Source organism: Alteromonas sp. LOR, from assembly GCF_000753865.1.
GTDB lineage: Bacteria > Pseudomonadota > Gammaproteobacteria > Enterobacterales > Alteromonadaceae > Alteromonas.
Genome location: NZ_JQFW01000056.1, coordinates 57,672 through 115,342 on the forward strand (window position 1 = coordinate 57,672; position 57,671 = coordinate 115,342).

The 57,671-nt window shown below is 44.7% G+C and carries 49 protein-coding genes (2 of these 49 cut by a window edge); 16 read left to right on the forward strand and 33 right to left on the reverse strand.

Annotated features, from left to right (window positions below; genetic code table 11):
* From JV36_RS0115735 to serA, 6 genes are all read left to right on the forward strand, one after another.
* A protein-coding gene (locus JV36_RS0115735) for a ribokinase (RefSeq protein WP_032097508.1) crosses the window boundary here: on the forward strand, nt 1–885 show its 3' portion. 12 nt of this gene lie to the left of the window's left edge; 885 of the gene's 897 nt are visible here — the last part of the coding sequence; the start codon falls outside the window, past its left edge; the stop codon is at nt 883–885.
* A gap of 21 nt (nt 886–906) precedes the next feature.
* A complete protein-coding gene (locus tag JV36_RS0115740) occupies nt 907–1,851 on the forward strand; it encodes a nucleoside hydrolase (protein WP_032097507.1) in 945 nt (314 codons plus the stop codon).
* Between the two features lie 68 nt (nt 1,852–1,919).
* On the forward strand, nt 1,920–3,536 hold the full coding sequence (locus tag JV36_RS19935; protein WP_032097506.1) for an ATP-binding protein: 1,617 nt from the start codon (nt 1,920–1,922) through the stop codon (nt 3,534–3,536).
* Between the two features lie 203 nt (nt 3,537–3,739).
* On the forward strand, nt 3,740–4,510 hold the full coding sequence (locus tag JV36_RS0115750) for a 5-formyltetrahydrofolate cyclo-ligase (protein WP_081926668.1): 771 nt from the start codon (nt 3,740–3,742) through the stop codon (nt 4,508–4,510).
* Nucleotides 4,511–4,590: 80 nt separating this feature from the next.
* Nucleotides 4,591–5,247 (forward strand): ribose-5-phosphate isomerase RpiA, encoded by a 657-nt coding sequence (rpiA, locus tag JV36_RS0115755; RefSeq protein WP_032097504.1) that lies wholly within the window; start codon nt 4,591–4,593, stop codon nt 5,245–5,247.
* Between the two features lie 107 nt (nt 5,248–5,354).
* Nucleotides 5,355–6,584, forward strand: a complete 1,230-nt coding sequence (serA, locus tag JV36_RS0115760) for a phosphoglycerate dehydrogenase (protein ID WP_032097503.1) — start codon at nt 5,355–5,357, stop codon at nt 6,582–6,584.
* A gap of 117 nt (nt 6,585–6,701) precedes the next feature.
* Here the strand turns inward: serA and JV36_RS0115765 are convergent, their stop codons facing one another.
* From JV36_RS0115765 to JV36_RS0115795, 7 genes are all read right to left on the reverse strand, one after another.
* Entirely contained in the window at nt 6,702–7,445 is a 744-nt protein-coding gene (locus JV36_RS0115765) for a DUF481 domain-containing protein (RefSeq protein ID WP_032097502.1), read from the reverse strand.
* A 207-nt stretch (nt 7,446–7,652) separates the two neighbouring features.
* Nucleotides 7,653–8,552 carry a DUF481 domain-containing protein gene (locus JV36_RS0115770; RefSeq protein WP_235207867.1) on the reverse strand — a complete coding sequence of 300 codons (900 nt, stop codon included), beginning with the start codon at nt 8,550–8,552 and terminating at the stop codon, nt 7,653–7,655.
* A 103-nt stretch (nt 8,553–8,655) separates the two neighbouring features.
* Entirely contained in the window at nt 8,656–9,480 is an 825-nt protein-coding gene (locus JV36_RS0115775; protein WP_032097501.1) for an HDOD domain-containing protein, read from the reverse strand.
* A gap of 73 nt (nt 9,481–9,553) precedes the next feature.
* Nucleotides 9,554–9,850, reverse strand: a complete 297-nt coding sequence (locus tag JV36_RS0115780; RefSeq protein WP_032097500.1) for a DUF1289 domain-containing protein — start codon at nt 9,848–9,850, stop codon at nt 9,554–9,556.
* Between the two features lie 216 nt (nt 9,851–10,066).
* Nucleotides 10,067–10,777 (reverse strand): SIMPL domain-containing protein, encoded by a 711-nt coding sequence (locus JV36_RS0115785; RefSeq protein ID WP_032097499.1) that lies wholly within the window; start codon nt 10,775–10,777, stop codon nt 10,067–10,069.
* Nucleotides 10,778–11,120: 343 nt separating this feature from the next.
* Entirely contained in the window at nt 11,121–14,243 is a 3,123-nt protein-coding gene (locus JV36_RS0115790) for an efflux RND transporter permease subunit (protein WP_032097498.1), read from the reverse strand.
* On the reverse strand, nt 14,243–15,511 hold the full coding sequence (locus JV36_RS0115795; RefSeq protein ID WP_032097497.1) for an efflux RND transporter periplasmic adaptor subunit: 1,269 nt from the start codon (nt 15,509–15,511) through the stop codon (nt 14,243–14,245). Before JV36_RS0115795 ends, JV36_RS0115790 begins: the two co-directional genes overlap by 1 nt.
* Before the next feature lie 217 nt (nt 15,512–15,728).
* Between JV36_RS0115795 and JV36_RS0115800 the strand changes: the two genes are divergently transcribed.
* Complete coding sequence (locus JV36_RS0115800) at nt 15,729–16,811, forward strand: LysR family transcriptional regulator (protein WP_032097496.1); 1,083 nt, start codon at nt 15,729–15,731, stop codon at nt 16,809–16,811.
* A 68-nt stretch (nt 16,812–16,879) separates the two neighbouring features.
* On the opposite strand, the gene lpdA is transcribed toward JV36_RS0115800, so the two are convergent.
* The 6 genes from lpdA to ampD all read right to left on the reverse strand — a co-directional run bounded on the left by lpdA (nt 16,880) and on the right by ampD (nt 26,074).
* Nucleotides 16,880–18,301: a dihydrolipoyl dehydrogenase gene (gene lpdA / locus JV36_RS0115805; RefSeq protein ID WP_032097495.1), complete on the reverse strand. Its 1,422-nt coding sequence runs from the start codon at nt 18,299–18,301 to the stop codon at nt 16,880–16,882.
* Between the two features lie 142 nt (nt 18,302–18,443).
* A complete protein-coding gene (gene aceF / locus JV36_RS0115810) occupies nt 18,444–20,519 on the reverse strand; it encodes a pyruvate dehydrogenase complex dihydrolipoyllysine-residue acetyltransferase (RefSeq protein WP_032097494.1) in 2,076 nt (691 codons plus the stop codon).
* A 26-nt stretch (nt 20,520–20,545) separates the two neighbouring features.
* The gene (gene aceE, locus JV36_RS0115815; RefSeq protein ID WP_032097493.1) at nt 20,546–23,221 is read right to left on the reverse strand and encodes a pyruvate dehydrogenase (acetyl-transferring), homodimeric type; all 2,676 of its coding nucleotides are present in this window, start codon (nt 23,219–23,221) and stop codon (nt 20,546–20,548) included.
* A 187-nt stretch (nt 23,222–23,408) separates the two neighbouring features.
* Entirely contained in the window at nt 23,409–24,155 is a 747-nt protein-coding gene (locus JV36_RS0115820; RefSeq protein ID WP_032097492.1) for a GntR family transcriptional regulator, read from the reverse strand.
* Nucleotides 24,156–24,493: 338 nt separating this feature from the next.
* Nucleotides 24,494–25,408: a beta-lactamase regulator AmpE gene (gene ampE / locus JV36_RS0115825; RefSeq protein WP_032097491.1), complete on the reverse strand. Its 915-nt coding sequence runs from the start codon at nt 25,406–25,408 to the stop codon at nt 24,494–24,496.
* Nucleotides 25,409–25,534: 126 nt separating this feature from the next.
* On the reverse strand, nt 25,535–26,074 hold the full coding sequence (gene ampD / locus JV36_RS0115830) for a 1,6-anhydro-N-acetylmuramyl-L-alanine amidase AmpD (RefSeq protein WP_032097490.1): 540 nt from the start codon (nt 26,072–26,074) through the stop codon (nt 25,535–25,537).
* A 214-nt stretch (nt 26,075–26,288) separates the two neighbouring features.
* On the opposite strand from ampD, the gene JV36_RS0115835 reads away from it, so the two are divergent.
* From JV36_RS0115835 to JV36_RS0115875, 9 genes are all read left to right on the forward strand, one after another.
* Nucleotides 26,289–26,807 carry a retropepsin-like aspartic protease family protein gene (locus JV36_RS0115835; RefSeq protein ID WP_032097489.1) on the forward strand — a complete coding sequence of 173 codons (519 nt, stop codon included), beginning with the start codon at nt 26,289–26,291 and terminating at the stop codon, nt 26,805–26,807.
* A gap of 32 nt (nt 26,808–26,839) precedes the next feature.
* Nucleotides 26,840–27,694 carry a carboxylating nicotinate-nucleotide diphosphorylase gene (gene nadC / locus JV36_RS0115840; protein ID WP_032097588.1) on the forward strand — a complete coding sequence of 285 codons (855 nt, stop codon included), beginning with the start codon at nt 26,840–26,842 and terminating at the stop codon, nt 27,692–27,694.
* A 404-nt stretch (nt 27,695–28,098) separates the two neighbouring features.
* Complete coding sequence (locus JV36_RS0115845) at nt 28,099–28,533, forward strand: pilin (RefSeq protein ID WP_152561609.1); 435 nt, start codon at nt 28,099–28,101, stop codon at nt 28,531–28,533.
* A 72-nt stretch (nt 28,534–28,605) separates the two neighbouring features.
* Nucleotides 28,606–29,817: a type II secretion system F family protein gene (locus JV36_RS0115850; RefSeq protein ID WP_032097488.1), complete on the forward strand. Its 1,212-nt coding sequence runs from the start codon at nt 28,606–28,608 to the stop codon at nt 29,815–29,817.
* Nucleotides 29,818–30,015: 198 nt separating this feature from the next.
* Nucleotides 30,016–30,939 carry a prepilin peptidase gene (locus JV36_RS0115855; RefSeq protein ID WP_032097487.1) on the forward strand — a complete coding sequence of 308 codons (924 nt, stop codon included), beginning with the start codon at nt 30,016–30,018 and terminating at the stop codon, nt 30,937–30,939.
* Nucleotides 30,940–31,197: 258 nt separating this feature from the next.
* On the forward strand, nt 31,198–31,818 hold the full coding sequence (gene coaE / locus JV36_RS0115860) for a dephospho-CoA kinase (protein WP_032097486.1): 621 nt from the start codon (nt 31,198–31,200) through the stop codon (nt 31,816–31,818).
* Between the two features lie 254 nt (nt 31,819–32,072).
* Complete coding sequence (gene zapD / locus JV36_RS0115865) at nt 32,073–32,825, forward strand: cell division protein ZapD (RefSeq protein ID WP_032097485.1); 753 nt, start codon at nt 32,073–32,075, stop codon at nt 32,823–32,825.
* 246 nt (nt 32,826–33,071) lie between these two features.
* Nucleotides 33,072–33,299: a DNA gyrase inhibitor YacG gene (yacG, locus tag JV36_RS0115870; RefSeq protein ID WP_032097484.1), complete on the forward strand. Its 228-nt coding sequence runs from the start codon at nt 33,072–33,074 to the stop codon at nt 33,297–33,299.
* 21 nt (nt 33,300–33,320) lie between these two features.
* A complete protein-coding gene (locus tag JV36_RS0115875) occupies nt 33,321–34,202 on the forward strand; it encodes an aspartoacylase (RefSeq protein WP_032097483.1) in 882 nt (293 codons plus the stop codon).
* A gap of 65 nt (nt 34,203–34,267) precedes the next feature.
* Here the strand turns inward: JV36_RS0115875 and JV36_RS0115880 are convergent, their stop codons facing one another.
* The 20 genes from JV36_RS0115880 to murC form a co-directional block, all read right to left on the reverse strand.
* Nucleotides 34,268–35,578: a methyl-accepting chemotaxis protein gene (locus JV36_RS0115880; protein ID WP_152561608.1), complete on the reverse strand. Its 1,311-nt coding sequence runs from the start codon at nt 35,576–35,578 to the stop codon at nt 34,268–34,270.
* Nucleotides 35,579–35,586: 8 nt separating this feature from the next.
* Nucleotides 35,587–35,955 carry a response regulator gene (locus JV36_RS0115885; protein WP_032097482.1) on the reverse strand — a complete coding sequence of 123 codons (369 nt, stop codon included), beginning with the start codon at nt 35,953–35,955 and terminating at the stop codon, nt 35,587–35,589.
* Between the two features lie 13 nt (nt 35,956–35,968).
* Nucleotides 35,969–36,700 carry a ParA family protein gene (locus tag JV36_RS0115890; protein ID WP_032097481.1) on the reverse strand — a complete coding sequence of 244 codons (732 nt, stop codon included), beginning with the start codon at nt 36,698–36,700 and terminating at the stop codon, nt 35,969–35,971.
* A complete protein-coding gene (locus JV36_RS0115895) occupies nt 36,700–36,954 on the reverse strand; it encodes a hypothetical protein (protein WP_032097480.1) in 255 nt (84 codons plus the stop codon). The genes JV36_RS0115890 and JV36_RS0115895 overlap by 1 nt, the downstream gene beginning before the upstream one ends.
* Nucleotides 36,945–39,527 (reverse strand): chemotaxis protein CheA, encoded by a 2,583-nt coding sequence (locus JV36_RS0115900; RefSeq protein ID WP_032097479.1) that lies wholly within the window; start codon nt 39,525–39,527, stop codon nt 36,945–36,947. The genes JV36_RS0115895 and JV36_RS0115900 overlap by 10 nt, the downstream gene beginning before the upstream one ends.
* Nucleotides 39,524–39,895 carry a response regulator gene (locus JV36_RS0115905; protein ID WP_032097478.1) on the reverse strand — a complete coding sequence of 124 codons (372 nt, stop codon included), beginning with the start codon at nt 39,893–39,895 and terminating at the stop codon, nt 39,524–39,526. Before JV36_RS0115905 ends, JV36_RS0115900 begins: the two co-directional genes overlap by 4 nt.
* 1 nt (nt 39,896) lies before the next feature.
* Complete coding sequence (locus JV36_RS0115910) at nt 39,897–40,751, reverse strand: CheR family methyltransferase (protein ID WP_032097477.1); 855 nt, start codon at nt 40,749–40,751, stop codon at nt 39,897–39,899.
* Nucleotides 40,744–41,385, reverse strand: a complete 642-nt coding sequence (locus JV36_RS0115915; RefSeq protein WP_032097476.1) for a HEAT repeat domain-containing protein — start codon at nt 41,383–41,385, stop codon at nt 40,744–40,746. The genes JV36_RS0115910 and JV36_RS0115915 overlap by 8 nt, the downstream gene beginning before the upstream one ends.
* Before the next feature lie 10 nt (nt 41,386–41,395).
* Nucleotides 41,396–42,433, reverse strand: a complete 1,038-nt coding sequence (gene cheB, locus JV36_RS0115920) for a chemotaxis-specific protein-glutamate methyltransferase CheB (RefSeq protein ID WP_032097475.1) — start codon at nt 42,431–42,433, stop codon at nt 41,396–41,398.
* A gap of 27 nt (nt 42,434–42,460) precedes the next feature.
* Complete coding sequence (locus tag JV36_RS0115925; protein ID WP_032097474.1) at nt 42,461–43,981, reverse strand: chemotaxis protein CheW; 1,521 nt, start codon at nt 43,979–43,981, stop codon at nt 42,461–42,463.
* An 84-nt stretch (nt 43,982–44,065) separates the two neighbouring features.
* Nucleotides 44,066–45,973, reverse strand: a complete 1,908-nt coding sequence (locus JV36_RS0115930; protein WP_032097473.1) for a methyl-accepting chemotaxis protein — start codon at nt 45,971–45,973, stop codon at nt 44,066–44,068.
* Between the two features lie 329 nt (nt 45,974–46,302).
* On the reverse strand, nt 46,303–46,689 hold the full coding sequence (mutT, locus tag JV36_RS0115935) for an 8-oxo-dGTP diphosphatase MutT (RefSeq protein WP_032097472.1): 387 nt from the start codon (nt 46,687–46,689) through the stop codon (nt 46,303–46,305).
* Nucleotides 46,689–49,400: a preprotein translocase subunit SecA gene (gene secA / locus JV36_RS0115940; protein ID WP_032097471.1), complete on the reverse strand. Its 2,712-nt coding sequence runs from the start codon at nt 49,398–49,400 to the stop codon at nt 46,689–46,691. Before secA ends, mutT begins: the two co-directional genes overlap by 1 nt.
* 192 nt (nt 49,401–49,592) lie before the next feature.
* A complete protein-coding gene (locus tag JV36_RS0115945; RefSeq protein WP_032097470.1) occupies nt 49,593–50,471 on the reverse strand; it encodes a M23 family metallopeptidase in 879 nt (292 codons plus the stop codon).
* A 175-nt stretch (nt 50,472–50,646) separates the two neighbouring features.
* A complete protein-coding gene (lpxC, locus tag JV36_RS0115950) occupies nt 50,647–51,558 on the reverse strand; it encodes a UDP-3-O-acyl-N-acetylglucosamine deacetylase (RefSeq protein WP_032097469.1) in 912 nt (303 codons plus the stop codon).
* Between the two features lie 389 nt (nt 51,559–51,947).
* Entirely contained in the window at nt 51,948–53,117 is a 1,170-nt protein-coding gene (gene ftsZ / locus JV36_RS0115955; RefSeq protein WP_032097468.1) for a cell division protein FtsZ, read from the reverse strand.
* Nucleotides 53,118–53,222: 105 nt separating this feature from the next.
* On the reverse strand, nt 53,223–54,452 hold the full coding sequence (gene ftsA, locus JV36_RS0115960; protein WP_032097467.1) for a cell division protein FtsA: 1,230 nt from the start codon (nt 54,450–54,452) through the stop codon (nt 53,223–53,225).
* Between the two features lie 7 nt (nt 54,453–54,459).
* On the reverse strand, nt 54,460–55,173 hold the full coding sequence (locus JV36_RS0115965) for a cell division protein FtsQ/DivIB (protein ID WP_032097585.1): 714 nt from the start codon (nt 55,171–55,173) through the stop codon (nt 54,460–54,462).
* 61 nt (nt 55,174–55,234) lie between these two features.
* Entirely contained in the window at nt 55,235–56,227 is a 993-nt protein-coding gene (locus tag JV36_RS0115970; protein ID WP_032097466.1) for a D-alanine--D-alanine ligase, read from the reverse strand.
* Nucleotides 56,220–57,671, reverse strand: partial view of a UDP-N-acetylmuramate--L-alanine ligase gene (gene murC / locus JV36_RS0115975; protein ID WP_032097465.1) — the 3' portion only. It continues 3 nt past the right edge of the window; only the last 1,452 of its 1,455 coding nucleotides appear in the window; its start codon lies beyond the right edge, outside the window; the stop codon is at nt 56,220–56,222. The genes JV36_RS0115970 and murC overlap by 8 nt, the downstream gene beginning before the upstream one ends.

Genomic DNA, 57,671 nt, shown 5'->3' on the forward strand with positions numbered 1-57,671 from the left:
AATTTTGGCTCCATTAATATCGACCACGTTTACCAAGTAGAGCATTTTGTTCAACCTGGTGAAACAATCGCCTCCACGCACTACCAAACCTTGTTAGGTGGTAAAGGCGCAAACCAATCAATTGCGTTAGCGCAAGCCGGTGCCGACGTTAGGCATGTAGGCAGCATCCACCAAAATGACGCCTCTTTTAAGCAAGCGTTGATCAAAAAAGGTGTGGATTGTCGCGGCGTAAAATGCTCTGAGACTCCCTCAGGTCATGCCATAATCCAAGTTACCCCAAGCGGCGAAAATGCCATCGTTCTATTTGGCGGTGCAAATCAAACCATTACTGCTAAAACCGTTATGGCTGCGTTAGATGACACTAAGCCCTCAGACTGGGTACTAACGCAAAACGAAACTAGCAGCATTGACGAAGTGCTTCGCCAAGCAAAAGAAAAACAGCTGAAAGTTGCCTTTAACCCTGCGCCAATGAGCGAGTCGGTTAAAGCGTTGCCTCACGATTGTATAGACTTGCTTATCGTTAATGAGACAGAAGCAGCCGCATTAACTGGTAAAGAAGCAATGGATGACATTGTTGCTGAATTTAAGCAGCAGTGGGCCCACTGTGAGGTCATTATCACCTTGGGTAAAGCCGGTGTAATGATGCTTAGAAAAGGCGAAGTCGTTAACGTTGATGCCTTTTCTGTTGATGCTGTCGATACGACCGCCGCAGGCGATACCTTCATCGGATACTTCTTATCAGCATACAGTCATCACACAGACGCTAAACAGGCGCTTAAACGCGGCTGCGCGGCATCAGCAATTGCGGTTACACGAGAAGGCGCTGCGCAGAGCATTCCAACTCAAAAAGAAGTAGATCGTTTTTTAGCAAAGCATTCCGGCTAAAATTATTCCAGAGAGAATTTCATGGCACATAAAATAATATTAGACACCGATCCGGGCATTGATGATGCAATGGCCATATTTTTTGCATTTCAATCACCTGATATTGAACTGCTTGGCTTAACAACGGTTTACGGTAATGTTCCCGTTACAATGGCTGCGCAAAATGCCCTAACGCTTTGCGAACTGGCTGGCAAAAACGACATTCCAGTAACGAAAGGGGTTGGCATGCCGTGGGTTGGCGAAGAGTCGACCTATGCTCACTTCGTTCATGGAGAGCACGGATTTGGCCACATTAAGCCAGAGCCGCCTAAAGGTGAGCTTGACCCACGCAGCTCGGCACAGTTTATCGTTGATTTGGCCCGTAAATACCCAGGCGAAATCACGTTAGTTGCAATAGGCCCACTTGGAAACCTAGCGCTAGCGCTTCGTTTAGAGCCAGAACTTCCTAAGTTGGTTAAAGGCGTAAGCATTATGGGCGGTGCTGCGTTTGTACCTGGCAATGTAACACCGGTTGCAGAAGCGAATATCTGGAATGATGCTTATGCAGCAGAGATTGTGTGCGCTGCAGATTGGGATTTAACCATGTTTGGTTTAGACGTAACCAACGACGTTCCATTTGCGCCTACATTTGTTGACGTACTTGCTGAGAAAAACCCAACGCTAGGTGGTTTCGTACAAGAAAGCGCTCAGTTCTACATGGATTTTTACTCGCAAAATAGAGAAGACAGAGTGTGTTTCTTCCACGATGCGTTTCCTATTGCCCACCTTCGCCACCCAGAGCTTTTCGAATTAACCGAAGGCCACGTTAGGGTTGGAACAGGCGAGCTAGACAGAGGCCAAACGGTGGTTGCACCTAAAGGCACAACACCAAGTCCGCTTTGGAACGACGCAAATACCATCAAAGTAGCGACAAAAGTAGACCATAGTAGACTTGAGAAATTGTTCATAGACACCTACGCTCTTTAGTAATATTGTTAGGGGAATCAGTAGATTCCCCCTACTAACATGTACTATTGAGGTTTAAAACCAGTACTATGAAGTCTGCACCTATTCCAGAGAACGAAAAAGAACGGTTAGCTGAACTTCTAAGCTACGACATCTTAGATACTGAAGCTGAAAAGCTTTTCGACGATCTTACTGCGCTTGCCTCACAGATTTGCGGTACGCCTATCGCGCTAATTAGTCTTATCGACCTCGATAGGCAGTGGTTTAAATCTCGCGTGGGCCTTGATGCCGAAGAAACATCCCGCGATATTGCATTTTGTTCGCACGCTATTTTGCAGCAAAAAGTATTCGAAGTTCCTGATGCCACTAAAGACGAACGTTTTCGCGACAATCCCCTTGTAACTGGCTCTCCTGATATTCGATTTTATGCGGGTGCACCGCTTATTACCCCTTCTGGTTATCCAATTGGCACGCTTTGCGCCATTGATAAAAAGCCAAATAAACTAACAGAAGAACAGAAAAAAGCGCTGGAAACACTGGGGCAATCAGTTGTCGCCCATTTAGAATTAAAACGTAAAAATAGAGAGCTAGAGCGCACAAGCCAATTTAAGTCTGATTTTCTGTCTTATGTTAGCCATGAAATTCGCACGCCGCTTAACGCGATTAACACGTTTAGTAATTTACTAGAAAGTGAGGCTCGAAAGCTGTCGCTTCCATCTCAATTTAGTTCGTCACTGTCGCACATTAGTAAAAGCGGCGAACGCCTGCTAGAGATCGTCAATTCAGTGCTTGATATTAAGCAGATAGAAGCGGGTAAAATGCGTGTGATGCCACGCGCTGTTAATACGAACGATTTTTTCACTCACCTGTTTTCAGTAACCCGGGTTCGCGCCGAACAAAACGACATCACCTTTACTGCTACATTAGATACTAGCCTTCCGGCCTCTATTTATTTAGATGACACTAAGTTTGGGCAAGTTGCGCTAAATATACTTTCCAATGCCATTAAATTTACGCCTAGAAATAAGGCGGTGACTTGTCTAGTAAAATACAAAAAAGGCGCCTTAATATTTACTGTTTCCGATGAAGGTATTGGTATTAGCGATGACGATCAGGCGCGCCTATTTACTCGATTCGAGCGTATGGATAATGCACATAAAATACCTGGTTCTGGTTTGGGACTGAGTATATCTAAGCAACTGGTTGAGCTAATGGATGGCTCAATAAAGCTTAAAAGTAAGCTGCAAGAAGGTACAAGAGTCAGTATCTCAATTCCATCTGCGCAGATGGACCAAAATCATGTGTCAGAAGCCTCCCCGCAAAATGCTTCTGCCCAACTTTCTATCTCAAGGCCTGTTAATATTCTGATTGTAGAAGACCATCAGATTAACCAAGCGGTGATCGTAGCGCTTTTTGAAAAATTAGGGCTGGCGTTTACCATTGTTGATACCGGTGAAGACGGCGTTGAATACATTGAATCCAATCACGCCGACCTTGTTTTAATGGATATCAATTTACCCGGTATTCAGGGCGATCAAGCATCTAGGCTGATTAAAGCGCAATACCCTAACCTCCCTATCGTAGCACTCACCGCAGATGCTATTACTACGTCAGACACTTTGAAAGAGAGAGGACTGGACGACGTGTTGACGAAACCGATTAATGCAGCAAACTTGGTAAAAGTGCTTAATCATTATCTCGGTTAAGATTGCCTCGGTTAAGATTGCCTTGGATAAGATTATCTTGGTTATGACTGCCTTGGTTAAGAATACATTGGTTAAAAATACCTTGGTCAAAAGTGTCTATTTTAAAAGGGCTTTGACCGAGCTAGCCTAGATTAAGCGTGCACTCATTGAAGGAATGATTAAAAGCATGATTAAGAGCAAGTTGGTTTGAGAGTAGCATGGCGATGAGTGAGTTTTTACCCAATACTGAACGTGTTAAGAGCAAAGCAAGCCTACGCAAACATTTGCGCAAGAGTCTGAGAAAAGTAAGAAATAGTATCCCCCCTGAGCAACGTGCACATTCTGCGCTGCAAATTAGCCAACAGCTCAACTCGTTACCCTGCGTGGCCGCAGCAAAAACAATTGCTGGGTATTTGGTGAATGATGGAGAGCTAGACCTCAGCGCCTTTATGCAGGATGCGTTTACCCGTGCCAAAGATATGCACAAAGAAGTGACGAGCAGCTTCGATTATTCATCTACGTCTCTCTCAGCATCAACAGCTGCATCAGCTCTTACATCAGGTCCTAAATCAGCTCTTACAACGATGCCCACCACGTTCTCACTGCCCGTACTACATCCTGTTTGTAAAGGCCACCTGCTGTTTCTTGAGTATGGCCCACATACCACGCTGGTAAAAAATAAATACAACATTGATGAGCCTGAACTGGCCTGCCACAACGTTGTTCCCACTAGCACCATAGACGTTATTTTAATGCCATTGGTGGGCTTTGATAGCAAAGGCAACCGACTGGGCATGGGCGGCGGTTACTACGACCGAACGCTCGTATTTACTCAAATTACTCGATTTACTCAAAAGAAGCCCATTTTGATTGGTATTGCACACGATGAGCAAGAAGTTGAGACCCTGCCCTTTGAGCCTTGGGATATTCCGGTAGATATTATTGTTACCCCTAAGCGAATACTCTCCTTTTCCGATATTAGGCCCTGGTCCTAAGTCTATTTCTTTTAAAGACATAAAGCTGCGATTTTGCGCCTTATCGGTTACACTTCAAGCAAACCAAAAGGAGAGTAACAATGAATCAGAACGCGAAAAAACAAGCAGTGGCAAAAGCGGCGATAGACTATGTTGAACAAGACAGCATTGTTGGAGTAGGCACAGGTTCAACCGTTAACTTTTTTATTGAAGAATTAGGCAAAATCAAACATAAAATAGAGGGGGCTGTATCAAGCTCTGAAGCCTCTACTGAAAAACTTAAAGCGTTAGGCATTGAGGTTTTCGAGCTTAACGACGTTAGCAACCTATCGGTGTATATTGACGGGGCCGACGAAGTCACCGAACACAAGCATATGATTAAAGGCGGAGGCGCTGCGCTTACACGTGAGAAAATAGTGGCTGGCGTGGCAAAAACATTCGTGTGTATTGTTGATGACAGTAAGCGCGTTCCTGTCCTCGGTAATTTCCCCCTTCCGGTGGAAGTGATCCCTATGGCGCGCTCTTTTGTGGCTAGAGAACTAGTAAAACTGGGTGGCGATCCTGAATACCGTCAAGGTGTTGTGACCGACAATGGCAATGTCATTTTAGATGTCCACAATTTAGACATACTCAATCCTCGTGAATTAGAGCAAGCAATTAATAATATTCCCGGTGTTGTTACTAACGGAATTTTCGCTTTGCGCGGCGCGGATATCGTGCTTTCAGCAACCGATGAAGGTGTAAAAACCTTTAAGTGAAATACTCCTTTTAACTGAGGGCGTTTTCTGTTATTTTCCTTTTAGACGTCTAGATGGCTCAATCCATATTTTCGAACCGAAACACAACAGCGAGAGACAGCGAGTTCATGAGTAAAGTTTCACTTGAGAAGGACAAAATCCGAATTTTATTGTTAGAGGGTGTTCACCAGAGCGCGCTCGAAACACTGAAAAATAACGGTTACACAAACATTGAGTATCTTAAAACTTCTCTTCCAGAAGATGAGTTGATTGAAAAAATCAAAGATGCCCACTTCGTCGGACTTCGTTCTCGTACCCAAATTACTGAGAAGGTGGTGGATGCCGCTAAGAAGCTCGTTGCCATTGGCTGCTTTTGTATTGGTACAAACCAAGTTGACCTAGCTGCTACTCAGCGCCGCGGTATTCCTGTGTTTAACGCGCCCTTTTCAAACACTCGCTCTGTTGCCGAGCTGGTGCTAGGCCAAATTATTCTTTTACTTCGTCAAGTGCCAAGCAAAAATGCAAAGGCACACCGCGGAGAATGGGAAAAGACTGCAGTTGGCTCTTACGAAGCAAGAGGCAAAACGCTGGGAATTATTGGGTATGGCCACATTGGTACCCAGCTTAGCATCTTGGCAGAACACTTGGGCATGCGCGTGCAGTTTTTTGACATCGAAGACAAGCTAGTGCTGGGTAACTCAGCTCAAGTTAAGTCTCTAGAGAAACTGCTTAACACCTCTGATGTAGTCACGCTTCACGTGCCTGAGACACCTGAAACGCAAAACATGATAGGTGGAAAAGAGCTGTCACAAATGAAGCCTGGCAGCATACTCATTAATGCGTCTCGCGGAACAGTGGTTGATATAGACGCGCTATCAGGGGCACTTAAAAGCGGCCAGTTAAATGGTGCTGCCATTGACGTATTCCCAGTAGAGCCTAAGTCGAATGGCGAAGAGTTTGAATCACCTTTACGAGAATTCGACAACGTCATTCTTACGCCACACGTTGGGGGAAGCACCCAAGAAGCACAAGAGAATATTGGTATTGAAGTGGCGGGTAAGCTTGCAAAATATAGCGATAACGGCTCAACCCTGTCTGCAGTTAACTTCCCAGAAGTATCGCTACCAGAGCACAACAGCCGCTCACGCTTGCTTCACGTTCACAAAAACCAGCCAGGTATTCTTACGCAAATTAACCAAGCGTTTGCAGAGAAAGGCATCAACATTGAAGCCCAGTACCTTCAAACGAACGCTGAAATTGGTTACGTGGTAGTAGACGTTAAAGAAGACAGAGGCTATGAAGCCCTTGCTGAACTTCAGCAAATTGACGGCACTATAAAGACACGTATATTGCACTAGGCTGCATAGCGGCACGTTCAAATGGTGAATAGCCCAAATAAAAACGCCGCATCGACAAATGTCTATGCGGCGTTTTTTTATAGCTAAACAGTGAATACTGCTAGCGAATAGGCTGGTTTAAAAGAAGTTATATACCAAGCTAACTGCTGTTTCGGTATCAAGATTATCTCTGTTATCAGCGACGTCTGAGTTATGGTCCATTTTGAACGACAAACGCATTGAAAGGTTGCCTGAGATCACTGCAGTCAATGCCGATTCAGCACGAGACTTTGTATTCTCAGAACCTACTTCCGTACTCAGTGTTTGAGTAAACTTAGACGTGTCTGAAATTAACCACGAGTAGGCTGTTGAAGCACGGACAATAACACTGTCTTGATCTTCGCCATCTTGCGTTTCAACAAACGAGTAACCCGGACCAATTGAATACTCTAATGTATGTCTCTCGTTCTGTAATACCTTTTGGTTCCAACCCAGTGCTAGTGTAGCTTGATAATTAAAGTTGCTAAGGCGGTCATCTTCGAAGGACGCAAAGCCGAACAAGCGGTTATCTGGATTTTCTAATTTATAGTTACCCTGAGCTGAGGCGAAAAACTTTTGCGCTGATGTAAACTCAACGTCTTCACCATCGTCTCCCTCTACACTCTCTTCTTTGTAAAGACCTTCGATAAGGTAATCATTGCTCCACATCTCTAGCTCTTGATGCGCAGTAATACCAGCATTAATCGATGTGGTTTCTGTGTTACCCGTTGTTGAGATAAACCCTAACTCACCTTCCATAGTAAATGGCTTTGGCTTGTCTTGAGCAAAAGCAGATGGTGCAAGTGAGAATGCGATTATCGATGCGAGAACGCGCTTATTCATTGAACAGTCCTATTGATTAACTTTCCCTTCGTTACGCTGCGATCACTTCATTGACGACGCAACACAACCATTTTCAGGATATTAACAACGATACAAATCGCTGCCGGTGATGTGTGCCGCGCAGTGTACCGATTAAAAATTGACAGTCAACGTGAAAAGGTCAAAAAATCGACGAAAGTAGTAAAATGCGCAACGGATATACAAGGTCTAAAAAAATTGGTAAACAAGAGCCACAGAGGTTTCGGTGCTTAGAGGCGCTATATCTTCTGCTGTATCTGTTTCATGGTTTAAAATGAAGGATAACTTCATGGCAAGGGAGCCGAAAACGTTAGCAGATAAAGAGGTTTCACTGCGGGATTTGGTGTTCTCTTCTCCAGCTTCGGTACTCACAAATTGCCTGAGTTTGGCGCCTGAACTCCAGCGGTATTTGTATTCCGCTGAGGCTCTGACTATAACGCCGTCGTTTACCATGGTGTTATTGTCCGCCTGCGCTTCAATGAAGCTGTAGCCAGGGCCAATGCTGTAGCGAAATTCGCTATCCTCATTGCGCCAAAGTCGCTCTGAATAACCCGCTGCTAGTGACGCACGGTGCTCATAACCAGTAAACCTGTCATCCTCATAATCGCCATACATAAAAATTCGACGACCATTGGCCACAAGCTTGTAATCAAATTGAGCGCTACCAAAGAAGCGCTGGGCACTAATATCTCGTTTAGCACCAATGGTGGCACTTTCTTTATAAAGAAGCTCTGCGAAGTACACACTGCTCCACGTTTCGGTCTCATGGTCGGCATTCACTGCGGCTTTTACACTTGCCGCAGATGTATTTCCGGTGTTTACCAAAACGCCCAGCTCGCCATCAAGATTAAATCGCGGGATGGTATCGTCCGTGTCCGGAGTGAAGTCGGCGTGGTAAAGCGTTTGAATAAGATCGGTGGCCTGCGCAGATGAAGAGATGCTGGTGCACATAACGCACAGCGCGATGCAGGTCTTGATGAGGTCAGTGAGCATAATTAAATTAACGTTGGCTTTATCGTTTTTGTTATTGGCTTTTATGAACTTTCTATTTGAAAGTGCTTTTAAGTAAAAACACTTATTCAAGTCCATTTGAGCGTTGAGCCACGAGTGAGCAATGACTAGCTATAATAACATTCGCTTAAGTAATATATTTACTGAAGCACTATATTCACTTTGCGGTTTACGCTTTGACTCATCTGATTAGTGCAGCAATTTTCACTGTTTCACGCTCTGCGTAATCAGTGGCATTACTCACCATTTCCATGTCCAAACTTACTGTATTGGCTATTTCAGAAGTAAAAAGTTCAATATCTGAATGATTTTCTTCGTCTAACTGACGCACTGCAATTCGATTGGACAACGCCAGCACCCCAATTTCACGATCTGACGACTGTCTTGCCACATCGTTCACATGCGTGATTGGGTAGAATAAACCAATAGGTAAGTTCCAACTTTCCAATATGATACCGCTACAGTGTGCGAAGGTAAAACCGAAAAGCTGCTTTTGTCGCTGGTAAGGAAGTAGTGATTTATCACTGTCTAAATATTGTTGGTAAAGCTCTGGCGAACGCTTTGCTATTACAAGCTCGCTTAAGTTTTGCAGTATTCCCATCACAAAAAAGCGCTCTATGACTTTCGCATTGGTACTCATAGCCAGGTGTTTGGCTAACATGCCTGAATAAACAGACGCATGCCAATGTTGCTTTAAATCGATAAGTTCAGAATCAAAACACTTGAAGGCAGTGCTGGCTGTTTCAGAGACAACTAAGTTATACAGCGCCTCTCCGCCAATCACGTTAATGGCTTTTGACACAGACTCAATTTGAGAGGGAAAACGGAACAAAGAACTGTTTGCAAGGCGTAGCACCTTAGCCGTAAGCGAGGGGTCAATACTGATTAAGTTACCTATGTCTTCAGCGCTTGAGCGTGGGCAGTCGAGTAATTCACGCAACCTTACGCATACATTGGGCAGCGCAAAGGATTTAGTGGCAAACTTTACGTATTTCTTTATCGACATTAACACACTCTCAATTGGTATTAGACGCGGCTATAACAACTGATTCTAAAGCCTTTGGGCTCTGGCTCGTCAGCTATTCATTATCGCGTTGCTCGTTCTCAAACAGGCCTATTTGGCTATTTGTCTTCTTACTTTGTGCTTCTAGTTGCTGTTTGCGTGCTCTGGCAATAATGGCGCGCTTACGCCTCATGCAGGCCGCTATAATTTGGCGTTTCGTTGCATCATTCACTTGAAGCCAATAAAGACGTTCATCTCGGCTTCTAAGACACCCTTTGCAAAAACCACGAGGTCCTGATTCGCAAACCCCAATACACGGGCTTGGTATTTCAAAGAACTCCAGTTGTTCAGACTGTGGTTTCTGCTGTGACATGATCTCTCATTGTTTTTGCTAGAATGAGTGCGTTACCGCAGCCCTTTCTACTGTGATGTTAACGTTAGCGAACTCACGGCGCCGATTAAACACGAAACTCAACCTTAGTGCTACTAGACATTAGCATCAAATAAGCCTTGAACCTCATAGCGCCTTCAGCTTACATAAAGCCCTTAACGTGAATATAGCACTCAGCTTAAATATGGCCTTTAGCGATTAATCGACTAACGTATAATCTATGGTCGAAACCACCCGCACCTTTTTAATATGAGGATGGTAGCTATCTCTGCTGCTAATGCTAAAGCGACCTTGATTGGCTCGCTTGATTTTGCCTAACGTACTTTGGGAATCTGTTGCAAATTTTTCAGCCACTTCCCTCGCGTTTAATGTGGCTTCTTCAATCATAGAAGGCTTCACTTCGTTCAACCGTGTAAACACGTAGTCGGGCTGGGCCTCGTAGCGGTTTTCAGATAGCACTATTCCCGACTTAATAAGTTTACCCATTTGCTGCATCGCTGTGCGAACCGTTTCAACCTGCGATGAAAAAACCGTAATGGTTTGTACGCTGCTATACCTAAATGGCGCTCTTTCACTTCCACCATACTGCTGTGCAAGCTTGTCTGTAATCTGGGGTTTGCCGGTAGTAATACTATCTGGCTTAATGCCGCTATCTGTTAAAAAGCGTACTACTGTTTCACTGTTTAACTCAATACGATCGTAAAGCTCGGGCAAGTCGTTACCGGCATCCACAAACTGAATTGGCCAAATAACTTGGTCGGCAACAAACTCTCTCTCTGATAACCCCTTTACCGTCACCACCCTATTCCATGTCTGCATGTCTTTCATCGATGCAGATATCGTCGTACCAAGAAACGCAACAGCAAGGATCATACCTACTGCGATAACAATTGCCGCTCCTACTTTCATGTGAATGACCTCCTTTGTGCTTAAGTCTTCATCTGTGCTTAAGTTTTTAACGATTCGCTGATAGCGCGAACATAGTAAATTGAATAATAGTACTTTTTTAACGTCTTACCTAGGCTACATTATTTTGCGCCAGCGTACTCATGAGTAAAAATACGGGCTAATAAGGATAAACCAGCAGCAATCTAAGACAACCAAAATAAAAAAAGGCCACTCAATTGAGTGGCCTAAAAATGCTCCTTTAGAGAGCAACGCTTGGGTAGACGGGAGAATCTTAAATAAAGAAACGTCTGAAATAACAGAAGCGTTTGGTAACAACGGATAGCGTGTGAAATTTACATAAACGCTAGCCTTTTCGTTTCAGTAAGTAATAAAACACTGGTGTAAGGATTAGGCCAAAGACGGTGACTCCTATCATGCCGGAGAATACCGCTACGCCCATAGCTTGACGCATTTCAGCCCCAGCACCAGTAGAGAGCACCATAGGCAATACACCCATAATGAATGCAATTGAAGTCATTAAAATAGGCCGTAAACGCAATCGGCTTGCTTCCTTGATTGCCGCTAACGCGCTCATTCCGCTGTCTTGTAACTCTTTCGCAAATTCCACAATAAGAATGGCGTTTTTGGTTGCCAAGCCAACCAACACAATTAACCCTATTTGAGTGAATATGTTGTTGTCACCACCATAAATTTTAACCCCGATTAACGCGCTCAGCAGGGTCATAGGCACAATAAGAATAATGGCTAACGGCAAACGCAAGCTTTCATATTGCGCCGCGAGTACGAGAAACACCAACAGCACAACAAGTGGGAAGATGTAAGCCGCTGCGTTACCTGCCAGTATTTGCTGGTAGGTGAGCTCTGTCCACTCGTAGGTCATACCTAGCGGTAATGTCTCGGCAAGAATTTCCTCAATAGCGGCTCTAGCCTGATCAGATGAATATCCAGGTGCAGGTGCGCCATTAATTTCCGCCGTAATGTAGCCGTTGTAATGCATCACTCTGTCTGGGCCGGCGCTATGCTCAACATCCAAAAAAGAACCAAGGGGGATCATGTCGCCCTGAGCGTTTCGTATTTTGAATTGGCTAATATCTTCTATATCTTGACGGTACTGTGCATCGGCCTGCACGTTCACTTGATAAGTTCGCCCAAATAGATTGAAGTCGTTCACATACAGCGAGCCTAGATAAGCTTGCATGGTGGTGAATAACGTATCTATGTTCACCCCTTGGCTCACTGCTTTTTCCCGATCCACATCTACATCTAATTGCGGAACGGCAACGGTAAAGCTGGTGAAGGCATCGGTAAGCGCAGGATGCTGCCACGCTTTGCCAATCACTTCTTGAGTGACTCGCTCTAGCTCTTCAAATCCAAGGTTGCCTCTATCTTCAACCTGAAGTCTAAAGCCACCAATCGTACCCAACCCATTTACCGGAGGCGGTGGAAAAATAGCCACATAGGCGCCTTTAATCGAGCCAAACTGTTGATTCAATTTAGCGGCAATAGCACCTGCCGATAGCTCTGGAGACTCGCGCTCATCGAAAGGTTTTAACGGCGTAAACAAGATGCCCGAGCTGGGGCTGTTGGTAAATCCGTTAATATTTAGCCCAGGAAATGCTACCGCGTCTGAGACACCAGGGTGTTCCATAGCAATACTCGACATCTCTCGAATAACTTCTTCAGTTCTGTCCAAACTTGCTGCATTAGGAAGCTGAGCAAACGCCACAAGATATTGCTTATCTTGAGGGGGCACATATCCCGTTGGGGTGGTAGCAAATTGATTGTAAGTTAGCGCAATAAGGCCGGCGTAAAGCACTAATACAATGCTGCTCTTACGGATTAATCCACCAACTGCATTGGTATACCCTTTAGCACTGCGCTCGAACAAACGATTAAAAGGCGCAAACACAAATCTGCCAAACACTTTGTCCATCCCCCGCGTTAGCCAATCGTTAGACTTGCCGTGAGGTTTTAGCAACAGCGCAGACAGCGCTGGGCTAAGCGTTAAAGAGTTTATCGCAGAGATAACCGTTGAAATGGTAATGGTTAATGCAAACTGTTTATAAAACTGCCCAGTTAAGCCGCTCATAAATGCAGTGGGAACAAATACTGCAGCCAGTACTAGCGTGGTGGCAATGATAGGCCCAGTGACCTCTTTCATCGCCTGCACAGTGGCATCAAAAGGTGTTTTACCCTCTGCGATATTTCGCTCTACGTTTTCCACCACCACAATGGCATCGTCAACAACAATACCTATTGCCAGTACTAATCCGAACAGAGACAGCGCATTGAGGGAAAAGCCCATTAGCTGCATAAACGCAAAGGTACCTACCAACGAAATAGGGACCGCTACTAAGGGAATAATTGAGGCGCGCCACGTCTGCAAAAACAGAACCACGACCAGCACCACCAACAACACGGCTTCAAAAAGGGTGTTTACTACCGCTTCTATGGAGCCCCTAACAAACACAGTGGGATCGTAAACAATGTCGAACTCTAGCCCTTCAGGGAAAAGCTGAGACAATTCAGCCATGCGAGCGCGGACATCGTCAGAGATCTGTATTGCATTTGAACCTGGAGCCTGAAAGATAGGGATTGCCGCAGCCGGCTTGTTATTAAGCAGTGAACGTAACGAGTAAGTATTTGCACCAAGCTCTATACGCGCTATATCTTTTAGTCGCGTAATTTCACCATCATCGCCAGTTTTAACGATGATATTTTCAAACTCTGACTCGTCTTTTAAACGGCCGCGAACGTTGATTAACAGTTGAAATTCACTAGACCCAGTAGGCTGTGCGCCCAAGCTACCAGCGGCAGCCTGTTGATTTTGATCAGCAATAGCGGCAACCACGTCGCCGGGGTTCATTTGCAGAGCAGCAAGCTTACTTGGGTTAAGCCATACGCGCATGCTGAACTCACCTGCGCCAAATAAACGCACCTGACCAACACCGTCAATTCGGGCTAGTTCATCTTTCACATTTTGATCAGCGTAGTTCGACAAGTACAGCATGTCGTAACGATTATCCGGTGACGTTAAATGCACCACCATAGTCAAGTTTGGGGATGACTTTTCGGTCACTACACCAAGGCGCTGTACTTCTTGTGGCAATCGAGGGGTCGCGCGGTTAACACGGTTTTGTACTAGAGTTGTGGCATCGTCTGGGTCGGTACCAATGGCAAAAGTGATAGTGAGCGTCATACGTCCGTCGCTTGTAGCCTGCGACGACATATACAACATATTTTCTACCCCGTTAATTTCTTGCTCTAACGGCGTGGCGACGGTTTCTGCTATTACTTCAGGGTTAGCACCAGGATAGTTCGCCGTGACTACAACTGTGGGTGGCACCACTTCTGGGTATTCAGTAATGGGTAGCTGCCATACCGCAATAGCACCACCGATAAATATAAGTATGGACAATACGCCGGCGAATATCGGCCGGCTGATAAAAAATTGCGAAACATTCATTACTTAAGGCCTGCCGTTGCTGAACCGGTAGAAAATGAACCTCCTGATAACACGTCTTCCACTTGCGCCATGTTTTGGGTAACTTGCGTTGCGCTATCAACGCGAGACTGCCAATGCTCTAAGTTTGCAAGGGCATCTTCATCACTCATGGGAACTTTGTTTCTGGCTACGGTCGCGCCTGGGCGAACTCGTTGAAGTCCGTTAACTACAATCGTGTCGTCTGTAGACAGCCCCTGTTTAATAATGCGCATGCTTCCTACTTTGTCGCCTAATGTGACTGGGCGGTACTCCGCTTTATTGTCATCATTTACCACAAGCACATACTTATTATTAAGGTCTGTTCCTATGGCTCTTTCTTTAATTAGTATGCCCTTCTCATTGGTATCACCAGCAAGTTTCAAATGAGCGAACAAACCTGGAATTAAACGGCCGTTTTCATTGTCGAACACAGCGCGTACGCGAAGGGTTCCGGTATTCGCATTAACCTGGTTGTCAATAAAGTCGATTTGCCCCCAGTGCATGTAATCGTTCTCGTTTGCTAGGCGCATTGCTACTGGCTGCTCACTCACCGCGCTAGAGGCACTAGTTTTATCAGATAAGTAATTAAGGTAGGTTTGCTCGTCAATATCGAAGTAGGCATACAGACGGTCGGTAGAGACGATACGGGTAAGTTCGGTTTGCCCTGCGGTAACAAAGTTACCTTCGGTGATATTGGCGCGCGACACGCGCCCTGAAATAGGCGCTTCAACACGGGCAAAACCGCGATTTAATCTAGCAACTTCTAATGAAGCTTGAGTTTGATTTAGACTCGCCGTCGCTTGATTCTTTTCGGCTAGTCGAGCATCTAACACTTCTTCTGATACCGCTTGAGTTTCGCGCAGCTTAAAGGCACGGTCGTAATTTTGCTTGGCAAGAGATAGTCGGCTTTTGGCTTCTTCAAGCTGCGCCGTTAAACGGGATACCTCTGCTTTAAACATTCTGTTGTCGATAAGAAATAGGGTTTGTCCTTGCTCAACATATTCACCCTCTTCATAGGCAACAAAATCAACATAGCCTGAAACACGAGGGCGAAGCGCTACAATATGCGGCGATTCTAGGCGACCAGTAAAGTTGTCCCACTCGGTCAAGCGTTGTGATACCACAGTAGCTACATCTACCGGTACACCCTTACTCGCTTGCATCATTTGATCAGATTCCTGCTTATCACCGCATGCAGCGATAAGTGCAGTGAGACCTACCACTGCCATAAAACGGGTTAAACTTTTCATTGCAAGATACTCTTTTGAAATTAGCTATAGGTTTGATGGCGCGCATTATGCTAAAGTCTAAACAATAAAAATAATTATCTTTTCGTATGCAACACATCATTTAATGTGATGCTTTGAGAGTATGTAACACCCTTGTTAACCGCACATATATATAGCGTAAAAATTGGCTATAAACGCTCAATATTGAGGCTATATTCAGGTTTTAATGGAGACGGCAATGCGTCCACATGACTTAAATTTATTGATGATTTTCGATGCCATCATGACAGAGGGCGCGATTACGCGTGCAGCAGATAGGCTTTCAATGACCCAGCCCGCTGTATCGAACGCCTTATCTAGAATGCGCACCGCATGGAAAGATGAGCTGTTTGTAAAAGACGGCAGAGGCATACAGCCCACGTCTTACGCAAAGAACCTTTGGAGTCAAATTCAAGGGCCACTGGGTGAGCTTGAAGTGGCGGTTAACCCCACCGATTTCAATCCGGCTACTGCCAAACGCACCTTTCGTATAGCCGCCACTGACAGTATTGTGTCTATGGTATGGGGCCCACTTCGGAAGGTGATTGAGAATGAAGCACCTGGCATTAATATTCACGCTATTCCTAATTACGATATGGAAACGGACAAAATATTAAAAGACGCCGAGGCTGAGTTAACGTTTTCAAAGCATCAAGAGCCTGATTCAGTGATACGTGCAGAACATGTGCTAGACCCGAGTTGGGTGGTAATAATGCGCCCCGATCATCCTCTTGCAGCGTCCCAACTTACACTGGATGACTTTGTAGCAGCCGATCATTTATTGGTATCGGTGACTGGCGATGTCACTGGCCCAACCGATCAAGTATTGGCTAACTTGGGACTTAAAAGACGGGTTGCCATGTCGGTTAATCAGTTTTATAACGCCACCCCACTTTTGAAAGAGAGTAACCTTATCTGCGTAGCGCCATCTCTGGTGGTAGAAAAAGAAATATTTTCTGGCGAGCTGGCTGTGTTCGAAACCCCTGTGGAAATTGTCAGCTCACCGCTTTCGGTTATGTGGCATAAGCGTCAAGATCAAGACGCTGGGTTGCAATGGTTGCGGGGGCTGGTTGTGAAGTTTATTCGCGAGCGAGTTCAGCGCCATGAATTACTGTTGTCGCAATGCTGCAGAAAAGCGTACTGTGAAGACACGGTGAAACGTCTTATGGCACAGCGCAATATGGATAGCAGTGAGTTTACTCCAGCGCACTTGCAAACCGCCAACGATGCGGTAGCAGAGCCTGAGTCTGAACCTGCATTGAAAGACAAGGTTACAGCCTAAGTTTTATCTGAAAACACAATTAAAAAACCCGCTAATTAGCGGGTTTTTGTAACATCAGAAAAAGTTGTTTATTTCTTTTTCTTTGCCTTAGGGTTTGGCAAATCAGTAATGCTTCCTTCGAATATTTCAGACGCTAGTCCAATTGATTCGTTTAACGTAGGGTGAGCGTGGATGGTAAGTGCCACATCTTCACCGTCGGCACCCATCTCAATAGCTAGGCCAATCTCGCCAAGCATTTCGCCCGCGTTAGTACCTACCATTGCACCACCGATAACGCGACCAGATTCTTTATCGAAAATCATCTTGGTCAAACCGTTAGTGGAATCCTGAGCAATTGCGCGGCCTGATGCAGCCCACGGGAACGAAGCTACTTCGTAGTTTACGCCCTGCTCTTTAGCTTCTTTCTCGGTTAAACCAACCCAGGCAACTTCTGGCTCTGTGTAGGCAACTGATGGAATGGCACGTGGGTCGAAGTAGTGCTTCTGACCTGCAACCACTTCTGCAGCAACATGACCTTCATGTACCGCTTTGTGTGCAAGCATAGGCTGACCTACAAGGTCACCAATGGCAAAGATATGCTCTACGTTAGTACGCATTTGCTTATCAACATTGATGAAACCGCGCTCATCAACATTAACGCCTGCTTTATCAGCGCTTACTAGGTTACCATTTGGCTTACGGCCAACTGCTACAAGTACTTTGTCGTAGCGTACTGGTTCAGCAGGTGCTTTTTTGCCTTCAAAAGTAACATACAAACCATCATCTTTTGCTTCAACCGCAGTCACTTTGGTTTCTAGCATGATGTTGAATTTTTCTTTGTAGTCTTTCATGAATACTTTCATGATGTCTTTATCTGCAGCTGGAATAAGCTGGTCTAAAAACTCAACTACATCAACGTTTGAGCCTAGTGCTTCATACACTGTACCCATTTCAAGACCGATGATACCACCGCCAAGGACTAGCATTTTCTCTGGAATATCTTTCATTTCCAAAGCGCCAGTTGAGTCGATTACGCGATCGTCTTCTGGAATGAATGGCAAGCTAATTGGCTCAGAGCCTGCAGCAATAATCGCTTTTTCAAACGTAATAGTGGTAACGCCGTCGTCACCTTGCACTTCAAGAGTGTTGCTGCCCGTAAACTTACCGTAGCCTTTCACATGCTTGGTTTTACGCATTTTGGACATACCGGCAAGACCGTTGGTAAGCTGCTTAACAACGCCGTCTTTGTAGTCACGGATCTTGTCTAGATCAATCTTTGGCTCGCCAAAGCTCACGCCATGACTTGCCAAGTGCTTTGCTTCTTTCATTACTTTCGCAACGTGAAGAAGTGCCTTTGACGGAATACAGCCAACATTAAGACATACACCGCCTAATGAATCGCGCGAATCTACGATAACTGTTTCAATGCCTAAATCGGCTGCACGGAATGCTGCAGAATAACCGCCAGGGCCGCCGCCCAGTACCACTAATTGCGTTTTAATTTCGCTCATTGTGAACCTCAATCCTCTTTTTTGATTATGCTAACACGCGTTGCTTACACATATAGGCGCTAGCATAACCTAAATACCGCCCTAAGGGCCTATAAAATCGTCAAAAATGTTAATCATATTGTAAACATTTTACGATTTTTTTTTAAAGTATAATTCTACGTAAGTCCGTTAGGTTAGCAGCAACTTCTGCAGCAAACCTTGCACCTACAGCACCATCAATAACACGGTGGTCGTATGACAAGCTTAACGGAACCATTAAACGAGGTTCAAATTCGCTGCCATTCCACTTAGGTTTCATCTCTGATTTAGAGACACCTAAGATACCCACTTCGGGGGCATTCACGATTGGCGTAAACGCCGTACCGCCAATACCACCTAGGCTAGAGATAGTGAACGTGCCGCCTTGCATATCGGCAGACTTCAACTTGCCTTCACGTGCCTTCTTAGATGTATCAATTAGCTCTTGAGACAGTTGCTCAATGCCTTTTTTGTTTACATCTTTAATGACTGGCACAACAAGGCCGCCAGGAGTTTCTACCGCAATACCGATATTGATGAATTTCTTAATGATCAAGCTTTCGCCATCATCAGATAACGACGAGTTAAACACCTCGTATTTTTCTAGCGCTTTCGCTACGGCTTTCATAACAAAAACAAGTGGCGTGATCTTTAAGCCAGACTTTGTTTTTGCATGATAAGCATTCTGCTCTTTACGGAATGCTTCAACGCCAGTGATATCAGCTTCATCAAACTGCGTAACGTGTGGAATAGTAGCCCAGTTACGATGTAAGAACGGCCCAGAAATTTTCTGGATACGCGATAGCTTCTGCTCTTCAACTTCACCAAACTTGCTGTGATCAACAGGTTTAACCGGCACAATTTGAAGTACATTGTCACCTACAGGTGCATTACCTGACGCGGCAGCCGTTTTAGGCTTAGCCAATTCAGCTTTAACGTACTCTTGAACATCTTCCTTCAAAATACGATTCTTACGACCAGAGCCTTTTACCAAGGTGAGGTCTACACCGAACTCTCGTGCCACTCTGCGCACTGATGGAGAAGCATGGGCTTTACCGTCATTGCTTTCTTTGTCAGAGCTTGAGTCTGCTTTAGCCGGCGCAGGCTTTTGCGCTGGTGCTTTTGACTTTTCTTCAGTCTTCTTGTCCGCAGATTCTTTACTAGAAGAATCTGACTGCTTCGATGCTTCAGGCTTACTTTCTTCATTCGCCGAAGAGGCTGATGCGCCACCACTAGTTTCTAATTTCACCACTAGTGTGCCTTGCTTAACCTTATCGCCTGTTGAAATAAGCACTTCTTTTACCGTACCAGCATGTGTTGATGGCACATCCATGGTGGCTTTATCGGTTTCAAGTGTGATCAGGCCATCTTCTTTTTCAATGGTATCGCCAACAGACACGAGTACGTCGATAACATCGACTTCACCGTCTTCACCAATATCAGGAACAGATACTTCAATCACTTCACTTGATGACGAATCTGAAGATGCTGCATTTGACGATTTAGCTTCTTTGTCGGCGCTACCTGAAGAGTCAGTGCTCGAGCTTTCCGTGCTTTCAGATGAGTCAGAACCGCTGACCTCAAGCTTGATAACCACGGTACCCTCTTTAACTTTATCGCCATTGCTAATTAAAACTTCTTTCACGGTACCGGCGTGACTGGACGGCACGTCCATTGTCGCTTTGTCAGTTTCTAGCGTAATGAGGCCATCTTCTTTTTCAATGGTATCGCCCACCGCAACTAGCACATCGATAACGTCAACTTCGCCGTCTTCACCAATATCTGGTACAGCAACTTCAATTATGTTGCTGCCTGAAGATTGAGCAGAGTCTGATGTTGATTCAGACTCTTTTTTAGGCTCTTCGCTTGAAGATGACTCACTGTCCGACTCGGCGCTGTCTGCTGAGCTGCCCGCCTCAGAAGCATCAGCCTCAGTGTCAGCACCTTCAGAATCAGCATCAGCTTTGGTTTTGATTTCGCCGATAACGTCGCCTTCTTTAATCTTGTCACCCACGGCAACAGATAGGCTTACTATTTCGCCTTCAAACGGCGCAGGAATGTCCATAGATGCTTTATCGCTTTCTACAGTAACAATCCCTTCATCTGCCTCTAATGTGTCACCAACGGAAACACACAGCTCGATAACTTCAACTTCGTCACCACCAACATCGGGAACGACAATCTTTTGAATATCTGACATATGTAAAATACCTTATGTGTCTGTGACTACGCGTAAAGTGGGTTAAGTTTTTCAGCGTTAATTTCAAAACGCTTAATGGCATCTGCCACCACTTTTTTCTCAACGTCACCGCGCTGTGCAAGTTCGTAAAGTGATGCCACTACGATGTAAGCAGCGTTCACTTCGAAATGCGTACGCAAGTTTTCACGGCTGTCACTTCTTCCGAAGCCGTCTGTACCTAAACAACGATATTCTGTATCGATGAAAGCGCGAACTTGGTCAGAGTAGTTCTTCACGTAATCTGTTGCAGAAATTGCTGGGCCTGCATCTTTTGTGATCACTTGGCTAATGTACGGTGTTTTTTGCTCTGCTTCTGGATTAAGCATGTTCCAGCGTGCAATGCCTTGACCTTCACGAGCCAGCTCGTTGAAAGACGTTACCGAGTACACGTCAGAAGACACATCGTAATCGTCACTAAGAATTTGTGCCGCTTTGCGCACTTCATTCAAGATAGTGCCCGAGCCCATCAATTGAACATTGTGCTTAGCTTTCTTGCCTTCAACACGCTCTAGCTTATAAATACCTTTAATGATTTGCTCTGCAATATCGTCATCTTCAGGCATCGCAGGATGCTGATAGTTTTCATTCATTAACGTGAGGTAGTAGAAAACGTTTTCGTTTTCACCGTACATACGACGTAAGCCATCTTGTACGATAACCGCCACTTCGTAGCCATACGTTGGATCGTACGTTACACAGTTAGGAATTAAGTTAGCCTGTACATGTGAATGGCCATCCTGATGCTGTAGACCTTCACCATTCAGTGTTGTTCTACCTGCTGTCGCACCTAATAGGAAACCACGAGCCTGGCTATCACCCGCTGCCCATGCTAAGTCGCCAACACGTTGGAAACCGAACATTGAGTAGTAGATATAGAAAGGAATAGTGGTCGCGTTACAGGTTGAATAAGACGTACCCGCCGCCACCCAAGACGCCATAGCGCCTAGCTCGTTAATACCTTCTTGCAGTACCTGGCCTTTCTTATCTTCGCGATAGTAAGCCACTTGGTCGGCATCTTGTGGAACGTATTTCTGCCCTTCATTAGCGTAAATACCTACCTGACGGAACAGACCTTCCATACCGAATGTACGTGCTTCATCAGGAATAATTGGCACAATGCGCTTGCCAATTTTCTTATCTTTAAGCAACGCGTTAAGTACGCGTACAAAGGTCATGGTAGATGACACTTGACGATCGCCAGAGCCTTTCAAAATAGCGTCAAAGGCTTTTAACTCTGGTACTTCTAACTGCTCTTCTGCTTGCTCTCTGCGCGCTGGAAGATATCCGCCAAGGGCCTCACGGCGCTCTTTCAGATACTTAAGTTCTTCACTGTCTTCTGGGAAGCGGTAGTAAGGAAGATCGGCAATTTTGTCGTCTTCAATAGGAATGTTGAAACGGTCACGGAATTTCTTAATCGATTCCACTTCCATTTTCTTCACGTTGTGAGCCACGTTCTGTGCTTCACCCGATGAACCAAGACCAAAGCCTTTAACGGTTTTCGCAAGAATAACCGTTGGGCGACCTTTGGTATCGATGGCTTTTTGATATGCAGCAAACACCTTAACCGGATCGTGACCACCACGATTTAAGCGCCAGATGTCTTCATCTGAATAGTTAGCCACTAACGCTTTCGTTTCTGGGTACTTGTTAAAGAAGTTTTCGCGGGTGTACTTACCGCCCTTCGCTTTACAGTTCTGGTATTCACCGTCTACGGTTTCGCCCATAAGCTGAATTAGCTTGCCTGATTTGTCACGGGCAAGAAGCTCATCCCAGTAGCTACCCCAAATAACTTTAACCACTTCCCAGCCTGCGCCGCGGAATGTGCCTTCAAGTTCTTGGATAATTTTGCCATTACCACGTACAGGGCCGTCTAAGCGCTGTAAGTTACAGTTAATAACAAATGTTAGGTTGTCTAAGCCTTCGCGAGACGCTAAGCCAATTGCACCCAATGATTCTGGCTCATCACACTCACCATCACCCATGTAGCAGTATACGCGCTGCGCTGAACAGTCTTTAATACCGCGGTTAGTAAGGTATTTTAAGAAACGCGCTGTGTATATCGCCTGCAGTGGACCAAGGCCCATAGATACTGTTGGGAACTGCCAGTAGTCTTTCATCAAATGCGGGTGCGGGTACGATGATAGTCCGTCGCCGTTACACTCTTGACGGAAGTTGTTTAGCTGCTCTTCCGTTAAGTTACCTTCGATGAAAGAACGAGCGTAAATGCCCGGAGAAATGTGGCCTTGAGCGAATATAAAGTCGCCGCCGTTACCATCTGTTGGCGCTTTGAAAAAGTGGTTAAAGCCAACATCGTACAGCATGGCTGAAGAGGCAAAGCTACCAATGTGACCACCAAGTTCTAGATCTTTCTTAGACGCGCGTAGCACTATCATTAACGCGTTCCAACGAATTGCAGCACGGATGCGCGCTTCGATAGTGAGATCGCCAGGCATGTTAGGTTCTTGCGCTGCAGGGATAGTGTTGATATACGCTGTTGTAGCGTCGTACGGTAAGTGAGCTCCACTACGGCGAGCTTTATCAACAAGCTTCTCAAGTAAGTAATGAGCGCGTTCTACACCTTCCTCTTCGAATACAGATTCGAGTGCATCTAGCCACTCTTTAGTTTCTTGAGGGTCCACATCTTGGTGCATCATATCAGTCATGGTGCCATCCTATTTTTGCTTATATAGAAAATCCTCCTTACGCAACATTTACACCCTGCGTTAAAGGAGGAAAACTAAACTACGTTGTACTCACAGTGACCCGTTCTGGCTCACCTGCTTGGGCAGTGGCACGGGTACAACCCGACCGGCCTCTGCGAATAATTAACCGCGAGCAGCGTGCTCTAGGCTAAATTTCTAAACGACGCAACGCTCGCTGAACACGAGTGTCGCGCTGATTAATGGTTAACAGCGTTTTTTCAATAAACGCCAAATGCGTGTTACAAGCTTGACGAGCAGCTTCTGGATCTTGCGACGCTATGGCTTCCACAATTTCTCGTCGCTGTTTGGCAATATCTGCCACTGCATCAGTATGCATCGCCAGCATGTCTAAATTTCGTTCTATGTTGTCAACTAACATACTTTGCATGGTGCTCATTACGTGAAGCAGCACCATATTGTGCGAAGCTCGCGCCATGATAATGTAAAACTGTCCTAGCGCCTCAGCTTGGCCACGTTTACTCTCGCTCACTTTTGGCGACGGAAGCTCATTTAATGCTTGAGTTAGCGCGTCAATGTCTTCTGGCTGCCCGCGAAGCGCAGCGTAATAAGCCGACATACCCTCTAAGGCATGTCTAAATTCGAGTAGATCAAACTGAGTTTCTGGACGTTTGCTCACTAAATCCATTAGTGGGTCTTTCATTGCCGCATTGAGATTGCGGTTCACAAACGTACCGCCACCTTGCTTCCTTTCTACCAGACCACGGGCTTGCAGATTACCAATAGCTTCACGTAAGGAGGGACGAGACACATCAAACTTCAGCGCAAGCTCTCGCTCTGGCGGCAATTTTTGCCCCGCCAATAGAGAACCATCGAGAATCATAGATTCAAGTTGCTCAGTAATGACATCTGCTAGTTTTTTTCGCTGCTGACGCATGCGGCCCCTGTCTCTGTAGTGAAGTCCTTTAGTGTTAATCACAGTTGTGAATACGCTAAATTAGTGACATTAATGTAAACTCAACTCAAATTGGTAATACCATTTTACCTATACAGTTTAAGGCAGATCGTTTTGGAGGTAAATACTCTCAAGCATAGCAAACCTGACTGAGTTTGCTGCCTGTTAAGCTTTATTGTTGAATTTGTTAAGAAAAGTGTTTAAACCATTACTGGTCTGATGAGAAGATGAAAGAAGATGTAGAAGCAAAAGCATCTGATCTAGCAACAGTTTTTTACTAGACCAAATGTTTTCATTATTTTAAATGTTAAAAATAGTGATTATGCGAGACTGCCTATAACCGTAAGTGCCGAAGTAACAACCAGTAAAAAAATAACATTACGTTTTGCTAACTTTACAAGCACCTTGGGTTCAACCGATGCATTTTCAGTCTGTAGCGCTTGTTCTTCCGGTGTTAGCATTTCAGCTTTCGCCGAAATAATCGTGAGTACGTCGTAGGCAGATACATCTAATTGCAACGCATATTTAATCCATTCGGGTAATGCGCGAGAGAAGTGCCCCATCATCAACATACCAAATGCAGTAATTCGAACCGGAATATAATCTAATGCAAACATGAGACGGGCTGCAGTTTCGCGCATGGGATGATTAGCTGCACAAAGCGCTTCAGTAGTATTTCTACTCAGGCTATAAAATAATGCGCCAGGCGCGCCAAACGCAATAAACCACAGCATAACAGCGGCGTAGTGCTGATAATTAAGCCATGTTAAATGTTGCCCAAAGCTTTGACCTTGGTATTTTGCGCTACTCGTGTCGTCAGCCTCTTCATTATTTGCGTTTTCGTTAACACTACTGTGACTATCACGCTCGTTGGTACAGTGGCCCAATTGGTCGGTGTACATACTACAGGCCTGCAAATCATTTCGCTCGGCCGCGTTTAAGAAGCATTTATAAGTGGCCCTTAGTGCAGGACAACCAATGCAAATAAATAGGACAACGCTTTGCTCGATAAACGTAAGAAAAGCGCCGAAAATAAAATATTCTATTCCTGCAAGTACAGCGGCTGGAGCTAGCAGGCAAAGATACAATGACGCAGACGTGTTCTTTTTAGACAACCAGCGCTTTTCAATAAGCCACTCACGGTATTGACTGGCGTATTTTTCAATATGCCAACGGGGATCTTTACTTACTAATCGCTCTAAACTTAGTACTAATAGCAAACTCATTAAAATCATGTGGTAGATCGCTTCCAGTTATTTGACGCAATGCAGGTATTTATCTTAGTTGTTGATTAAGCCTGACTAAACGCGGTGACCCACTTTATAGGCATTCATTTTATTGCTTGGTTTACTAAGAATTGCCTACAGTAAATTGATAAGGGTCTTTCTATACCTAGCCCAATCAAATGCAACTCCAGGGTCGGTTTTTCTCCCTGGCGCGATATCGTTATGCCCTACGATACGCCCTAACGAGATATGAGGATAGTGCTTAACGATGAAATTGGTCAGTTTTGTCAATGCAGTATATTGCTCATCCGTAAAAGGAAGTGTGTCTGTGCCTTCTAGCTCTATACCAATAGAAAAATCATTACATCGATGTGTACCTTGAAACACCGATAGCCCGGCGTGCCATGCTCTTTGGTTAAAAGGAACGAATTGCTCAATCTTTCCCGTGCGGTAGATGACACAATGTGCCGATACCCGCAGACCGGCAATTTCCCTGTAAAAGGGATGTTCATTAATATTAAGCTGCCCCATAAACAAATCCCGAATTCCTGACGTACCAAATTGTGATGGTGGTAGGGAAATATTATGAACCACCAGCAGGCTTACTTGTGCGTCATCAGGACGAGCATCACAGTGAGGAGACGGTACAAAGGTCGCATTGTCGTATTTCAACATAGGGTGAAGCACCTCGGTGTGGGTTTACTTTTATGTTTGCCAGCATTATTACATATCAAATTTTACATATTTGATGCCTGTGCATATAGAAGTGTTACATTGCTCTACTGGCAAAATCAATAACTTAAGCCAAAGGCAGGTTTTAAAAAGCGATGAAAAAAGCTACGGAAACAACTAATATAAAAGCGATGATAAGCGCTCTAACGGGAGAGTAATGACTCAGGAACACAATGAAACAAGCGCCGCTGGAAAGTGGATGGTGCTATTAGCGTGGGTGTGCGGACTGGGTTTACTTGTGTATGTTTTCTCCAGCCTATTGGAAAAACAAGTTAACCCGAATAGTACGCCTATTTCGCAGCAAATGGGATCGCAAACCGAAGTGCGCCTTAAACAGAACCGTCAGGGCCATTACGTCACCAGCGGCTACATTAACGGTGAAGAGGTTGTCTTTTTAGTCGACACTGGTGCGACGGACGTTGCTGTGCCGGCACATTTAGCCAGTAAGCTTCAGTTGCAGGCAGGCCGCCAAGCACTGGCAAGAACCGCGAACGGAACGGTCAGAATAGCCGAATCCACCATAGACACCCTTCGCATTGGCGATATAGAAGTACGAAACGTAAAAGCCAACTTAAACCCTGGTATGCAAGATAACCATATATTGCTCGGAATGAGCGTTCTTCGCCAATTAGAGTTTACTCAGCGTGGCGATTGGTTAATATTGCGTACCCTCTGACAAGACAAAGTGAAAAGACAACAGTAATGAAGATGACGTCACCCGATATACAAGCCATCCGCGAACAGGTTTCTCAAGCGCTCATTGAAGACTTAGGTGGTGAACTGAATGCCGATAACGACATAACTGCCAACCTAATTGATAAAGAAGTGACAGCGAGTGCCACTATTATTACCAGAGAGCCTTGCGTTATTTGTGGCGTTGCTTGGGTAAATCAAGCGTTTGCCTTAATAGATGAGTCAGTGTCGGTAGCTTGGCATGTAAAAGACGGGGACCATGTTGAAGCCGATACGGTGTTAGTGAGTTTATCTGGCTCTGCCCGAGCTATTCTTACCGCTGAACGCACCGCGCTTAACTTTTTACAGACCTTATCAGGCAGCGCAACGGTAACGGCTTCTTACACCAAATATTTAGCCGGTACTAAAACCAAAATTCTTGATACACGGAAAACCCTTCCAGGACTTAGATACGCGCAAAAATACGCCGTACGCTGCGGCGGTGGTCAAAATCACCGTGTCGGGTTGTTCGACGCTTACTTAATTAAAGAAAATCACATCTTCTCCTGCGGCGGTATTCACAATGCAATAAGCCGAGCAAAAACAAACATGCCAGGTAAAACGGTTGAGGTTGAAGTTGAAAGCATTGAAGAATTTCAACAGGCCCTTGATGCCGGTGCTGATATTGTAATGTTAGACAACTTTACTAACGAACAGATCCAGCAGGCAGTAGCTATGAATAACGCACAGTGTAAGCTGGAAGTGTCTGGCAACATTACCGATGAGCGTTTAGCTTCGTTATCAAAACTCGGGGTAGATTATATTTCTTCAGGTGCGCTAACAAAGCACGTGCAAGCGATTGATTTGTCGCTACGTATCCAGTTAGATTAAGGCTACTTTTGTTTAGTATTGCTAACAACTATTGCTGTCAATAAACGAGCGAGTTAGAAAATATACCGAAATCAACGGGAAATTTGCAGAATATGAACCTGCGACGAGTAGTTCCGCGAAGGTCAACATGTAAAACATTAAATGTTGTGGTTTGTATTGCTCAACATACTTTGCCAGTAGGAATAGTTTTATACGAAAGTTCAATGACATAGAGCTGCAATGGTGTGAACGAACGTGTCATACTGATTGTGTCAGACATAGGTATAATTCTAGATACTTGTCATAGACAAAGAAAATTCTATACTGAGTAACAAGTACCAGGGGCGTTTAAGGACGACTCGGGTATAAACGTCAATTTGAATTTATTTAAACTTAGCGTGTTATACACGTCCCGGAGATAGACCATGATGAAAATGAAAACTACAAACCAAAAAGGTTTTACCCTAATCGAATTAATGATCGTTGTTGCGATCATCGGTATTCTTGCAGCAATCGCATTGCCTGCTTATCAGAACTACACGCAGAAAGCGAAGTTCACTGAAGTTTCGAACGCTACAGCTGCAGCAAAGACGGCTGTGGAAGTTTGCTATGCGGCAACTGCAAGCTTAGCTCAGTGTGGTGCAGGTGATAACGGTGTACCAGCCGATACTACGCCGTCAGCTGCGGGGGTCACGCCGGCATTTGTGGGTGTAACCACAAATGCAACAGGTCAGATACAAGCTACGGCTTACGCCGACATGAATATTCAGGATGGGGCTGGAACATACACTCTACAGGCCACTGAAAATAACGGTCGGCTGCTTTGGGAAGTAACATGCGATCCAACAACTCTTTGCTAATCAATTCAGCTGCTAACCGAAAATCAAGCCTGGTATAGACTGGGCTTTTTTTGTAGGTACGAGGGACTAATAATGGCGAAAGCAGTTGCGACATTCACCTGGCAAGGTAAAGATAAACGAGGTCAGTCGCGAAAAGGTGAGGTATCCGCTGTATCTATTTCAGAAGCCAAAAACTTACTTCGCCGCCAAGGTATATCTGCAAACAAAGTAAAGAAATTAGCGAAGCCACTCTTTGGCTCTGGCGCAGCAAAAATAACTCCGGCAGACATATCAGTTACCTCACGCCAAATCGCCACTATGCTTAGCGCTGGCGTTACTCTTATACAATCTCTCGAAATGATCGCTCAAGGTCACGCAAAAGTCAGTATGCGGAAATTACTTGGCGAGATTACTGAAGAGGTAAAAGCGGGTAACCCGTTATCTTCAGCATTAAGAAAACATCCCAACTATTTTGATGATTTGTATTGCGACTTGGTGTATACCGGCGAGCAGTCAGGTGCACTCGAGCTTATTTACGACAGAATAGCTACCTACAAAGAAAAAGCAGAAGCCTTAAAATCTAAAATTAAAAAGGCCATGTTTTATCCTATTGCTGTCGTGGTAGTAGCCTTTATTGTAACCACTATACTGCTTATTTTTGTGGTACCTCAATTTGAAGAGATATTTAGTAGCTTTGGAGCAGAACTGCCCGCATTTACTCAGTTTGTTTTAGGCATTTCTCGATTTGTACAAGATTACGGTATTTTTATCGCTATAGCCTTGGGTATTGCCGGCTTCTTATTTGGCCGTGCCTATAAAAAGAGCCAAAAGCTGAGGGATTCATGCGATAAGTTAGTCTTAAAAATCCCTGTCATTGGTGAAATTTTAAGAAAAGCCAGTATTGCTCGCTTTACTCGTACCCTTGCCACTACTTTCGCTGCAGGCGTCCCCCTTATCGGAGCTCTTGAGTCAGCTGCCGGTGCATCGGGCAATGCCGTATACCGAGAGGCAATATTGTTTATGCGTAAGGAAGTAGCAGGCGGTATCCCCATGCACGTTGCCATGCGCGCGACTAACGTGTTTCCCGATATGGTTACTCAGATGATTGCTATTGGTGAAGAATCTGGTGCTGTTGATGAAATGCTGAGTAAGATTGCCACAATTTATGAAGCAGAAGTGGATGATATGGTAGATGGATTAACCAGCTTACTTGAGCCTATGATAATAGCAGTATTGGGCGTAGTAATTGGCGGCCTTATCATTGCGATGTACCTTCCTATATTCGATATGGGTAACGTGGTATAAATGCTTCTTTGAATAAGCATAGAGCCTAGCCAGCACAAGTGCTAACAAGATTTCTTAACGGACAGTGTAAAATCACCGTGTTTAAAAACAATAATAAATAACCAGCTCGCACTTTCGCGGGCTTTTTCTTATTCTGGTAGGTATAGGTAGCGCTAAATACGTTGCTGATAACAGAATTACATTAATGGAACTGCTTTAATGGATGCAATTATTACCCTCAGTCAACTCCACCCAGAGTTCTTTTACGTGTTCGTTTTTCTGGTTAGCCTGATGGTTGGCAGTTTTTTGAATGTTGTTATTTATCGCCTGCCAATTATGATGGAGCGAAGCTGGCAAGAAGAATACGACAGCTACTTTGCTGAGGTAAATAGTGATGAAGACGCCAACGCTGCTTCTAGTGTTGACCCTGCCCTCTCTATCCCTTCGACCCCCTCAGCCCCATTTAACCTTGTAAAGCCTGATAGCACCTGCCCTAAGTGTGGGCATACCATTCGAGCGTGGGAAAATATTCCAGTACTCAGCTATTTGTTTTTAAAAGGCAAATGCGCCAATTGTAAAACAGGTATTTCCCCTCGCTATCCGCTGGTAGAGCTTTTTACTGCTATCGCCTGTACGTTTACTGCATATCACTTTGGGCCAACGTCCCAAGCCGTGTGGGCCATTTTAATTACCTATGTACTTATTTCGCTTATTTTTATCGACGTGGACAAAATGTTGCTGCCAGACCAACTGACGCTGCCTTTGCTTTGGCTTGGTTTGCTGTTAAGCACGAGTGATGTATTTGTTGGCACTACCGACGCCATAATTGGTGCTGCTGCAGGCTATTTAAGCTTATGGTCTGTTTATTGGCTGTTTAAGTTAGTGACTGGCAAGGAAGGTATGGGCTATGGCGACTTTAAGTTGCTGGCTGCGCTTGGTGCCTTTACTGGCTGGCAGGGCCTTCCGGTTATTATTTTACTCTCTTCTTTTGTGGGCGCCATTATTGGTATTGCCATTATGATGATACAAAATAAGGGTAAATCGCTGGCGATTCCTTTTGGGCCTTATTTAGCAGTTGCGGGCTGGCTGACGCTTTTATACAAAGACGTTATTATTACCACCTACCTTGATATGGTTTTGTAGCAATAGACTAATTAGCTTTGAACAATTTAGTTCGGCAACGGCAATTTATCAGTCGAACTTAAAGCTCAAGCTTATGGCTCGAACTTATAACTCAAACTTATGACTTTAACTGATAATTCAAGAGCGGCGACGCTGGAAAGCAGCACTAGCTCGGTAACTACAACATGTAGCGAATATACGTTTGTTTGACGTTCTTGTTTAACGTGTTGGATAAACTGATTGGCTTAGTGTGTTTAATTAACGTATTTGAGAGAATAAATATTGAATAACATATTTGTTGTTGGCCTGACTGGCGGTATTGGTAGCGGTAAATCGGCAGCTACCGATTTATTTAAAACCCATGGTATTGACGTTGTCGATGCCGATGAAGTAGCACGAGATGTGGTTTTACCAGGCACAACTGGGTTGCAGAGTATTGTCGAGCGCTTTGGCGACAGTGTGTTGCTGAGCGATGGCACCCTTGATAGAGCGCAACTTCGTAAGTTAGTGTTTACCGATAGCACTGCGAAAGACTGGCTGAATAGCTTACTTCATCCCCTTATACGGGAGCATATGCAGCAACTGATAGCCGACACATCGAGCGCTTACTGCATACTCTCTGTGCCGCTGCTTGTGGAAAACAAACTCACTACGATGTGCAACAAAGTCGTTGTAGTTGACTGCAGCGAGAGCACTCAGCTGACTCGTGCAGTGAATAGAGATAGCAGTGATGTAGAAACGATAAAGAACATTATGGATGCCCAAGCTACCCGCGAAGAACGTTTAAGTGCAGCTGATTATGTATTAGATAACAATACAAGCTTACTATCGCTTAAGCAGCAAGTAGCAGATTTACACCATCAATTATTAGCGCAAGCCTCAACAACTCCTTCTTCCTAGAGCAATCCGCACTCCCTAGAGCGAGCCTTCCCTGTCTGCACATTTTTACAGTGGCTGATTCTCAAATTAGACAAGGCAAATAATTAAAGGCATCTTGCTGTAACAGCGATTGATGACAATTTGCCTGTTTTTGAAACTTTTTTGCTCATTTAGTATCTAAACACTAGTTTGGTTGGTAAGTATACTTGGCTTAATGGTCACTATGCTTTAGGCTTTACGCTTTCTCCTTACGTAATTGTATTTAAAGGATATCCATGAGCGACGCTGTATTCGAATTCCCCCTAAAGGAAAAGGTGCGTAATTACCTACGCGTAGAACAGCTGCTTGGGCAACTTAAAATTACGGCTAAGGCAGAGCAAAGTAGCTTGCAGCTTGTATTTTTTGAGCAACTCTTTGAGCTACTTGACCTCATAGAGCGAATCGATCTTCGCTCAGATCTCACTAAAGATTTAGAAGCTCATGAAAAGAGCCTCGTTTACTGGTCAAAACACCCCAAAATCGACTCTACTGCCCTTGATCATGCGTTAAAAACCGTATTGCGTTTACGCCAAAAAATTAAAACAGAAGGTCGGTTTGGCAATGCGCTAAAAGAAGACAAATTATTAAGCTCCATAAGGCAGCGATTCGCCATACCTGGCGGTGCCTGTAGTTTTGATTTACCTAATTTGCATTTTTGGTTACATCAACCCCTTGAGCGTCGCCTAACAGAAATAGCACAATGGCTGGATACTCTCGCCTTATTAGATGACGCTATCACGGTAGGCTTATCGTTTATTCGCGAACGAGGTCAATTTAAGAGTACTATTGCAGAAAGCGGCTTCTATCAAGGAGCAGCAGAAGACAAAAATGAACTGATAAGAGTCAAATGTCGCACCGATGAAGGTTACTACCCAACCCTTAGCGGTAACAAATATCGCTATGCCCTTCGCTTTATGCTCTTCTCAAGTGATGACAGTAAAAGCGGTTCTGTAGAAGAAAACGTTCAATTCCTTTTAGCAGCCTGCTAACCTGTATTTAAGAGCTACCCTTACTTAAAAACCCGTATATGCTATTTAGAATGACTGGCATTTCTAACTTTTTTAATGGCTGTGTCTGCAGCGCATAAAGACGGGCCGCTTGTGATCGATTCGTCCTAGTAGCTCATTCAAGGGATTAGCTTAATTTATGCGTGGTTAAACACATGTGGTACTAAGTTATCAGCAAGGGTGATTATGCCCTAGAGTTTTGTTTTAGCATTCTTTTTGGAGAGATAGATGGAAGTAAAATGTCCTATTTGCACCAAACCTGTCGTGTGGTCGCCACAAAGTGAATACCGCCCTTTTTGCAGTAAAAAGTGTCAGCTAATAGATTTAGGTGAATGGGCCGGTGAAGATAGAAAGATAGCCGGTAAGCCAGCTCAAGATGCTACGCCGCAAGCTATGGATATAGAGGAAATTGAGGCGATGCTAGCGCAGCAGCCTAACGACTTCTTCAAGCACTAATTTGTCTATTTAAGGAACAACATGATTAACCATATTGCACTGGTAGGTGGTACTCACGGCAATGAAATGAGCGGTATTCAGCTTATTCAAAATTGGGAATCTAGCGGCATTCCTACTCAGTTTAGTGAGCTCGACGTCACGCTTTATACCGCCAACCCTGCGGCTATCGCGGCCAACGTTCGGTTTTTAGAGGAAGATTTAAATCGCCAGTTTACTCCCGACGCCCTAAACACATATTCATTTGAAGCTGCCAGCACAAGTGAAGAGCACAAGTTAGCAAAAACGATTAACGAACAATTAGGCCCTAAAGGCAATGCTTCCACCGACCTTGTAATCGATATACACAATACCACCAGCAATATGGGTGCAACACTTATCATTCTCGATACAAGCGATGTGTACGTTAAAATGGCCCGATATGTAAAGCAACGTATGCCAGAAGCTAATATTTTAGTTGAAGACGAAATGGCCTATGCCTCTCACGGTTACTTGTGCACTACGGGTAAATACGGCGTAATGATTGAGGTTGGCGCTCAGCCTCAAGGCGTGTTGCGAGAGGACGTATTTTTAGCCACACAGAAAATGGCAGAAGTACTGTTAGCCTTTTGTATCGCCTACAACAAAGGCGAATGCGACGACTTAGAAGCCTGCGAAGCGTTTCGACTTGGTGAGAACATCGCCTTCCCATTAAATGATGAAGGCAACCGCACGGCTATGATCCATCATTCGTTGCAAGATAACGACTTTGTCCCCTTAATGCCTGGCGCGCCCATGTTTAGGCGCTTTGATGGTAAAGACGTTGTATGGGAGGGCACAGAGCCAACCTACCCGCATTTTATCAATGAAGCGGCCTATCACAAACTAGATGTAGCCTTTGCCACCTCGTCACTAATTACGCTATAGCCCAACTAAAATCATACAAACAGGAGCGATATGCTTTGCATTTCAGTGCTTGGCGATATCGCTTCTCAGAATAGTTGTATTTTGGGCTCTCTCGCTTCTTCAACCTCTGTTTTAACACTGTTACCTTTATCCTCATTGATATCAAAGTGAATCTTACGCTGATCTTCCATAACGTAATTTTCAAACATCTTCTTTGTATTTAAGTTAAAAGTTTCATCAAACTCTTCTCGAGAATCAATATATGAAGAAAAATGGCCGAACAATCCCACAATAGCATCTTGTTCTAGCTTTATGTGCTCTGCGCGCTGCCTAATGATATCTTGAAACTGAATTTTACCAATTGCCCCACTTACTTTCTTCGCGACTTCGCTCGCACTTTTTGCAAAACAGGCAAGCATTGCAGGATTTAAATCTTCTAATGACTTGTAATGTTGAGTAATGCTTTTCAGGGAGCTTGAGAAACCACTTAGCAAGTCACAGGTTTCGTTTGACTGAGTTGATGCCAACATTTTATCACCCTGAAGACGAGCAGCATCAAGCGCCGACTTTATTCCAAATTCAATTTTATCTGCTGCTTCAGAAGATTGCGAAGACAGGATACGAACTTGCTCTGCGACCACTGCAAAACCTCGACCATACTCCCCGGCTCTTGCTGCTTCTATTGCAGCGTTCAACGCTAGAAGGTTAGTTTGGTTTGCGATGTTTTTGACTAAATCCGTCAACTCTTTGAGTTTCTCCACTTCGGACATAACATTTTGGATAGACTCATTGTGTTCGATATCTTGCTCTCGCTGCTGGTTTATAAGAGTCTGTATTTGCGATAAGCGCGTTTCAACTTTTAAAAACTCAGTTGCACTTTCCTTCTTGCAATTAACACTTTGACGTTGGTTCATTTCAACGTTGTCCAAGCTGCTTTGAATGGAACTTTCGATCTCATAAAGCGCAGTCATTAGCTCTAATGACGCCTCTTCGGTAATCGTACTAATCCCATCAATTTGTCCTTTCAGTATTGCAACGTAATCGTTTACTTGATTATGGGTATCGCTTAATTGATTCGACGCTTCTTTTAAATAGAGATTTTGTATGTGTATCTCTGCATTCAACTCCTTCCTCACCTTCTTCGTATTCCAATAGCAGCTGAACAAAATTCCTGATGCAACGAGAACCATATCAAGAGCTCCGCCAAGCGCCATTGATAAACTTGAGTGAAGATTTGCCCCAAGCCCTATAAGCAAAGAGAGGGTTATGCCGAAACAAAAAACAATTCTTTGAAGGCTGAAAAAGCTGACAAACGAATCTATAGAGATTTTCATGTCTGCAAATTTCATTCTGCACGCAACAAACTGATTATCAAAAAAAGTTGATTTCTTCATCATGTTTAACCTTATGCTGCAGGAACCAGTTGCTTTACTACGCCAATGAGCTGATCGGGCTCTACGGGCTTAACCAACCAACCTGTTGCACCAGCTCGCTTCGCCTCCTCACGTCGGCTTTGCTGTGACTCAGTAGTCAACATTAGCATCGGCATAAACCGAAACTTTACTTGTTGTTTTAGAGTCTGAATGAGATCTATTCCATTCATACCTGGCATATTCAAATCTGTGATGATGAGTTTAGGCGTGATCTCTTCAAGGTCTTTTATCGCAGCTTCAGCGCTGTTTGATTTTGTTACGGTATATCCTGCTCGCTTAAGTAACATTTCCATACTCATTAGCATGGTTGCAGAATCGTCAATTAAATGTATTGTACTCATAGTTGCTCCGTTGTTACTCTGAAATCATGGCGTTACACAGTGCGTCATAGTCTTTCGCTCCCCGACATTTAGGGGCAAACTCACTTATTGGCTTATTGGTACTGAATGCTTCCGCCAATTTGATGCACTTATAAATAGGGGAAAATACCTTTGCATTCCCAAATCTCTCTCTCCATTGGTTGAGCGTTAGGCGGTGAAGCCTCACGTTTTTCTCGACCATGACAGGGAGTAGCTTTATGCTTTTTGCTCTAAACTTTCTTTCTGACACCGCTTTTAAACAAGCAAAAAGCAGTTTATCTACACCATCGGAGCTAAGCGGCAATGGAGCCGCGGGTATAACGATTTCTGTCGCAGCCGCTAATGCAGCCATTAGCTGAGCATTGAGCGTTGGTGGGGTATCAATAAGAATCACGTCGTAGCGTGCGCACAATCTTGAATCATCACACCACTCTCTTACCGCTTGCAAATGTATCTGGCTTCCAATATCGGCACTTGTATTGTTCACTTCTGTGATATCAATATTGGGGTGCACAGCCACAAGTTGTTTATAAAAATGCGCAATTGGGAAAGCAGGCGAAATAGGGCCTTGCTCGCCTTGAGAGAATCCGTGTAGCACATGCCCTTGATTGTCTAGGTCTAGTACCAATACACGTTGCCCCCTAGTCGCAAGACCATAAGCAAGGTTTACAACAGTAGTCGTTTTAGCACTCCCACCTTTTCTATTTGCGACCGTTATAACCCGCATCACAGCCAAACCTCTTTCGAATCGTGCGTTAATAGTTCTTTAAACCAAAAGAGTGAAGTGTCCTCAGGCATTATCGATATCGTAGGTTGGAGCCCTAAGATCACCTGATAGATAGCTGTATGTGCGGAGGTCAGCTCTTTTAAATTAAGCGAACGTCCAGAGGCCTCCTGCAGCCAATTAAACAAGCTTTCTGCTTCCTCTATTTCGCAGTGTCCACAGAGCACCGCCACTTTTTTCTTCAATACTAATGGCATGCAAGTATCTCCTGAATATTTACAATCAGCATCACACGCCCATCGCCTAGTAGTGCTGTACCTGAAAAATGGGAATAGCCAGACAGGACTCCCTCTAAAGGCTTTTGAATAACATCTATTCCCTCGTGAAATTTATCTATCACTAGTCCATGCTCGCCAGTAGGAGAACTAACGATCAAGATAGAACACTCTTCTCCATTTTCAATATTTTCAAAACCAAGCGCCGAACGCAGTTCACACAGAGGGATTAACTTATCGCGGATAACAAGTACATTCTGGTTGCGAATTCGTTGAACTTCACTTCGATGCACTTTTACAGTTTCCACAACCGCGTCCATACTGACACCGAACATTTGATCGGCGACTTCAAACATCATCACGTGGTTTACCGACATGGTTTGAGGCAGCAATAGTTTAAATGTGGTTCCAATACCGAGCTTACTGCTCATTTCAATCTTTCCGCCGGCCTGATTGACCATGGTGCGAACAGCATCCATGCCAACTCCACGTCCCGATAAATCAGACACCTCTTCGTTGGTTGAAAATCCCGGAGCAAAAATAAGTTGAAGCGCATCCTCATCATTTATTGTTTCTAGCTGATGCTCAGTGATGATGCCCTTTTGGAAGGCAAGTATTTTTAATTTTTCAGGGTCAATTCCTTTACCGTCATCGCGAATTTCAATGACAACGCTATCATCAAGCGGAGTAGCAATAAGATCTATTCTTCCTTTTTCCGCTTTACCCTGCTGTATCCTCAAATCTGGAAGCTCAATACCATGATCAATGCTATTTCGCAGCAGGTGAATAAGCGGTTCAGACAGTGATTCGATTAAATTTTTGTCGAATTCTGTATCCTCTCCACTCATAACTAACTCAATTTTTTTATTAAGCTTTCTAGCAAGGTCACGCACCAAACGAGGATACCGTTCGAAAACATGAGATACTGGCACCATACGAATCTGAAGCACAGCACTTTGTAACGACTCAGTTAAACGATTCACGATGGAAAAATGAGACTTAATCTGCTTACTCAACACTTTACTTCCCCCTTCTTCTTCAGCTTGCTTTGCTAAGTAGGGTAAAGAATTTTTTGCGACAGCCAGTTCACCAACGATATCCATGAGATAATCAATTTTTTCTTGATCGACTTTGAGCATTTTCACGACGTGGCGTTCTGATTTAGCCATTTCTTCAGAGGGTGAAATAGAAGAAGCGTGCCTGTTATGCGAATCAACATTTATTGAATTACTGTCGTTCTCTGGTTGCGAATTCTCTAAAGCGGTGCTAGCCACTGACAAGGCGCGATCTATCGCATTTCGTATGCTCTCCTCACAGGTCAAATCACATTCAATTGCAAAACGACTCAGCAATTGTTGCGTTAGGTTCGCTAGTGAAGGGAGCATAAGCTCGCGATTGTAATACTCTGCGTCAAGTAATTTGCGCTGCTGTTGCAATAGCTCGACTTCATAGAGGCTGACAGATTTAACGTGCTTATTGTCTGTAAGCTGATTAGATTCTAGCTTCAGGCTATCTTGCATATGGGCTTGAGGCGAATTAGCAGGGTACTCATTTCCTTTTGCCAAATAGCAGAGCACTGCATTTGTGATAGGGTCGTGATTACCCGAGGTTTGCAGTATTTCGGCAATACTTTGTATCTGCTCCAACTCACCATCTTCAATCGCAATAAGGAGACTTTCATTCGCAAGTTTCTCGACAGCGTCTCTTATTTCAGCGGCAAAAGACAATGCTAATTCGCAGCGAGAGATGTGCGATACGTGATACTGTCCCTCGTAATATGCCATATGGCTATCGATTTCACTTATATCCGCTTCGCCGATGGCAATAAAAGAGAGAGCACTCTGATAAATATCGCTTTCGCTTGTTAAAAGTGGAACTGCTGCTTTGAAGCCCAATAAACCAGGCATTGTGATTAAGACATTGAACGGATCTTCGCCCCGAAAAAAGCAGTCGTGATCTGGCTGATAGTCTATGAAATACAGGTTTTCACTTTGCGTTTTTGCCAAAAGAGTGATTGCCGAACTTGATGAAAACTTGGACGTGAATGTACCGATAGTGCTATTGAATGGGCCAGCGCTAGATGATTCACTCGTTGTATTTCCAATAACATTTACAGAAGTCAATGAGTCGGGGTGCGGCGCCTCTTCATCGCTGGTGCCCTTTGCGTTGTTTGCACTAATGAATGCACGCAATGAATCGCTTAGTTTTACTGAAACTGGTCTCCATTCGTTCATGTTTTCAGTACCGAGTTCAAGCTCATCGAACCACGAGGATATTTGATCTAGCACCTCTAATAGAAGGTCACCAATTTCTTCGGTATAAACGACTTCACTCGCTCGTAGGCAATCAAGCAAATCTTCTGCGGCGTGCGCTAACGCGGTGAGGGGTTTAATATCGAAAAGATCAGAAGAGCCTTTAATTGTGTGGATGTCTCTAAAAATACCGTCAATGATACCGTTGTGGGAGCTCGAGGAGTGTATAGTTAAAAGGCCTCGACTTGCTGACTCTAGATTTTCTCTCGACTCATTAATAAATACATCTAGAAGCTCACTCATACCGCATCCCCTAATATAGCCGCAACAAGCACTTTGAGTTGTTCACTGTCTACAGGCTTTGACATATAAAAATTTGCACCACTTCTATAGGCCCGTTCCTCATCCTGCTTCGCTGACTCTGTACTTATCATGATAACTGTGGATGAGCGTAGCTCGTCACGTTGTCTGATTTCTTGGCATAGTCGGTACCCGTCCATTTTTGGCATGTTGATATCAACTAAGAACAGATCAATAGGAGCTTTAAGCGCTTTCTCTAATGCCTCTACCCCATTTTCAGCCTCTTCTATGTGACGGTTTATAGAAGAAATGACGCCTTTGTGAAACATACGAACTGTAGTAGCGTCGTCAACAATCATTATATTCTTCATCTCACTCACCCCCTGTCATAGGTTTTTGGTAAGCAATCACATCACCAAATCTTTTAATTTTAAACATAGACGATATGCGACTCATCGACTCAGAATGACCGAGAAAAATATACCCCCCTGGCTTCATAGCATCGTACAAAACTTGTGCGGCTCGCTTGCGTGAGTCATCGTCGAAATAAATCAATAAATTCCGACAAAATATGAGATCAAAATGTCGAAACTGCTTCATATTGCTTGAAGATAAAATGTTGGCGAGAGTGAATGAAACAGAATCGCGAATATCTTCAATTAGTTGGAATTGCCCGTTGTTTTCTACAAAGTATTTTCTTTGAATATCCACTGGAATATTTTGTACCGAGCGTTTTGAATAGAGCCCTTTCTGTGCGGCTTGCAATACCTTGCTATCGATATCTGAAGAGATTATTTCTACATCTCGATGTGATATTCCTTTCCAATATTCAAGTAATTGAATTGCGATAGAATAAGGCTCTTCGCCAGTACTAGAAGGAACCGACCAAATTCTGAGATCTTCACTAGGCTGACGTATACTATCAAGCTCGTCCATTATATGTTTTGTCATGGCAGAAAACTGATAGTCTTCACGAAAGAAGTAAGTTTCGTTGACTGTCATGGCATTCACCAAGTTTTGAAATTCATCACCGCTTGCCTGAAATCGCATGAACGTAAAGTAGCTTTTAAATGTTGTATGCCCCGTGACTTTCATTCGTTCATAGAGCCGTTTATCAACGAAATAACGCTTCCCATCTTCAAAGTGAATACCTGTTTTTCGATAAAACAGTGAGCGGAAGCGCTCAAAATCTGCTGTTGAAATTTTGTCTAATGATGGACTATTCATCAGCTGAACCCAGCTGTTGATAAAGAATATTGATGACAAATTCTATGTACGTATTACCAGCATGTCGTTTAGCAACCAATGGTAATACTTCCAACGTTGTGCCGTCGCCTACCTCTGTGAGTTTGTCTAATGCGGTTCCTACAACATTTATGTCTGTATCCGTTAGTGCAATTTCATGTAGCCAGTTTGTAGCCTCTTTGTGTGCAACAGCGCCAATAATATCGACACAGAAAATTCGTAAATCTGGATCGTTATCATCGATGATATTGTCAATTTGAGAAGCGAACTCAACAGGATTGAGCTGAAAAAGTTCTATAGCTCCATTTCGAACCTGAACGTTTTCTGATTTGAGCAAATCAAGCATCCCATTTGCTGTCTTTGACGAAAACTTCCTGTCTAAAGCAGAGAATAGCGCCTCAATAATAGTAACGTCAGTCTCTTTATGAAGCCGTTCGATGAACACTTCGTCCGAAGTGCCACTGGCCCTTAAATCACGAATTGCCCAGCGTCTGACCTCTATGTCGCATGAGGATAAATCGCGAATTAACTGTTCGTAAGTTCTGGCTGTTGCACGGCGTTCTGACTCGCTCGATTCAGTTTCAAAACTAACTTCATTTTTCTTTTTCAATCCCATTCGAATCCCCTCAGCTGCACAGTGCGTTCAATTTTCCGGAAATATGATGGCTATCAAGGGTAAAACTGGCACATCCAGCCTCTATTAACTCTTTAGGCATGCCAAACACCACTGCAGACTTTTCACTTTCGGCAATCGTTATAGCCCCACCTTTGAACGCTTTACTCATAGCTTGCGCCCCGTCATACCCCATTCCGGTGAGTTGGACACAAAGCATATTCATCGGCTCATAGCAGGAAAGTGCTGACTCAACCATGCGATCTACACTCGGGTGCCACAGAAAAGAAGGGCTAGATGGAACCGGCCTAATAAAAATGTCTTGGCCTGATTTTGAGAATACGACGTCCGAATCCCCCTTTGCTATATACACGCAGCCGCGCTTCAATTTGGTTTTATTGCCGGCTTCCATGACAGGAAGTGGGCAAATTCCATCCAACCGATTGCTTAGTGCGCTAGTAAATGAAGCAGGCATGTGCTGAGCAATAACGATAGGTGCCGGAAAATGTGGTGAAAGCTGAGTTAATATTTCCTCCAATTTTTTTGGACCGCCCGTTGAAACTCCAATAAGCACGACATCCACCTGCCGGTTTGAAGATGTATTCTGCGGGACAGGGGCTGCAGCTGAATTTACTTTTCGAATTGATCTTACTGGCTTAACAGCGTTCGTCAGAGCATGGACTTTATCAATCAGCGAAGCTTCTATATCTGCAATATCACGTGATACGGTTCCGCCAGTTTTTAGTACAAAATCGGCGGCGCCTAAGGTGAGCGCTTCTAAGGTGACAAACGCACCTTTTTGAGTGAGCGATGAAACCATAATGATTGGGCAAGAGTATAAGTCTTTCAAAATAGCTAAACATGTCATCCCATCCATCACGGGCATATTGATGTCTAACGTAATGCAGTCTGGTTGAAACTCAACGGCTTTGTTCAGTGCTTCTTCTCCGTTGCGCGCTATGTCAACCACAAACCCCTCCCTGATGAATAGGCCAGAGAAGTGTTTACGCATAAGAGCGGAGTCATCGACGATAAGAACTTTAATGGGCATTTCTTGACCTCTCAAGCGATAAAATGTTTAACCACGGGCAGTTTCTACAGCTTTGTCGTGAAGCAAAACGCTAGGCTCGATAAGTTGGATAATGCGTTTTTCATCGCTGAGCTTTATTAACCTGTTTAAAAATTCACTTTGTGAATCTGATAAGGAAGGTGCTTTTTCAATCGCATTTCGCACCACGGTTTTTACTTCAACAACGCTGTCTACAATGAAACCTGTACGTAACTTATTTTTCGTCAGTACAACAATCCTCTGACGCTCACAGCTTTGCGACGAAGGCAGATTTAAACGGCTTCTCAAATCGATAACAGGTAAGACTGTACCTCTTAAATTAACAATACCTTTCAGGTAGTGAGGAGTGCCTGGCACACTCTCCAGCTTCTCTGGAACACGAGTTATCTCCTGTGTGTCTTCAATACTAACGCCATACTCCTGTCCCTCAATCCAGAATATGACGTACTGTTCATAGTCGTCTTCGCCCGCCGAGTCTTGCTTAACCTCGGTCACGTTATCCTCTCCTATAAGATCGGTTTCCATGGTATTTAGCGTATGTGATAATGAACGCATGAAAATATTCTCCAACGAAATTATTGAAACTAAACTTTTACCGCCGTCTCGTCGGTAAACCGCTTCAAGGAAGCCAGACTCTGCGCCATCGTTACAAACACTAGGAACAGGCTCCATCTCATTACTGCAAATTGACATGACGTTGCTTACCTTAGCGACAACGAAGCCAATACTTCCATAATGTGCGCTATGTATGATCACAATTCTGCTTGCATCGTTAATTTGAGAACTTTTCATGTGTATGGTCGACGCAAGATCGATAATAGGAATAATTCGCCCCCTGAGATTAACAAGCCCTAAAACACAAGGTAGGCTATCGGGTAATTGCGACATGACATCTGGTACCCGCACTATTTCTTGCACGTCCTGTAGATGCAGGGCAAAGTCTTGACCATCCAGCGAAAAACAGACAAGTTGCTGCAAGTCATCTGCCTCTTCTTCAATACTGGCCTTACTGTCAGCTGATGCAAAGTGAGAAAGGGTGGCATTTTGCGATTCTACTTTTGCTATTGATTGTGCTTTAGCTAAGGAAGACACATTCAGAATTTGCTCAACAGGCCTGTCTGCTTGCTTTATAATTCCGTCTAAATAGTCGTAAGCCACAGCTATCTTTTTACTATCGCTGTCGACCACGCAATTGCTTGGCACGCTGTACACTTTGAGAACTCTGTCTACAAGGAAACCAATACTCCCAAGCTCTGTATCAACTACGATAACGCGATTCACATCGGATACCGCTGAAGGCGTGCTAAGTAAAATCATTGACAGATCGTAAACTGGCAGCACATTTCCTCTCAGATTTGCCAGTCCTTGCATTTGAGGCGGACCTAATGGGACAGATACCAAAACTGGAACTCTGATGATTTCTCCGACTGATACCATTTGGAATGCAAAACATTCTTCTTGGATTAAAAAAGAAACAAATTGTTTTTCAACATCTGCGCTATCAGTGTGAACTTGTTCGGTTATACTCATCACTGCCTCCTCATCTCGACCGCTTCGTTTTGACCACTTTGCACAAACCACATCTTAATGACCGATTTCTATTAACCAATTCAACTAGCCGTTTTGCATTTCATCAGCTACTGATGCAATTTCTTCAATGGACTTAGCGAGTAACTCCATTCCCCTACTCTGCTGCTCAGCAGCCACAAGTGCTTGCTGACAGTTACTGCTGGCCTGTTCATTGGCAGTAGCAATTTGCTCGAGTCCTTTTTGCGCTTGTGTTACCCCCGCTGATATTTCCTGCCCACTGTCTTTCATTCCTTGGTTGAACTTAATAATTTCGCCAATATCAATACTGATTTTTTCCACATCCTTCATTGTTTGCTGTGCTTTTTGAACTTCTCGTGATGCGTTTTCTGCAACATTAGTAAGGTCAAATTTGACTTTAACTGTTTGATCTTGAATGGCTTTTATTAAGTCTTTGATTTGCTCTACGTTTTCCGCCGCTTCATCTGCTAAACTTTGAATATCGGAAGAAACGACAGCAAAGCCTTTTCCAAATTCGCCCGCTCTTGCAGCTTCCACAGCACCGTTAACCGCTAACATGCTAGTCTTCACGGATACTGTGGTAATAGTGTCTATAACTTTATCGATCTGTCGGGTCATTGCTTCCATGGTAGAAATGGATGAGACATTTTCTTTGCTGGTTTCAAGCGCGATATCAATTCCCGACACCATCTCTTCGATAAGTGTTTTATTCGTTGCGAGTAAGACAGAAATGGATTCACCTTTTTCTAAAGCTGTATCACATTGTGAAGAGGCTTTATCCACACCCTCTCGCAGAACTTCAATGTTACCTACCGCCTGGTCAACCGCGCTTGCAGCTTGCTGAGCACCGTTGTTAACCTGAGTAAGAGCGGTTGATATTTCTGTTGATGACCGACTGATCTCTTCGAGAGTCGCAGATAGTTCTTCAGCAGAGGAGGCGACTTCTTCTGCGCTTTTATTAATGTCCGTGCTATTGCGTAGCTCCTCGGTTATGATTTCGAGCGATTGTGCGGCTTGCTCTGCTTGGGTCAGTGCAGCGCTTTGTTCAGCGACATTAGATGAAACCTCTTGGGCCGCTGATGACTGCTCTTCCGCTGCGCACGATATTGCTTCTGAAGCAGTCTGAATTTCTGTTGCAGCATGTTCCATTGATTTAACCTGAGCTTGAAGCTCATAAGCACCATTCGAAATTGCTTGCATATCCTCTTTTATCGTACTGAGCTGCGAAGTAACTGTTTCTCCTTTTTTTACTTCTTCCAGTGCTGACTCAGAGGATGATTTAACAGAGTCTGAAACTTGGTTCGACTGCATTTGAATAGACTCGATTTGCTTTGCAATTTCAGATGCACTCTTATCAGATACTTCTGCCAAAGCACGCACCGTGTCAGCGACAACCGCAAACCCCTTTCCGTGCTTACCAGCTCGCCCCGCTTCAATTGCTGCATTGAGCGCAAGAAGATTAGTTTGGTCAGCAATACGAGTCACTTGTTTGACCGCCTCGCCAATGTTGGAGGCCTGCTGCTCTAATTCACTCATCATTACAACAGAACGTGATTGATTTTCAGATGCCACCTTTACGCTTGACATAATAATCGCCAAATCATTAACCACTCTTTCAATGTATTTCTCTAGCTCGTTGGATTTACCCAACGTCGCGGTAGATAGCTCAGTTTGCTCTGTTAAACCGCCCGCAATTTGAGTGATAGCTGCCAAACTTTCTTGGCTTGCACTACTTGACTCTTCTGCTCCAGCCGATATTTCACTAACCGCAGTTGAGAGTTGATCTGTAGCACTCGATGATTCGTTGATTCCACTTGCAAGCTCAGTTGTTGCCGTTGCAATCCGCTCAGCTGCTTGTTGTTGCCTCGCTAGCGTGCGTGCCTTTTTACGTGCATCTTCCGCTTGTTTCCTCATTCTAGCGTCAACATTAACGGTGGGGGCAGAGCTTTGCTCGGTGTTTTTTTTGAGTGCCATGGGTTACCTCAGTACGGTTCAGAATAGATACACATTTACTATCAGCGACTTTCTGAATAATTTAGGTATAAATCAAAATACTAAAGTATAGAAATAACGAACTAAGAAAATGATCCCGCTACAGAGATTTCGAAAAAACGAGCAGAATACACAAATGACACTAATGTCACATAAAAGTAAAATATTGATCTGCAAGATAAAATGTAAAACGCTGACAATTGAAAAAACGTCAATTATCTTTCGTCTAATAAGAGAAAGTTTGAAAAGAAAATTTTTGAGTTTTTGCGTAACTGAACGACATTTGTATGACGTTCATTACGAAAAAGAGGTTAGGGAAGTGTTAAAGCTTGTATAATGGGTTTGTTCGCCGCAGGGAATTCATCGCTGTTAATGTCACTCAATGACTGCCAGCGTGAAGACTGCCCTTCTTTGCCGTGGGGCTCGCCGGTAAATTGCGTCACGCGATGCACATCTAGTTTTACGCGCTTATCGCCATAGTCATGCTCGATAAGTATTAACGGCTCGCTAGATAGCACGTCTATGCCAATCTCTTCGGCAAGCTCTCGCTTAAGTGCCTCAGTAACCGTTTCTCCGCTTTCCACTTTTCCACCGGGAAACTCCCATTTCCCGCCTTGGTGAGCGTCTTTTGCGCGAAGGGTGGTAAAGATATCATCGCCGCGGGCAACAACGCCCACGGCAACATGTACCACTTTCATTAACTTAATTTACCGTGGCACTGCTTATACTTCTTACCCGAACCACAGGGGCACGGATCGTTACGGCCTACTTTAGGGCCATTTCTTACGGCAGTACGTGGCGTATTACTGGCCTCTTCTGGCTGCGTTTCAGAAGCATCTTGATGCTCAAAGTTTTTAGGTACGTCATCGGCTTGGCGACGCTGCTCTTCCACTTTTTGCACGTCTTCTTCTGCCTGTACTTTTACGCGGGCAAGAATGGTAATAACTTCAACTTTTAAGGTCTCTAGCATTTGTGAGAATAACGCGAAGGATTCTCGCTTGTACTCTTGCTTTGGATTCTTCTGAGCATAGCCACGTAAGTGAATACCTTGGCGAAGATGGTCCATAGCCGCCAAATGCTCTTTCCAGTGGCTGTCTAGGTTTTGTAGCATTACCGCTTTTTCAAACTGACGTAGCACTTCAGGCCCTACTACTTTTTCTTTCACTGTGTAAGCACCTACTACTTCACCATGAATGCGTTCACGAAGCTTCTCTTCATAAAGCTTGTCATCGTTTTCCAACCATGACTGCACCGGCAAATCCACAGCGAAGTCTGCTTTCAAGCGTTCTTCTAAGCCCTTCACGTCCCACATTTCTTCAAGAGACTGCGGTGGAATGTATTCGTCTACAACGCTCGTGATAACGTCTTCACGGATAGCAGAAATTGTTTCGCTGATATCGCCTTCATCGAGTAGTTCGTTACGCTGCTCGTAAATAACTTTACGCTGATCGTTAGCCACGTCATCGTATTCAAGAAGCTGTTTACGGGTATCGAAGTTACGACCTTCCACTTTGCGCTGTGCGTTTTCAATAGCGCGCGTCACCCAAGGGTGTTCAATAGCCTCGCCACGCTCCATGCCTAAACGCTTCATCATGTTGCCCATTTTTTCAGAGGCAAATATGCGCATAAGCGCGTCGTCTAACGATAGATAGAAACGACTTGAACCAGGGTCACCCTGACGGCCTGAACGTCCGCGAAGCTGATTATCGATACGACGAGATTCATGACGCTCGGTACCAATGATATGTAAACCACCAGCAGCGAGTACTTCGTCGTGTCTTATTTTCCACTCTGATTTAATTTTCTCTACCTGAGCGTCGGTAGGATTTTCAATATTTTCAATTTCAGCCTGCCAGTTACCGCCCAATACAATATCGGTACCACGACCGGCCATGTTAGTCGCAATAGTTACGGCACCCGTTTTACCCGCCTGTGCCACTATGTCAGCTTCATGCTCGTGGAATTTGGCATTCAGTACTTTGTGCGGAATCTTCGCTTTTTTAAGAATACGCGAGATAAGCTCAGAGTTTTCAATTGATACTGTACCTACTAAGGTAGGCTGTCCACGTTTCACGCAGTCTTTTATGTCCTCTACTATCGCTTCGTATTTTTCTTCAGCGGTTAGGTAGATAAGGTCAGCCATGTCTTTGCGCTGCATTGGCTTGTTGGTAGGAACAACCACGGTTTCTAAGCCATAAATATGCTGAAATTCAAACGCTTCTGTATCTGCCGTACCTGTCATACCCGCCAATTTGTTGTATATGCGGAAGTAGTTCTGGAAAGTAATTGAAGCAAGCGTTTGGTTTTCGTTTTGAATGCGTACGCCTTCTTTCGCCTCTACCGCTTGATGTAAACCTTCAGACCAACGACGCCCATCCATCGTACGACCAGTGTGTTCATCAACAATAACAATCTGATCTTCTTTAACAATGTAATCTACGTCTTTAGTAAATAGCTTGTGGGCACGCAGTGCAGCATTAATATGGTGCAGCAGTGAAATATTGCCCGCAGCAAATAGTGATTCGCCCTCTGGTAGCACGCCTTCTTCCTGAAGAATTTCTTCCACATGCAGTTGCCCGCGCTCAGTTAAGTGAATCTGCTTGGCTTTAAGGTCGATGGTGTAATCGCCATCACCCTCTTGGCCTTCTTCATCTTCCTTTTCTTGCTGTACAAGTTGAGGAATTAACACGTTGATTCTGCGATAGAGCTCTGAACTATCTTCAGCTTGGCCGGAGATGATCAAAGGCGTCCGCGCTTCGTCAATTAAAATGGAATCAACCTCATCCACTACTGCGTAGTTAAGTGGACGCTGCACTCTGTCTTGGGGACTAAATGCCATGTTGTCGCGAAGGTAATCGAAACCGAATTCGTTGTTCGTACCGTAAGTCACATCAGCTTGGTAGGCTTTGCGCTTTTCCTCTGATGACATGCCCGGCACGTTACAACCGACTTCCATGCCCAAGAAGTTGAACAGTTGATTACTCCACTGCGCATCACGCTTGGCAAGGTAGTCGTTCACAGTAATAACGTGAACACCTTTACCCGATAATGCATTTAAGTAGGTAGGCAAGGTTGCAGTTAGCGTTTTACCTTCACCAGTACGCATCTCTGAAATGTTGCCTTGATGCAGTACCTGACCGCCCAACATTTGCACGTCGAAGTGACGCATGCCGTATACGCGTTTACTGGCTTCTCGCACCGTCGCAAACGCTTCATTTAGCAACGCATCTAGGGTTTCACCCTTTTCAATGCGCGCTTTAAATTCGTCGGTTTTTGCTTTTAGCGCCTCATCAGAAAGCTTTTCATACTCTGCTTCCAGTGCATTGATGGCATCTACGTTTTTACGTAATTTTTTTAATAGACGGTCGTTTCTACTTCCGAATACTTTTCTAAGGATGCTTGAAAACATTAGCTTTTTTATTCCACTACTTGTCGAGACGCCATACCAAAGGTACAGCAAAAATTAATTGTATAAGACTGAAGCCACCATGTGACATTGCCTTGCGATTTTCACATAAAATGCGATTTGTAGTGATTAACACTGTTAAAATATGCACTTTATATTGACGCAGGAATTACCCTACTTACCTGGCTGCTACCTTTATTTTTTTCTTACGTAAGGTAGAGGATCGACTTGTTTTCCGTTTCTTATTACTTCGTAGTGAACATGAGCGCCAGTCGAACGACCGGTATTGCCCATTTTAGCGATAGGTTGTCCCTTGGTAACCACATCACCGATGGAAACAGACAGTGTGTCGTTGTGCCCATAGCGGGTAACGAATCCATCTCCATGATCAATTTCTACTAGTTGGCCATAACCGTAGCGATCACCTGCCCAGGTAACAATACCTGCAGCTGTTGTCACTACGTCTACACCCGCCTCTCCAGCAAAATCCAGCCCTTTGTGCATAGCTGATTCGCCAGTAAACGGGTCGGCCCGCATACCGTAATAAGATGACAACCATCCCGACGCAATCGGACGACCAGATAATCGACTCTGCTCTTGGATATGGTGACCCCGAACCAAACTTTCAAGCATAGCTAGCTGTTGCGATTTCAAATCGAGTGATTGCTCTAGCTTGGCTATCTCATTGAGGATGGGGTCGGCTTGGATGTTGTCTGGTATCGATACCGGTACGAAAGCGTCCAGGTCAGCCGCTGACATACCTAATTCTGTTGCAATTTGTTTGCCTTGCTCGTCAAGAATGGTTGCTTGTGCCGAGAGTTCGGCCACACGTGAGAGCAGTGCTTTTAATTTTGTCGTGGTTTGATTTTTTAGCGCGTTGATGTCTTCTTTAGCGCCATCGACTTGTGATTGAGCTAAGCGAACCCGAGCAACGTCTTCAGGAACAGACTCTGTTGAACGGCTCGACACCAGCATAAAAATAGATGTGAGCACAGTTGCGCTCACAAGCGTACGGACACTGATACTGTGCCGATAGCGTGTATTTTTACCTGCTAGTGTAATTGTTAACTTCATACCACAAAACGGAATTGGACTTCACACTCGAACGTGTTCTTTGCGCGCTAGGCTAATTCCCTAGGGCTTTATTATTAATGTCGAGACGGAATTCTGTAAATTATCGGCTTACTTTATCATTTATTGAAACGATTGCCACGTGAAAAAAAACCGCCAAGTTGGCGGCTTTTTCAAATTATGCTAATACGGGTTGTGCGTAGCGTATTGGCGCGGACTCCTGAGAGTCATACGTCACGAACTCCCAACAATCTTGTTGTGCTAATAGTGCATTCAGCAGCTTGTTATTTAGACCATGACCGGTTTTATACGCTCTCAGTTCGCCGATTAAGCTGTTTCCGCCAAGGTACAAATCACCGATAGCATCCAAAATCTTATGCTTCAGGAATTCATCGTCGTAGCGCAACCCTTCAGGGTTTAACACGCGAAACTCGTCAAGGGCCACAGCGTTTTCCATGCTGCCACCTAATGCTAGGTTATTCGCATTCATATACTCAAGATCGCGCATAAAACCGAATGTGCGCGCTCTGCTAACTTCGTTAACGTAAGAGCACGAATCAAAATCCATCACCATGTGTTGGCGGGTTTGGCTAATAACGGGGTGGTCAAAGTCGATTTTGAAATCTACACGGAAGCCGTCATAAGGAACCAGCTCAGCCCATTTGTCTTCATCTTCTACGCGCACCGGTTTCTTTATACGGATAAACTGCTTAGGTGCATTTAATTCTTCAATACCCGCCGTTTGAAGCAGAAATACAAACGGACTTGCACTTCCATCCATGATTGGCAGTTCGTTACTGTCAACTTCAACGATGATATTGTCGATGCCTAAGCCAGCAAGAGCAGAAGCAAGATGCTCAACGGTCTGAATTGTCACACCGTCTTCGTTATTTAAACACGTGCACAGCATGGTGTTCCCTACCGCGTCGGCGCGAGAAGGAATATCAACATGAGGGATAAGGTCAACACGCCTAAACACGATTCCCGTGTTCGCAGGCGCAGGCCGGAGAGTCATCGTGACCTTTTCCCCTTTATGAAGCCCAATGCCGGTTTCTTGAACCGGATGCTTGATTGTACGTTGTCTAATCATTTGCTTATGCTTTTACCTTTTAAAAAAGCGGGCGCGAATTATAGTGAGTTATTACTCACATGTCAAAAAACACACAAATTGTGGAATTTCTCCCACTGCTTTGCCTGAGCAGAAATACTGAATAACTTGCTTCAACAAGCGGCGAAGTAGTTTACAAAGCACCCCGTGCTTGCTCGCAGTTTATCCAACCAGTGCTTGTTTCACTCTAAGCTTAGGACTCTAACCATAATGCTCTAGCCTTAACACTCTGACCTTAACACTATGACCTTAACACTGTGAGTACATTACTCAGACCACAGAAAAACTAAAAGATTCCCCGCAGTTTCCTGACGTTTTTCGCAGATTTTTTCAAATGCCTCGAAAAATTTTCGAAAACGCCAGGCAGTGCGTTAGTCTGCCTGCTTACGCAAAAACGCAGGAATATCTAAATATTCCAAATCATTGTCAGGCTGTGCACTGTCTTCTGCTTTTAATGCTTGGTTGCCTTCGGTACCACCAACAGAAGAGCGTGATTCGGATGTATTGCTATTACTACCGTACTCTTTAGCAGGCTGAGTTAAGCGAGAACCTTCAGTGCTAACTAACGAAATATCAGCCTTACGCTCTGCACCAATACCCGTGGCAACAACAGTGACACGTAGCTCGTCCGTCATTTCCATATCGATAACGGTACCAACAACAACAGTAGCGTTTTCAGATGCAAATGCTTTAACCGCATTACCCACGGTTTCAAACTCGTCGATAGCAAAGTCTGGGCCCGCTGTAATGTTAACAAGAATGCCTCGCGCACCTGATAAATCGATATCTTCAAGCAGTGGACTCGCAATAGCTGATTCAGCTGCTTCTTCAGCACGGTCTGGACCGCTTGCTGCACCGCTGCCCATCATGGCTTTACCCATTTCAGACATAACAGTTCTTACGTCGGCGAAATCCACATTGATCAAACCAGGGCGTGTAATCAGCTCTGCGATACCTTGAACCGCACCGCGTAATACATCGTTCGCCGCGCTAAATGCTTGAAGAAGCGGCGTGCCAGGACCCATTACTTTTAACAGCTTTTCGTTAGGGATAGTGATTAATGAGTCAACGTTGTTCGCTAGTTCAACAATACCTTGCTCAGCAAAAGAGGTACGTTTCTTCCCTTCGAATGGAAATGGTTTGGTTACCACGGCCACTGTAAGAATACCCATTTCACGGGCTATCTTTGCCACCTCTGGCGCAGCTCCCGTTCCAGTACCGCCACCCATACCAGCGGTAATGAAAACCATATCGGCCCCATCTAACGCTTGACGAATAGTTTCTCTGTCTTCTTGTGCTGCATCTCTACCGATATTTGGATCGGCGCCTGCGCCTAACCCTTTTGTGACACTTGAGCCAATTTGCAGCGTAATATCTGCATTTGAACTACGAAGTACCTGTGCATCAGTATTCACAGCGATAAACTCTACGCCTTCAATGCTTTGAGACACCATGTGCTCAACTGCATTACCGCCGCCACCGCCTACACCGATGACTTTGATTACGGCTTCTTCGCCGTGACTATCCATTAATTCGAACATACTTACTCTCCGGTTGTACGTCTTTAAAACACTGCACTAGGTCACGTTGTTGACTAATAGCATCCTGCTAGTCTTAATGCCTTTACTGCAGCGCCCCCTAAAAAATTAAAATTCACCTTTGAACCAGCTTTGCACTCGATGAAACAAACTTTCGCTCGATTTCTGCGTACTGGAATTCTTATTATCAGTTTGTACTTTGCCGTATTGCAGTAAACCCACTACAGTTGCAAATCCGGCATCATCAACGTATTCGGCTAGGCCTTTCACATTGATAGGTTTGCCCACGCGAACAGGCATCTGGAAAAGTTCCTCGGCAAATTCAACAGCACCTTCCATCTTCGCGGTGCCTCCTGTAAGCACAAGGCCCGCAGCAATTTGCTCTTCCAGACCACTGGCACGAATCTCATCATGTACCAGTTCAAAAAGTTCTTGATAGCGAGGCTCAATGACCTCCGCTAATGTATGACGAGACATGACTCTGGCAGGACGTCCACCCACGCTAGGTACTTCAATGCTGTCTTCCATACTCACCATATCTTTTAATGCACACGCGTAATTGATTTTAATCTCTTCCGCATTGCTGATAGGTGTTCTAAATATTTTCGCTATGTCGCTCGTAATCTGATTGCCAGCAACAGGTATTACAGCAGTGTGACGAATTGCGCCATCAGTGTAAATAACCATATCCATGGTACCGCCACCGATATCAACCACACACACGCCTAATTCGCGCTCATCGTCAGTGAGTACTGCATAACTTGAGGCCAGTGCAGAGAAAATGAGCTGGTCTGCGTTTAGTTCGCAGCGCTCTACACATTTCACCATATTTTTAGCCATATCGTCTGCACAGGTAATGATGTGTGCATCGGCCTCCATACGCACCCCTGACATACCAATGGGGTTTTTAATCCCCTCTTGCACATCAATAGTGAATTCTTGTGGCAACACGTGAAGCAGGCGTCTTTCAGCTGCTATTGGCACACTGCGCGCCGCGTGAATAACATTGTCCACGTCTTCTTGTGTCACTTCTTGATTATTAATCGGCACCATGCCGTTTTCGTTCTGGCATTTAACATGACGTCCTGAGATAGACATAAATACCGACGAAACACGACAATCTGCCATTAATTCCATTTCATTAACAGCACGTTGTACTGATTTTACCACTAAATTCAGATCGTTAACGCCACCTTTATCCATGCCTTTCGATGCATGAGTGCCCACACCAACAATACTGATTTGATCATCATCTAGTACTTCGCCCACCACGGCCTTAACTTGGCTGGTGCCGATATCTAGTCCTACAATCAGATTGCGTTCCGCAGGTTTTGACATGGTTTTCTTAACTCTCTTTGTTTGTCGTGTTGCTGTTGTCGTTTTCATTCCAACCAACAGCTACACCAGTGTCATAGCGAAGGTCGACGTAACGTACAGCCTTCTCTTGTTGCGCTAACAGTGGATACACATCGATAAAGCGCTGTAGCCTATCGATAAAATCCTGGCGCCCTAAATTCAATCTAATGCCATTTTCTAGCTGTACCTGCCAAGCAAATCGCTCGCTGAGTGACAGTTCATCAATAGCCATATTGGTAGTGCCTATCAGTGCATGCATGCTATTAAAGCCTTCTAGCGCCGTTTTCTCACTACCACCGGGACCATACAGCCGCGGCAAATCAATCTCAACGCCTTCATCATTAAAGGTGTCGCCGTACGGATTAAGCAGTAAGTCTTCGTTCCACTTTGCAACGGCTTGCTGCTCAACCAAGTAAATCTTCAGCGTGTTCGGCCACTTTTTGCGAACCGACGCGCGGTATACCCATGACTGTGCTTCAACTAACTCGAACACGTCATTAACATCCAAAGCAAAAAAACTGCCGGGCTGCGCCTTTCTAATCAATCTCTCTAGCTTAGTGATATCGATGTGCTGGTAATCCCCAGAAAAATCGATAACTTGTACCGGCATTTGTTGTTCATCATGCAAGTATTGGTTGGCCTTCATACCGCCAAACACCACACCAGATATCACCAACAGCAAAAAGAGTAAGCCGGCCCACATTGTGCGCCTATTGTTTTTCGGCGCTTTAGCTTTTGAACCTGCGCCCGACTCTTCAGCGGCTTTAGTCATTCGCGCGGCTTTTGTCATTCGCATTGCTAGCAACGCTATCGAAGCTCGTTGATAAAATGCTTAACACCAACTCATCGAAGCTCAGCCCTGCCACTTTTGCTGCCTTTGGCACTAAGCTTTTTTCAGTCATCCCGGGCACCGTATTCGCTTCTAGCAAATAAAACTGGCGCTGGTTGTCCTGCATCACGTCTACTCTTCCCCAGCCGCTTCCTGAAATAGCGTCAAAAGCGCGAGATGCTAGTGATGCCAGCTGCTCTTCTTGCGCTTCTGATAAGCCGCTTGGGCAAAAGTATTCGGTTGTATTATCCTGATATTTCGCAGCATAGTCGTAGAACGTGTGAGGCGTAGACATACGGATTGACGGTAAAGCCTGCCCCTGAACAACAGAAACAGTAAACTCAGGGCCGTCGATATACTGCTCTAGCAATACTTGACTGTCATATTGAAAGGCATCTTGAACAGCCGTTTCTAGTTGTTCAGCGCTTGTCACCTTTGCCATGCCAATACTCGACCCTTCTTGAGCCGGTTTTACCATGACCTCATTTCCCAACTTTTCTATTATAGCGCTGCACTTACCAGCATCAAAGCGCCTTTTGTCAGCAATTTCATATTTCGCTGTAGGTAAGCCAAGACTTTGCCACACCTGCTTAGTGTGGATTTTGTCCATTGCCAGTGCAGAGCCTAAAACTCGACTGCCAGTATAGGGAATTTTGAGCAGCTGAAGTGCCCCTTGCATAGAGCCATCTTCACCGCCGCGACCGTGCAGCATAATAAGCGCGCGATCGACTTTTAAGTCAATTAAATCGGTAAGCGGGCGCTCGGCAGGGTCAAAAGCAAAGGCATCAACCCCTTGTCGTAACAGGGCGTTTAACACCGTGTTACCCGAATTAAGCGATACCTCACGCTCGGCAGAATCACCACCAAGTAACACTGCAACTTTGCCGTATTGCTCTGGTGTATGAGAAGTCACCATTGGCTTAAGCATGGTCACCTCCTTCGCTAGCAAGCTTCGCTGGCTCTAATTCACAAGCCGCTAATCGTTTTGAAATTTGACCGATATTGCCTGCGCCCTGCGTCATAACAATATCGCCGTCTTGTAATATGTTCGCCAATATTGTGGGCAACGCCTCTTTATCGCCCACATACACAGGCTCTATTTGGCCTCGTTGTCGAATAGAGCGACACAATGACTTGCTATCTGCCCCTTCAATGGGCTGCTCGCTAGCGGCATACACGTCAAGCAACAGCAGTGCATCAACACTTGATAGCACCTCAACAAAGTCTTCGTACAAATCTCGAGTTCGCGTGTAGCGGTGAGGCTGATAAACCATCACTAAGCGATTGTCTGGCCAATTGGCTCGTGCTGCTGCAATAGTCGCCTTTACTTCGGTAGGGTGATGGCCGTAGTCATCGACTAAACACACTTCACCTTTACTGGTATTAAACGTGCCTAATTGTTCGAATCGACGCCCTATACCGCCAAAGCTTGCCAGTGCGCTTACTATCGATTCATCATCAATGCCTTCATCACAGGCTACCGCTATGGCGGCGAGCGCATTGAGCACATTGTGATTACCGGTTAAGTTGAGCATTATCTCAAGGGGCTCAGCATCAGGTCGGTGTACAGTGAAATTCGCTTTACCAAAGGACAGCGTAATGTTCTTGGCGCGATAGTCGTTATGCTCCTCAAAGCCATAAGTGACAATGCTTCTGCCTATACGCGGGCGTATTTCTTGAATATTAGTATCATCGCCACACACAATGGCCTGACCGTAAAACGGCAGGTTAGACAGAAAATCCACAAAGGTATCTTTAACCTTTGAGAAGTCGCCGCCATAGGTATCCATGTGGTCGGCTTCGATATTGGTCACTACAGAGACCATAGGCTGTAGATGCAAAAATGATGCATCGCTTTCATCAGCCTCAGCAATTAGGTAACGACTTTTCCCTAAGCGGGCATTGGTGCCAGCACTATTTAACAACCCACCAATCACGAAGGTTGGGTCGTAGTGGGCCTCAGCAAAAATGGTCGAAATTAAGCTGGTCGTGGTCGTTTTACCATGAGTACCAGCAACCGCTATTCCGTGGCGAAAACGCATTAGCTCAGCAAGCATTTCAGCTCGGCGAATAATGGGAATACGGTTTTCTCTTGCGGTGATTATTTCAGGATTTTCCTCGTTAATCGCACTAGAGACGACGATCACATCCATGCCATCGACATTTTCCGCTCGATGTCCAATTTTAACGTCAGCACCTAACTCGCTTAGGCGTTTTGTCATTGGGCCCTCTTGAATATCTGAGCCCGCTATTTGATATCCTTCATTAAGAAGAACTTCTGCAATACCACCCATACCGGCGCCGCCGATACCGATAAAGAAAATATTATTAACCCGACGCATTTGCGGGCTTTCAAATGGGGTTTTAAAAAC

Bases quoted from the DNA above. Each gene is read 5' to 3' on its own strand.
- JV36_RS0115740 (WP_032097507.1), top strand. From the start codon at position 907: ATGGCACATAAAATAATATTAGACACCGATCCGGGCATTGATGATGCA.
- JV36_RS19935 (WP_032097506.1), top strand. From the start codon at position 1,920: ATGAAGTCTGCACCTATTCCAGAGAACGAAAAAGAACGGTTAGCTGAA.
- JV36_RS0115750 (WP_081926668.1), top strand. From the start codon at position 3,740: ATGAGTGAGTTTTTACCCAATACTGAACGTGTTAAGAGCAAAGCAAGC.
- rpiA (WP_032097504.1), top strand. From the start codon at position 4,591: ATGAATCAGAACGCGAAAAAACAAGCAGTGGCAAAAGCGGCGATAGAC.
- serA (WP_032097503.1), top strand. From the start codon at position 5,355: ATGAGTAAAGTTTCACTTGAGAAGGACAAAATCCGAATTTTATTGTTA.
- JV36_RS0115765 (WP_032097502.1), bottom strand. From the start codon at position 7,445: ATGAATAAGCGCGTTCTCGCATCGATAATCGCATTCTCACTTGCACCA.
- JV36_RS0115770 (WP_235207867.1), bottom strand. From the start codon at position 8,552: ATGGACTTGAATAAGTGTTTTTACTTAAAAGCACTTTCAAATAGAAAG.
- JV36_RS0115775 (WP_032097501.1), bottom strand. From the start codon at position 9,480: ATGTCGATAAAGAAATACGTAAAGTTTGCCACTAAATCCTTTGCGCTG.
- JV36_RS0115780 (WP_032097500.1), bottom strand. From the start codon at position 9,850: ATGTCACAGCAGAAACCACAGTCTGAACAACTGGAGTTCTTTGAAATA.
- JV36_RS0115785 (WP_032097499.1), bottom strand. From the start codon at position 10,777: ATGAAAGTAGGAGCGGCAATTGTTATCGCAGTAGGTATGATCCTTGCT.
- JV36_RS0115790 (WP_032097498.1), bottom strand. From the start codon at position 14,243: ATGAATGTTTCGCAATTTTTTATCAGCCGGCCGATATTCGCCGGCGTA.
- JV36_RS0115795 (WP_032097497.1), bottom strand. From the start codon at position 15,511: ATGAAAAGTTTAACCCGTTTTATGGCAGTGGTAGGTCTCACTGCACTT.
- JV36_RS0115800 (WP_032097496.1), top strand. From the start codon at position 15,729: ATGCGTCCACATGACTTAAATTTATTGATGATTTTCGATGCCATCATG.
- lpdA (WP_032097495.1), bottom strand. From the start codon at position 18,301: ATGAGCGAAATTAAAACGCAATTAGTGGTACTGGGCGGCGGCCCTGGC.
- aceF (WP_032097494.1), bottom strand. From the start codon at position 20,519: ATGTCAGATATTCAAAAGATTGTCGTTCCCGATGTTGGTGGTGACGAA.
- aceE (WP_032097493.1), bottom strand. From the start codon at position 23,221: ATGACTGATATGATGCACCAAGATGTGGACCCTCAAGAAACTAAAGAG.
- JV36_RS0115820 (WP_032097492.1), bottom strand. From the start codon at position 24,155: ATGCGTCAGCAGCGAAAAAAACTAGCAGATGTCATTACTGAGCAACTT.
- ampE (WP_032097491.1), bottom strand. From the start codon at position 25,408: ATGATTTTAATGAGTTTGCTATTAGTACTAAGTTTAGAGCGATTAGTA.
- ampD (WP_032097490.1), bottom strand. From the start codon at position 26,074: ATGTTGAAATACGACAATGCGACCTTTGTACCGTCTCCTCACTGTGAT.
- JV36_RS0115835 (WP_032097489.1), top strand. From the start codon at position 26,289: ATGACTCAGGAACACAATGAAACAAGCGCCGCTGGAAAGTGGATGGTG.
- nadC (WP_032097588.1), top strand. From the start codon at position 26,840: ATGACGTCACCCGATATACAAGCCATCCGCGAACAGGTTTCTCAAGCG.
- JV36_RS0115845 (WP_152561609.1), top strand. From the start codon at position 28,099: ATGATGAAAATGAAAACTACAAACCAAAAAGGTTTTACCCTAATCGAA.
- JV36_RS0115850 (WP_032097488.1), top strand. From the start codon at position 28,606: ATGGCGAAAGCAGTTGCGACATTCACCTGGCAAGGTAAAGATAAACGA.
- JV36_RS0115855 (WP_032097487.1), top strand. From the start codon at position 30,016: ATGGATGCAATTATTACCCTCAGTCAACTCCACCCAGAGTTCTTTTAC.
- zapD (WP_032097485.1), top strand. From the start codon at position 32,073: ATGAGCGACGCTGTATTCGAATTCCCCCTAAAGGAAAAGGTGCGTAAT.
- yacG (WP_032097484.1), top strand. From the start codon at position 33,072: ATGGAAGTAAAATGTCCTATTTGCACCAAACCTGTCGTGTGGTCGCCA.
- JV36_RS0115875 (WP_032097483.1), top strand. From the start codon at position 33,321: ATGATTAACCATATTGCACTGGTAGGTGGTACTCACGGCAATGAAATG.
- JV36_RS0115880 (WP_152561608.1), bottom strand. From the start codon at position 35,578: ATGATGAAGAAATCAACTTTTTTTGATAATCAGTTTGTTGCGTGCAGA.
- JV36_RS0115885 (WP_032097482.1), bottom strand. From the start codon at position 35,955: ATGAGTACAATACATTTAATTGACGATTCTGCAACCATGCTAATGAGT.
- JV36_RS0115890 (WP_032097481.1), bottom strand. From the start codon at position 36,700: ATGCGGGTTATAACGGTCGCAAATAGAAAAGGTGGGAGTGCTAAAACG.
- JV36_RS0115895 (WP_032097480.1), bottom strand. From the start codon at position 36,954: ATGCCATTAGTATTGAAGAAAAAAGTGGCGGTGCTCTGTGGACACTGC.
- JV36_RS0115900 (WP_032097479.1), bottom strand. From the start codon at position 39,527: ATGAGTGAGCTTCTAGATGTATTTATTAATGAGTCGAGAGAAAATCTA.
- JV36_RS0115905 (WP_032097478.1), bottom strand. From the start codon at position 39,895: ATGAAGAATATAATGATTGTTGACGACGCTACTACAGTTCGTATGTTT.
- JV36_RS0115910 (WP_032097477.1), bottom strand. From the start codon at position 40,751: ATGAATAGTCCATCATTAGACAAAATTTCAACAGCAGATTTTGAGCGC.
- JV36_RS0115915 (WP_032097476.1), bottom strand. From the start codon at position 41,385: ATGGGATTGAAAAAGAAAAATGAAGTTAGTTTTGAAACTGAATCGAGC.
- cheB (WP_032097475.1), bottom strand. From the start codon at position 42,433: ATGCCCATTAAAGTTCTTATCGTCGATGACTCCGCTCTTATGCGTAAA.
- JV36_RS0115925 (WP_032097474.1), bottom strand. From the start codon at position 43,981: ATGAGTATAACCGAACAAGTTCACACTGATAGCGCAGATGTTGAAAAA.
- JV36_RS0115930 (WP_032097473.1), bottom strand. From the start codon at position 45,973: ATGGCACTCAAAAAAAACACCGAGCAAAGCTCTGCCCCCACCGTTAAT.
- mutT (WP_032097472.1), bottom strand. From the start codon at position 46,689: ATGAAAGTGGTACATGTTGCCGTGGGCGTTGTTGCCCGCGGCGATGAT.
- secA (WP_032097471.1), bottom strand. From the start codon at position 49,400: ATGTTTTCAAGCATCCTTAGAAAAGTATTCGGAAGTAGAAACGACCGT.
- JV36_RS0115945 (WP_032097470.1), bottom strand. From the start codon at position 50,471: ATGAAGTTAACAATTACACTAGCAGGTAAAAATACACGCTATCGGCAC.
- lpxC (WP_032097469.1), bottom strand. From the start codon at position 51,558: ATGATTAGACAACGTACAATCAAGCATCCGGTTCAAGAAACCGGCATT.
- ftsZ (WP_032097468.1), bottom strand. From the start codon at position 53,117: ATGTTCGAATTAATGGATAGTCACGGCGAAGAAGCCGTAATCAAAGTC.
- ftsA (WP_032097467.1), bottom strand. From the start codon at position 54,452: ATGTCAAAACCTGCGGAACGCAATCTGATTGTAGGACTAGATATCGGC.
- JV36_RS0115965 (WP_032097585.1), bottom strand. From the start codon at position 55,173: ATGTGGGCCGGCTTACTCTTTTTGCTGTTGGTGATATCTGGTGTGGTG.
- JV36_RS0115970 (WP_032097466.1), bottom strand. From the start codon at position 56,227: ATGCTTAAGCCAATGGTGACTTCTCATACACCAGAGCAATACGGCAAA.